Annotated in this window: 56 protein-coding genes and 2 tRNA genes (1 of these 58 only partly in view); 29 read left to right on the top strand and 29 right to left on the bottom strand. The window is 68.9% G+C overall.

The genetic code is table 11. The features are described 5' to 3' along the window. The 3 genes in view from arsC to Q8Q71_RS16365 are tightly spaced (at most 3 nt apart) and all read right to left on the bottom strand, a layout consistent with a single transcriptional unit that may run on beyond the window. On the bottom strand, nucleotides 1–44 hold the start of the coding sequence (gene arsC, locus Q8Q71_RS16375; protein ID WP_305760661.1) for an arsenate reductase (glutaredoxin). It extends 370 nt beyond the left edge of the window; 44 of the gene's 414 nt are visible here — the first part of the coding sequence; its start codon is at nucleotides 42–44; the stop codon falls past the left edge of the window. A 1-nt stretch (nucleotide 45) separates the two neighbouring features. After that, nucleotides 46–1,101 carry an ACR3 family arsenite efflux transporter gene (gene arsB, locus Q8Q71_RS16370; RefSeq protein WP_305760660.1) on the bottom strand — a complete coding sequence of 352 codons (1,056 nt, stop codon included), beginning with the start codon at nucleotides 1,099–1,101 and terminating at the stop codon, nucleotides 46–48. Between the two features lie 3 nt (nucleotides 1,102–1,104). Then, nucleotides 1,105–1,455 (bottom strand): helix-turn-helix transcriptional regulator, encoded by a 351-nt coding sequence (locus Q8Q71_RS16365; RefSeq protein WP_305760659.1) that lies wholly within the window; start codon nucleotides 1,453–1,455, stop codon nucleotides 1,105–1,107. Between the two features lie 22 nt (nucleotides 1,456–1,477). On the opposite strand from Q8Q71_RS16365, the gene arsH reads away from it, so the two are divergent. The 6 genes from arsH to Q8Q71_RS16335 all read left to right on the top strand — a co-directional run bounded on the left by arsH (nucleotide 1,478) and on the right by Q8Q71_RS16335 (nucleotide 8,250). After that, nucleotides 1,478–2,152: an arsenical resistance protein ArsH gene (gene arsH / locus Q8Q71_RS16360; RefSeq protein WP_305760658.1), complete on the top strand. Its 675-nt coding sequence runs from the start codon at nucleotides 1,478–1,480 to the stop codon at nucleotides 2,150–2,152. A gap of 80 nt (nucleotides 2,153–2,232) precedes the next feature. Further along, entirely contained in the window at nucleotides 2,233–3,489 is a 1,257-nt protein-coding gene (locus tag Q8Q71_RS16355; protein WP_305760657.1) for a multidrug effflux MFS transporter, read from the top strand. Between the two features lie 94 nt (nucleotides 3,490–3,583). Continuing rightward, nucleotides 3,584–5,545, top strand: coding sequence for a M1 family metallopeptidase (locus tag Q8Q71_RS16350; protein ID WP_305760656.1), 1,962 nt, complete (start codon nucleotides 3,584–3,586; stop codon nucleotides 5,543–5,545). A 3-nt stretch (nucleotides 5,546–5,548) separates the two neighbouring features. After that, nucleotides 5,549–6,859, top strand: a complete 1,311-nt coding sequence (locus tag Q8Q71_RS16345) for a serine hydrolase (RefSeq protein WP_305760655.1) — start codon at nucleotides 5,549–5,551, stop codon at nucleotides 6,857–6,859. Between the two features lie 109 nt (nucleotides 6,860–6,968). Next, nucleotides 6,969–8,072: a 4-hydroxyphenylpyruvate dioxygenase gene (hppD, locus tag Q8Q71_RS16340; RefSeq protein WP_305760654.1), complete on the top strand. Its 1,104-nt coding sequence runs from the start codon at nucleotides 6,969–6,971 to the stop codon at nucleotides 8,070–8,072. Further along, nucleotides 8,065–8,250 (top strand): hypothetical protein, encoded by a 186-nt coding sequence (locus tag Q8Q71_RS16335; protein ID WP_305760653.1) that lies wholly within the window; start codon nucleotides 8,065–8,067, stop codon nucleotides 8,248–8,250. Before hppD ends, Q8Q71_RS16335 begins: the two co-directional genes overlap by 8 nt. Nucleotides 8,251–8,353: 103 nt before the next feature. Here Q8Q71_RS16335 and Q8Q71_RS16330 read toward each other — a convergent pair whose 3' ends face one another. The 4 genes from Q8Q71_RS16330 to Q8Q71_RS16315 form a co-directional block, all read right to left on the bottom strand. Next, nucleotides 8,354–9,139: a sulfite exporter TauE/SafE family protein gene (locus Q8Q71_RS16330; RefSeq protein WP_305760652.1), complete on the bottom strand. Its 786-nt coding sequence runs from the start codon at nucleotides 9,137–9,139 to the stop codon at nucleotides 8,354–8,356. A gap of 72 nt (nucleotides 9,140–9,211) precedes the next feature. Continuing rightward, the gene (locus tag Q8Q71_RS16325) at nucleotides 9,212–12,496 is read right to left on the bottom strand and encodes an error-prone DNA polymerase (RefSeq protein WP_305760651.1); all 3,285 of its coding nucleotides are present in this window, start codon (nucleotides 12,494–12,496) and stop codon (nucleotides 9,212–9,214) included. Beyond that, a complete protein-coding gene (locus Q8Q71_RS16320) occupies nucleotides 12,493–14,100 on the bottom strand; it encodes a DNA polymerase Y family protein (RefSeq protein WP_305760650.1) in 1,608 nt (535 codons plus the stop codon). Before Q8Q71_RS16320 ends, Q8Q71_RS16325 begins: the two co-directional genes overlap by 4 nt. Continuing rightward, nucleotides 14,006–14,584 (bottom strand): hypothetical protein, encoded by a 579-nt coding sequence (locus Q8Q71_RS16315; RefSeq protein WP_305760649.1) that lies wholly within the window; start codon nucleotides 14,582–14,584, stop codon nucleotides 14,006–14,008. Before Q8Q71_RS16315 ends, Q8Q71_RS16320 begins: the two co-directional genes overlap by 95 nt. 251 nt (nucleotides 14,585–14,835) lie before the next feature. Between Q8Q71_RS16315 and Q8Q71_RS16310 the strand changes: the two genes are divergently transcribed. Then, nucleotides 14,836–15,981 carry an N-acetyltransferase gene (locus Q8Q71_RS16310; protein WP_305760648.1) on the top strand — a complete coding sequence of 382 codons (1,146 nt, stop codon included), beginning with the start codon at nucleotides 14,836–14,838 and terminating at the stop codon, nucleotides 15,979–15,981. Nucleotides 15,982–16,001: 20 nt separating this feature from the next. Here the strand turns inward: Q8Q71_RS16310 and mscL are convergent, their stop codons facing one another. From mscL to aroA, 5 genes are all read right to left on the bottom strand, one after another. Next, the gene (mscL, locus tag Q8Q71_RS16305) at nucleotides 16,002–16,418 is read right to left on the bottom strand and encodes a large-conductance mechanosensitive channel protein MscL (RefSeq protein WP_305760647.1); all 417 of its coding nucleotides are present in this window, start codon (nucleotides 16,416–16,418) and stop codon (nucleotides 16,002–16,004) included. Between the two features lie 13 nt (nucleotides 16,419–16,431). Beyond that, complete coding sequence (locus Q8Q71_RS16300) at nucleotides 16,432–16,716, bottom strand: integration host factor subunit beta (RefSeq protein WP_305760646.1); 285 nt, start codon at nucleotides 16,714–16,716, stop codon at nucleotides 16,432–16,434. A 234-nt stretch (nucleotides 16,717–16,950) separates the two neighbouring features. Further along, nucleotides 16,951–18,660, bottom strand: a complete 1,710-nt coding sequence (gene rpsA, locus Q8Q71_RS16295) for a 30S ribosomal protein S1 (protein WP_305760645.1) — start codon at nucleotides 18,658–18,660, stop codon at nucleotides 16,951–16,953. A gap of 149 nt (nucleotides 18,661–18,809) precedes the next feature. After that, nucleotides 18,810–19,466, bottom strand: coding sequence for a (d)CMP kinase (gene cmk / locus Q8Q71_RS16290; protein WP_305760644.1), 657 nt, complete (start codon nucleotides 19,464–19,466; stop codon nucleotides 18,810–18,812). Then, nucleotides 19,463–20,779 carry a 3-phosphoshikimate 1-carboxyvinyltransferase gene (aroA, locus tag Q8Q71_RS16285; RefSeq protein ID WP_305760731.1) on the bottom strand — a complete coding sequence of 439 codons (1,317 nt, stop codon included), beginning with the start codon at nucleotides 20,777–20,779 and terminating at the stop codon, nucleotides 19,463–19,465. The genes cmk and aroA overlap by 4 nt, the downstream gene beginning before the upstream one ends. Nucleotides 20,780–20,905: 126 nt before the next feature. Between aroA and Q8Q71_RS16280 the strand changes: the two genes are divergently transcribed. The 4 genes from Q8Q71_RS16280 (at nucleotide 20,906) to Q8Q71_RS16265 (ending at nucleotide 22,506) form a co-directional block, all read left to right on the top strand. After that, the gene (locus Q8Q71_RS16280) at nucleotides 20,906–21,364 is read left to right on the top strand and encodes a TIGR02300 family protein (protein ID WP_305760643.1); all 459 of its coding nucleotides are present in this window, start codon (nucleotides 20,906–20,908) and stop codon (nucleotides 21,362–21,364) included. A gap of 154 nt (nucleotides 21,365–21,518) precedes the next feature. After that, a tRNA-Ala gene (locus Q8Q71_RS16275) sits at nucleotides 21,519–21,594 on the top strand. A 149-nt stretch (nucleotides 21,595–21,743) separates the two neighbouring features. Further along, nucleotides 21,744–22,163 carry an Hsp20 family protein gene (locus tag Q8Q71_RS16270; RefSeq protein WP_305760642.1) on the top strand — a complete coding sequence of 140 codons (420 nt, stop codon included), beginning with the start codon at nucleotides 21,744–21,746 and terminating at the stop codon, nucleotides 22,161–22,163. A gap of 85 nt (nucleotides 22,164–22,248) precedes the next feature. Further along, complete coding sequence (locus tag Q8Q71_RS16265) at nucleotides 22,249–22,506, top strand: DUF1150 family protein (protein ID WP_305760641.1); 258 nt, start codon at nucleotides 22,249–22,251, stop codon at nucleotides 22,504–22,506. Between the two features lie 44 nt (nucleotides 22,507–22,550). Here Q8Q71_RS16265 and Q8Q71_RS16260 read toward each other — a convergent pair whose 3' ends face one another. From Q8Q71_RS16260 to rpoN, 3 genes are all read right to left on the bottom strand, one after another. Then, nucleotides 22,551–23,018 carry a PTS sugar transporter subunit IIA gene (locus Q8Q71_RS16260; protein ID WP_305760640.1) on the bottom strand — a complete coding sequence of 156 codons (468 nt, stop codon included), beginning with the start codon at nucleotides 23,016–23,018 and terminating at the stop codon, nucleotides 22,551–22,553. A gap of 73 nt (nucleotides 23,019–23,091) precedes the next feature. After that, nucleotides 23,092–23,757, bottom strand: coding sequence for a ribosome hibernation-promoting factor, HPF/YfiA family (gene hpf, locus Q8Q71_RS16255; RefSeq protein WP_305760639.1), 666 nt, complete (start codon nucleotides 23,755–23,757; stop codon nucleotides 23,092–23,094). 201 nt (nucleotides 23,758–23,958) lie between these two features. Continuing rightward, nucleotides 23,959–25,476: an RNA polymerase factor sigma-54 gene (gene rpoN, locus Q8Q71_RS16250; protein WP_305760638.1), complete on the bottom strand. Its 1,518-nt coding sequence runs from the start codon at nucleotides 25,474–25,476 to the stop codon at nucleotides 23,959–23,961. 162 nt (nucleotides 25,477–25,638) lie between these two features. Between rpoN and Q8Q71_RS16245 the strand changes: the two genes are divergently transcribed. After that, a complete protein-coding gene (locus Q8Q71_RS16245; RefSeq protein ID WP_305760637.1) occupies nucleotides 25,639–26,934 on the top strand; it encodes a M20/M25/M40 family metallo-hydrolase in 1,296 nt (431 codons plus the stop codon). Nucleotides 26,935–27,024: 90 nt separating this feature from the next. Here Q8Q71_RS16245 and Q8Q71_RS16240 read toward each other — a convergent pair whose 3' ends face one another. From Q8Q71_RS16240 to Q8Q71_RS16215, 6 genes are all read right to left on the bottom strand, one after another. Beyond that, nucleotides 27,025–27,327, bottom strand: coding sequence for a GIY-YIG nuclease family protein (locus Q8Q71_RS16240; RefSeq protein ID WP_305760636.1), 303 nt, complete (start codon nucleotides 27,325–27,327; stop codon nucleotides 27,025–27,027). Between the two features lie 127 nt (nucleotides 27,328–27,454). Next, nucleotides 27,455–28,216 (bottom strand): LPS export ABC transporter ATP-binding protein, encoded by a 762-nt coding sequence (gene lptB / locus Q8Q71_RS16235; RefSeq protein ID WP_305760635.1) that lies wholly within the window; start codon nucleotides 28,214–28,216, stop codon nucleotides 27,455–27,457. A gap of 50 nt (nucleotides 28,217–28,266) precedes the next feature. Then, nucleotides 28,267–28,743: an LptA/OstA family protein gene (locus Q8Q71_RS16230; RefSeq protein WP_305760634.1), complete on the bottom strand. Its 477-nt coding sequence runs from the start codon at nucleotides 28,741–28,743 to the stop codon at nucleotides 28,267–28,269. Nucleotides 28,744–28,745: 2 nt separating this feature from the next. Beyond that, nucleotides 28,746–29,402: an LPS export ABC transporter periplasmic protein LptC gene (gene lptC / locus Q8Q71_RS16225; protein WP_305760633.1), complete on the bottom strand. Its 657-nt coding sequence runs from the start codon at nucleotides 29,400–29,402 to the stop codon at nucleotides 28,746–28,748. Then, the gene (locus Q8Q71_RS16220; protein ID WP_305760632.1) at nucleotides 29,402–30,016 is read right to left on the bottom strand and encodes a ribonuclease D; all 615 of its coding nucleotides are present in this window, start codon (nucleotides 30,014–30,016) and stop codon (nucleotides 29,402–29,404) included. Before Q8Q71_RS16220 ends, lptC begins: the two co-directional genes overlap by 1 nt. A gap of 71 nt (nucleotides 30,017–30,087) precedes the next feature. Further along, nucleotides 30,088–30,174, bottom strand: a tRNA-Leu gene (locus tag Q8Q71_RS16215). A gap of 176 nt (nucleotides 30,175–30,350) precedes the next feature. Between Q8Q71_RS16215 and Q8Q71_RS16210 the strand changes: the two genes are divergently transcribed. Next, nucleotides 30,351–31,322 (top strand): complex I NDUFA9 subunit family protein, encoded by a 972-nt coding sequence (locus tag Q8Q71_RS16210; protein ID WP_305760631.1) that lies wholly within the window; start codon nucleotides 30,351–30,353, stop codon nucleotides 31,320–31,322. Nucleotide 31,323: 1 nt separating this feature from the next. Here Q8Q71_RS16210 and Q8Q71_RS16205 read toward each other — a convergent pair whose 3' ends face one another. Beyond that, nucleotides 31,324–32,145 (bottom strand): undecaprenyl-diphosphate phosphatase, encoded by an 822-nt coding sequence (locus Q8Q71_RS16205; RefSeq protein WP_305760630.1) that lies wholly within the window; start codon nucleotides 32,143–32,145, stop codon nucleotides 31,324–31,326. A gap of 24 nt (nucleotides 32,146–32,169) precedes the next feature. Continuing rightward, nucleotides 32,170–33,354, bottom strand: a complete 1,185-nt coding sequence (locus Q8Q71_RS16200; RefSeq protein ID WP_305760629.1) for a citrate/2-methylcitrate synthase — start codon at nucleotides 33,352–33,354, stop codon at nucleotides 32,170–32,172. 125 nt (nucleotides 33,355–33,479) lie between these two features. Here Q8Q71_RS16200 and Q8Q71_RS16195 point away from each other — a divergent pair, with 125 nt between their 5' ends. From Q8Q71_RS16195 to queG, 3 genes are all read left to right on the top strand, one after another. Continuing rightward, entirely contained in the window at nucleotides 33,480–34,424 is a 945-nt protein-coding gene (locus tag Q8Q71_RS16195) for a cation diffusion facilitator family transporter (RefSeq protein ID WP_305760628.1), read from the top strand. Between the two features lie 70 nt (nucleotides 34,425–34,494). Then, nucleotides 34,495–35,181, top strand: coding sequence for a glutathione S-transferase family protein (locus tag Q8Q71_RS16190; RefSeq protein WP_305760730.1), 687 nt, complete (start codon nucleotides 34,495–34,497; stop codon nucleotides 35,179–35,181). Nucleotides 35,182–35,204: 23 nt separating this feature from the next. Further along, nucleotides 35,205–36,317: a tRNA epoxyqueuosine(34) reductase QueG gene (queG, locus tag Q8Q71_RS16185; RefSeq protein WP_305760627.1), complete on the top strand. Its 1,113-nt coding sequence runs from the start codon at nucleotides 35,205–35,207 to the stop codon at nucleotides 36,315–36,317. Here the strand turns inward: queG and Q8Q71_RS16180 are convergent. Both Q8Q71_RS16180 and Q8Q71_RS16175 read right to left on the bottom strand, forming a co-directional pair. After that, entirely contained in the window at nucleotides 36,314–36,817 is a 504-nt protein-coding gene (locus tag Q8Q71_RS16180) for an FKBP-type peptidyl-prolyl cis-trans isomerase (RefSeq protein WP_305760626.1), read from the bottom strand. The genes queG and Q8Q71_RS16180 overlap by 4 nt on opposite strands. 19 nt (nucleotides 36,818–36,836) lie before the next feature. Beyond that, entirely contained in the window at nucleotides 36,837–38,039 is a 1,203-nt protein-coding gene (locus Q8Q71_RS16175) for a threonine ammonia-lyase (protein WP_305760625.1), read from the bottom strand. 137 nt (nucleotides 38,040–38,176) lie between these two features. Between Q8Q71_RS16175 and Q8Q71_RS16170 the strand changes: the two genes are divergently transcribed. The 3 genes from Q8Q71_RS16170 (at nucleotide 38,177) to Q8Q71_RS16160 (ending at nucleotide 39,773) form a co-directional block, all read left to right on the top strand. Continuing rightward, nucleotides 38,177–38,695 carry a hypothetical protein gene (locus Q8Q71_RS16170; RefSeq protein ID WP_305760624.1) on the top strand — a complete coding sequence of 173 codons (519 nt, stop codon included), beginning with the start codon at nucleotides 38,177–38,179 and terminating at the stop codon, nucleotides 38,693–38,695. Between the two features lie 63 nt (nucleotides 38,696–38,758). Next, nucleotides 38,759–39,433 (top strand): hypothetical protein, encoded by a 675-nt coding sequence (locus tag Q8Q71_RS16165; RefSeq protein ID WP_305760623.1) that lies wholly within the window; start codon nucleotides 38,759–38,761, stop codon nucleotides 39,431–39,433. A 142-nt stretch (nucleotides 39,434–39,575) separates the two neighbouring features. Then, nucleotides 39,576–39,773: a hypothetical protein gene (locus Q8Q71_RS16160; protein WP_305760622.1), complete on the top strand. Its 198-nt coding sequence runs from the start codon at nucleotides 39,576–39,578 to the stop codon at nucleotides 39,771–39,773. A 55-nt stretch (nucleotides 39,774–39,828) separates the two neighbouring features. Here Q8Q71_RS16160 and Q8Q71_RS16155 read toward each other — a convergent pair whose 3' ends face one another. From Q8Q71_RS16155 to rplU, 3 genes are all read right to left on the bottom strand, one after another. Further along, nucleotides 39,829–40,362, bottom strand: a complete 534-nt coding sequence (locus Q8Q71_RS16155; RefSeq protein WP_305760621.1) for a GNAT family N-acetyltransferase — start codon at nucleotides 40,360–40,362, stop codon at nucleotides 39,829–39,831. Nucleotides 40,363–40,526: 164 nt separating this feature from the next. Further along, nucleotides 40,527–40,805 carry a 50S ribosomal protein L27 gene (gene rpmA / locus Q8Q71_RS16150; RefSeq protein ID WP_304877334.1) on the bottom strand — a complete coding sequence of 93 codons (279 nt, stop codon included), beginning with the start codon at nucleotides 40,803–40,805 and terminating at the stop codon, nucleotides 40,527–40,529. 27 nt (nucleotides 40,806–40,832) lie between these two features. Beyond that, a complete protein-coding gene (rplU, locus tag Q8Q71_RS16145; protein ID WP_305760620.1) occupies nucleotides 40,833–41,399 on the bottom strand; it encodes a 50S ribosomal protein L21 in 567 nt (188 codons plus the stop codon). 192 nt (nucleotides 41,400–41,591) lie between these two features. On the opposite strand from rplU, the gene Q8Q71_RS16140 reads away from it, so the two are divergent. The 8 genes from Q8Q71_RS16140 (at nucleotide 41,592) to Q8Q71_RS16105 (ending at nucleotide 51,978) form a co-directional block, all read left to right on the top strand. Next, nucleotides 41,592–42,251: a hypothetical protein gene (locus tag Q8Q71_RS16140; RefSeq protein WP_305760619.1), complete on the top strand. Its 660-nt coding sequence runs from the start codon at nucleotides 41,592–41,594 to the stop codon at nucleotides 42,249–42,251. Nucleotides 42,252–42,261: 10 nt separating this feature from the next. After that, nucleotides 42,262–43,206, top strand: coding sequence for a cation diffusion facilitator family transporter (locus tag Q8Q71_RS16135; protein ID WP_305760618.1), 945 nt, complete (start codon nucleotides 42,262–42,264; stop codon nucleotides 43,204–43,206). 40 nt (nucleotides 43,207–43,246) lie between these two features. Next, the gene (locus Q8Q71_RS16130) at nucleotides 43,247–44,329 is read left to right on the top strand and encodes a GTP-binding protein (protein WP_305760617.1); all 1,083 of its coding nucleotides are present in this window, start codon (nucleotides 43,247–43,249) and stop codon (nucleotides 44,327–44,329) included. Then, nucleotides 44,326–45,288 (top strand): WD40 repeat domain-containing protein, encoded by a 963-nt coding sequence (locus Q8Q71_RS16125; protein WP_305760616.1) that lies wholly within the window; start codon nucleotides 44,326–44,328, stop codon nucleotides 45,286–45,288. Before Q8Q71_RS16130 ends, Q8Q71_RS16125 begins: the two co-directional genes overlap by 4 nt. Nucleotides 45,289–45,328: 40 nt before the next feature. After that, entirely contained in the window at nucleotides 45,329–46,039 is a 711-nt protein-coding gene (gene mtgA, locus Q8Q71_RS16120) for a monofunctional biosynthetic peptidoglycan transglycosylase (protein WP_305760615.1), read from the top strand. Nucleotides 46,040–46,125: 86 nt separating this feature from the next. After that, complete coding sequence (locus Q8Q71_RS16115) at nucleotides 46,126–47,997, top strand: M2 family metallopeptidase (RefSeq protein ID WP_305760614.1); 1,872 nt, start codon at nucleotides 46,126–46,128, stop codon at nucleotides 47,995–47,997. Nucleotides 47,998–48,116: 119 nt separating this feature from the next. Continuing rightward, nucleotides 48,117–49,997, top strand: coding sequence for a TadE/TadG family type IV pilus assembly protein (locus tag Q8Q71_RS16110; protein WP_305760613.1), 1,881 nt, complete (start codon nucleotides 48,117–48,119; stop codon nucleotides 49,995–49,997). 94 nt (nucleotides 49,998–50,091) lie between these two features. Then, nucleotides 50,092–51,978 carry a TadE/TadG family type IV pilus assembly protein gene (locus Q8Q71_RS16105; protein ID WP_305760612.1) on the top strand — a complete coding sequence of 629 codons (1,887 nt, stop codon included), beginning with the start codon at nucleotides 50,092–50,094 and terminating at the stop codon, nucleotides 51,976–51,978. A gap of 38 nt (nucleotides 51,979–52,016) precedes the next feature. Here the strand turns inward: Q8Q71_RS16105 and Q8Q71_RS16100 are convergent, their stop codons facing one another. Further along, nucleotides 52,017–52,928, bottom strand: a complete 912-nt coding sequence (locus Q8Q71_RS16100) for an isopenicillin N synthase family oxygenase (RefSeq protein ID WP_305760729.1) — start codon at nucleotides 52,926–52,928, stop codon at nucleotides 52,017–52,019. A 243-nt stretch (nucleotides 52,929–53,171) separates the two neighbouring features. Here Q8Q71_RS16100 and Q8Q71_RS16095 point away from each other — a divergent pair, with 243 nt between their 5' ends. Next, entirely contained in the window at nucleotides 53,172–53,846 is a 675-nt protein-coding gene (locus tag Q8Q71_RS16095) for an OmpA family protein (RefSeq protein WP_305760611.1), read from the top strand. Between the two features lie 153 nt (nucleotides 53,847–53,999). Beyond that, nucleotides 54,000–54,173: a hypothetical protein gene (locus Q8Q71_RS16090; protein WP_305760610.1), complete on the top strand. Its 174-nt coding sequence runs from the start codon at nucleotides 54,000–54,002 to the stop codon at nucleotides 54,171–54,173. The last annotated feature ends 406 nt before the right edge of the window (nucleotides 54,174–54,579 follow it).

The raw sequence follows: 54,579 nt of genomic DNA, 5'->3' as shown, positions 1-54,579 counted from the left end.
CAGGCGGGGTTGTGAAAGACGGTGACGGGGAAGGCGTCGGACATGTCAGCGCTCCTGTTCGGCGTTGCGGCGGACGGCGGGCCCGGCCTCGTACCAGCCCTTCGACCGGTTGACGATCCAGACCACCGACAGCATCACGGGAACCTCGATCAGCACGCCGACCACGGTCGCCAGCGCTGCGCCGGAGTTCAGCCCGAACAGGCTGATCGCCGCGGCCACGGCCAGTTCGAAGAAGTTGGACGCCCCGATCAGGGCCGACGGTCCGGCGACGCAATGCGCCTCGCCCGCGGCCCGGTTGAGCCCATAGGCGAGGGCCGAGTTGAAATAGACCTGGATCAGGATCGGGACGGCGAGGATGCCGATGACCAGCGGCTGGGCCAGGATTTGCTCGCCCTGGAAACCGAACAGCAGGACGAGAGTCGCCAGCAGGGCGGTGATCGAAGCCGGGCCGAGCCGGTTCAGGAGCCGCTCAAGTCCCGCCTCGCCGCGCCGCGCCAACACCATCCGGCGCACGATCTGGGCCGCAATGACGGGCAGGATGATGTAGAGGCCGACCGAGATCAGAAGCGTCGCCCACGGCACGGTGATCGCCGCCAGCCCCAGCAGCAGGCCGACGATCGGGGCGAAGGCGACGATCATGACGGCGTCGTTCAGCGCCACCTGGCTGAGGGTGAAATTCGGCTCTCCGCCGGTCAGGCGGCTCCAGACGAAGACCATGGCCGTGCACGGCGCCGCCGCCAGGATGATCAGGCCGGCGACGTAACCGTCGATCTGGTCGGCCGGCAGCCATGGCCGGAACAGAACCGCGACGAACAGCCACGCCAGCAGCGCCATCGAGAACGGCTTGACCGCCCAGTTGACGAACAGGGTCACGCCGATGCCGCGCCAGTGGCGCCCGACCTGTCCCAGGGCGGTGAAATCGACCCTCAACAGCATGGGGGTGATCATCAGCCAGATCAGGCCGGCGACCGGCAGATTGACGCGCGCCACCTCGATCCGGGCGATCTGTGCGAAGGCGTCCGGCGCCAGCCAGCCGAGCCCGATCCCGACGACGATGCACAGGAAGACCCAGAGGCTGAGCCAGCGTTCAAATACAGACATGGGTCAGACCTTCGCGGGCGCACAGGCCGCGCGCCGGGCCGCCGCGGCGACCGGGGCGCAGACCTCCGCCGCGCCGCCGCAGCAGTCCGCGGCCAGCCAGGCCATCAGTTCGCCCATCCGGTCGAACCGCGCCGAATAGATGATGGACCGGCCGTCGCGACGCGACTGCGCCAGACCGGCCTGAGCCAGCAGGGCGAGATTGGCCGACAGGGTGTTGGGCGGGGTGCCGAGGCTTCGCGCAATCTCTCCGGCCGCCACGCCCGTCGGCCCGGCCGACACCAGCAGGCGAAAGATTTTCAGACGTCCCTCATGGGCGAGGGCGGACAGGCTTTCGACCGCGGTTGTCATTTCCATATTTCCAGAATATCAGAAATGAATGCTCGATCAACCCACGCCCGACACCCGCTTCCTCGACGCTCCTGATTCATCGCGGCTGGAGCCCGGGCGCCGGTCGGACCATCCGCCACGAATCCTGCTGCTGTACGGCTCGTTGCGGGAACGGTCGTACAGCCGGTTCGCGACCGAAGAGGCCGCCCGCATTCTGGAGCGGCTCGGCTGCGAGATCCGCATCTTCGACCCGCGCGGCCTGCCTCTGCCCGACTCGACCGACGCCGATCACCCGAAGGTGCGGGAGCTCCGCGCACTGTCGCTGTGGTCCGAGGGTCAGGTCTGGTGCAGCCCGGAACGCCACGGCGCAGTGACCGGCGTGATGAAGAGCCAGATCGACTGGCTGCCGCTCAACAGCGGCGGCGTCCGACCGACCCAGGGGCGCACCCTGGCCGTCATGCAGGTATCCGGCGGGTCCCAGTCCTTCAACGCCGTCAACGGCCTGCGCCTGCTCGGACGGTGGATGCGGATGATCACCATCCCCAACCAGTCCTCGATCGCCAGGGCCTGGCGGGAGTTCGACGAGGCGGGCCGCATGAAACCCTCGGCCTATTACGATCGCGTCGTCGACGTCATGGAGGAGTTGGTGAAATTCACCCTGCTGACCCGTGACCGCTCAGACTATCTGGTCGACCGCTACAGCGAGCGGCGCGCCGCCGGCTGAAGCCCTGATTTCGTGCTTCATCCCGGTGATTTCGCGCGGCCCCTGTTGCGCCGGGCGCCTGCGATCCGCATCTGCCCCCGATGACCGCCCCGACCCTTGCGCCTGCCGCCGCCGTGAAGGGGCCCGGGTTTGCCGAATTCGTCGCCCTGATCGCCATGATGATGGCGTTGAACGCATTGGCCATCGACTCGATGCTGCCCGCCCTGCCCGCCATCGGCGAGGCGCTGGACGTAGCGTCCGAGAATAGCCGCCAGTGGGTCGTCACGGCCTATCTGCTGGGTTTTGGCGTGACCCAGATCATCTACGGACCGCTGGCCGACCGGTTCGGACGCAAGCCGATCCTGATGCTCGGCCTCGGCCTCTATGTCGTGTTCAGCGTGCTGGCCGCCTTCTCGCCGACGTTCGAGTTGCTGATCGCCGCCCGGGTCGGAACCGGCGTCGGCGCCGCCGCCCTGCGGGTGCTGGCCGTTTCGATCGTGCGCGACCGCTATGCGGGCCGGACCATGGCCCGGGTCATGTCGCTGAGCTTCCTCGTCTTCCTCGGCGTGCCGATCCTGGCCCCGTCGCTGGGCCAGGCCATTCTGACCGTCGCGCCCTGGCCCTGGGTGTTCGGCGTCCTGGCGCTGGGCGGAGCCGCCTTCGCGATCTGGGCCGCCATCCGCCTGCCCGAGACCCTGCACCCCGGGGACCGGATGCCGATCCAGGTCGGCCGCATCGCCTCGGCCTTCCGCCAGGCGCTGACCAACCGCCAGTCGATCGGCTACACCCTGGCCATCACCGCCATCTCGGGCGCCCTGTTCGGCTTCATCAATTCCAGCCAGCAGATATTCTTCGACGTCTTCCATGAGCCGCGGCTGTTCACGATCGTCTTCGGACTGATCGCCGGCGGCATCGCCGTAGCCTCGCTGCTGAATGCGCGGCTGGTCGAACGGCTGGGCTCGCGGCTGATCTCGCACACTGCGCTGCTGGGGTTCATCGTCATGTCGGCGGTCCATGCCGCGGTGGCGCTGACCGGCCACGAGACGATCTGGACCTTCGCCGTCCTGCAGGCCCTGACCATGTTCTGCTTCGGCTTCATCGCCGGCAATTTCGGCGCCATGGCCATGGAGCCGATGGGCCACATCGCCGGCACGGCATCTTCGGCACAGGGGTTCATCTCCACCACCTTCGGAGCGTCGCTGGGCTTCCTGATCGGCCAGCAGTTCAACGGCTCGGCCGCGCCCATGACCGTGGGCTTCGTGGCGCTGGGGCTCACCGCCCTTGTCTTCGTCCTGATCGCCGAGCGCGGACGGCTGTTCAAGGCGCGAAATCCTGCCCCGTTTCTGGCTGCCTCTTGATCTTTTCGGCCCGCCGGGGCGTTGTCCCGGCAGGAAACGAACCCGTCCCGACCGTCCGAGCAGGAACGGCGGGCCTTCTGGTCAAGGACATCCGATGATCCGCACGCTTGGACTGGTCTCCGCCCTCGCCCTCGCGACGGCTCTGGGAGGATGCGCCTCCATGCCCGGCTTCGGCCCAGTGTCCGGCTCCGACATGCCGCCTCTCCCGGCCTCGGCCGCCGCGCCCGCCGAGTATGCGCGGGACGCCCACACCTACGCCCGGCCCGAAATCGCCCATGTTCGCCACGTCGCCCTCGACCTGACCGCCGACTTCCGGGCCCACACCCTGTCCGGCACAGCGTCGCTCGACATCCAGGGCCTCCCCGGCGCGACCGAGGTGGTGCTGGACGTCAAGAATCTGGACATCCGCAACGTCACCGACGCCGCCGGAGCGCCGCTGCAGTACGAGACCGGGGCCAACGACGCCATCAAGGGCCAACCCCTCACGGTGCGCTTCCCGGCCCTGGCCGCGGGCGAAACGCGCCGCGTCGTCGTCGCCTATTCGACCCGCCCGGACGCGGCCGCCCTGCAGTGGCTGACCCCGAGCCAGACGGCCGGCGGCGAGAAGCCCTATCTGTTCAGCCAGGGGCAGGCGATCCTGACCCGCACCTGGGTCCCGACCCAGGACAGCCCCGGCATCCGCCAGACCTATGACGCCCGCATCGTCGCCCCCGCCGACCTGCGCGTCGTCATGAGCGCCCAGCAGCTGACGCCCGACGGCGAGGCCGCCGGTCCCGGCATGAAGGCCTGGCGCTTCCGCATGACCAATCCGGTTCCGCCTTATCTGATCGCCATCGGCGTCGGCGACCTGGCCTTCGCCGCCATTGATGAACGCACCGGCGTCTTCACAGAGCCCTCGCGGCTGGCCGCCGCCCGCGCGGAACTGGCCCCCACGGCGGACATGGTCGACGCCGCCGAGCGGCTGTACGGCCCCTATCGCTGGGGCCGGTACGATCTGCTGGTCCTGCCGCCCTCCTTTCCGTTCGGCGGGATGGAGAATCCGCGGCTGACCTTCGCCACCCCGACCATCATCGCCGGCGACCAGTCGCTGGTCTCGCTGGTCGCGCATGAACTGGCGCATAGCTGGTCGGGCAACCTCGTCACCAACGCCACCTGGAACGATATGTGGCTGAACGAGGGGTTCACTGTCTATTTCGAGAACCGCATCATGGAGGCCCTGTATGGCAGGGACCGCGCCCTGATGCTGGCCTCGCTCGGCTGGGGCGACCTGCAGGACGAGATGGCCGGCCTGCCGCCCGCCGACACCCGCCTGCACCTGGACCTCGAGGGCCGCGATCCCGACGAAGGCCTGACCGACGTCGCCTATGAGAAGGGCGCCGCCTTCCTGTTCACCATCGAACGCATCGTCGGGCGCGAGCGGTTCGACGGCTGGCTCAAGGGCTATTTCGAGCGCAACGCCTTCCGCCCCATGACCACCGACCTGTTCCTGCGGGACATCCGAAGCCATCTGGTCGCCGGCGACGCCGGACTGGAACGCGAGCTGATGATGGACGCCTGGATCTATCAGCCTGGCATGCCGTCGAACTGGCGCCCGCCGGTGTCCAACGCCTTCGGTCCGGTTGACGCCGCCGCCCGCGCCTTCTTCGCCGACAGGGGTCCGGCTTCGGCCGTTCCGTGGGCGGGCTGGTCGACGCAGGAACGGCAGCGCTTCCTCGCCTGGCGTCCCGACGGCGCGCGAGACGGCGCGGACTGGCTGACCGCCGCCCAGCTGGCCGATCTGGAATCGACCCTGAACCTGCGCGAGGAGGGCAACGCCGAGGTGCTGTATTCCTGGCTGCAGATCGCGGTCCAGCACCGCTACCAGCCGGCCGTGCCGACGCTGGAGCATTTCCTGACCACCCAGGGACGCCGCAAATTCGTCCTGCCGCTGTTCACCAGCCTGTGGGCCGAGGGCGACTGGGGCCGTCCGATCGCTACCCGCATCTACGGCCGGGCCCGCCCTGGCTATCATCCGGTGACCACCGGTTCGGTCGACGCGGTGGTGGGCCGGCCGTAAGCCATGCCTCTGGATCGCCGCCGCCTGATCGCCGCGGCCGCCGCCCTTCCGTTGACAAGCGGGGCAGGCGTGAGGTCGGATGTGGACGCCCTGGCGGCGCTGGCTGATCCGTCGCGGCGGGACACGGTCATGGGCTTCGGCGTCGTCGCGCGGGACGGCGCCGGCCGGACGGTGCTCGAACGGATCCATGGCGAGGGCCGGCTGACCGTGGGCGGCGCGCTCCAGGCCCGCCCCTTCACCCTCGACGCGCCGATGCGCATCGCCTCCGTCACCAAGATGGTCGTGATGACCGCGCTGATGACCCTGGTCGAGCAGGGTCGCCTGTCGCTCGACGACGACGCCGGCGATCTGGCCGGCTTCCCCCTTCGGCATCCGGCCCATCCCGGCGTGCGCATCACGCCGGCCATGCTGGCGAGCCACACCTCCAGCCTGAGGAATGGGCCCAGCTATCCCGTGCCGCTGGGCCGTCCTCTGTCCGAGGCCTTCGCCGCCGGCGGGCGGCATTTCGACGGCGGCGACTGGTTCGCGCCGCCGTCCGAGCCGCCGGGCTTCTTCGCCTATGCCGACGTCAATTTCGCCGTCCTCGGCCAGATCGCCGAGTGCGTTTCCGGCGAACGTCTGGACCGGTTCGTGAAGCGCACGGTGCTGAACCCGCTCGGGCTGGAAGCCGGACTGAACTGGAGTGGGGTCGGCGACGCCGTCCGGGCGCGGGCCTCGGCCGCCTGCCGGATGGTCGACGGCGCATGGGCGCCGCAGGTGGACGGCGAGGTCGCGCCCGCGCCCGCCATACGGATCTCCAACGCGCCGGAATCCCCAGCCCTGACGGCTGACGACTATGTCATCGGCCAGAATGGCTTCGTCTTCTCGCCCCAGGGCGGATTGCGGGCGTCCGTGCGCGATCTCGACCGGCTGGCCCGGTCGTACGCGGGCCACGGCGGCGTCCTCTCCATCGCCTCGCGAGCGACGCTGGACCGGATGTGCGCGCCCATCTGGACCTACGATCCCGCCCGGCCCAATGGCCATACCGACCGGGGTCTGCTGCAGGGTTGGGGCCTGTCGGTGCATGTTCCGACGGGCCGCGAGGGCGATGCCTTCTTCGGTGCGGACAGCGCCGCCTGGCGCGGGCATTTCGGCGAAGCCTACGGCCTGCAGTCCGGCCTGTTCTGGAACCGCCGCGACGGCCGCACCCTGGCCTATATGATCTCCGGCACCCCCCGCCCGGCCGAGGGCCTGTCCGGCGCCCGCCTGGCCGCCTCGCCATGGGAGGAGGTCATCCTCGACGCCGCCCTGGCCGCATGGGCCGCCGCCGGATGACGCGCCCGTGAGCGCGGCGCGCCTTCCCTTTGGCCCTTCGCCCCCCTAGGTTCCGGCCACAAGAACGGCCCCGCAAACGGCTACGATCGACACGCTCAGGAGACGCCCCATGCACGACGCGCCCCAATCCGACGCGGCGACCCGCCTCGACAAGGAAAACCCCCTCGGCGTCGACGGCTTCGAATTCGTGGAGTTCACCGGCCCCGATCCGGCCTCCATGGTCGCGCGCCTCGAGATGATGGGTTTCACCCAAACGCATGTGAACCCGGCCAATGACGTGGTGCGGTTGAAACAGGGCGACATCACCCTGCTGGTCAACCGCTCGCCCAAGGGGCAGGCGGGAGAGTTCGCGCGTGAGCACGGCCCGTCCGCCAACGGCATGGCCTTCCGCGTCGCCGATGCGAAGGCGGCCTTCGAAGGCGCGGTGTCGCGCGGCGGTCGCCCTGCCGAAGGCCACGACGGCGGCGCGCTGGGCGGCGGCTATCGCTATGTGCTTCAGGGTATCGGCGGCTCGCTGCTGTATCTGGTCGACCAGTATGGCGACGCCGGTTCGCTGTACGACGGCTGGGACGAGATCGAGGGCTGGGAGGAGGCCGAGCGCAAGAACTCCGTCGGCCTGTTCATGCTGGACCACCTGACCCACAACGTGCGGCGCGGCCAGATGCGCACCTGGTCCGGCTTCTACGGCGACGTCTTCGCCTTCGAGGAGCAGAAATATTTCGATATCAAGGGCAAGGCGACCGGCCTGTTCTCCCAGGCCATGATCGCGCCCGACCGCGCCATCCGCATTCCGCTGAACGAGAGCCAGGACGACAGTTCGCAGATCGAGGAATTCCTGCGCCGTTACAACGGCGAGGGCATCCAGCATATCGCCCTGGCCACCGACGATATCTTCGAGACGGTGGAAGAGCTTAAGCGCCGCGGCATCCCCTTCCAGGACACCATCGAGACCTATTTCGAACTGATCGACAAACGCCTGCCGGGGCACGGCGAGGACGTCGAACGCATGCGCAAGAACCGCATCCTGATCGACGGCTCGGACGAGGAAGGCCTGTTGTTGCAGATCTTCACCCAGGACACCTTCGGCCCGATCTTCTTCGAGATCATCCAGCGCAAGGGCAACCAGGCGTTCGGCGAGGGCAATTTCCAGGCCCTGTTCGACTCCATCGAGCTGGACCAGATCCGGCGCGGCGTCATCAAGGTGGATGCCTAAGCCCCCGGCGTGGCTGCCCTGGCTCGGCCCGCTGCTCGCGGCGGGAGTCGGGGCGGCGGTGGGCGAATATGGACTGGGCGGCGGCTTCTGGACAGTGCTGATCGCGGCCCTGGTCGGGGGGTTCGCGCCGATCATGGGCTATCGCCTCTGGAAGTGGCGGCATCAGCGCGGGGGATAGGCGCCAGACTCGCCCGGAAGTCCGTCAGGGGTGGATGGACGATATCCGCCCTCCAGGTTGCGGGTTTCGAGTCAGTCCGCAACGGGCGGGAAACCGTCGCAGGTCAGCCGAGCATGCCGGCAGCGAGCGCTGCGCCAATCACAAGCATCAGAGCCGCGACACTGTATCGGATCGCCCCAATCGTGAGCTTGTCGAGATTGCGCGTGGCGACAAAGGCTCCACCGAAAGCGGAGAGCGCGCCCACCAGCACCAACAGGCCCTCATGCCCGGCGAAATCCAGCCCAGCTGCCGAGAACGAGGCGGCGTAGGTTGCGAGGCGGGACAGATCGACCAGAACGGCAATCATCACGCCGGTGGCGATGAACCGTTCTGGCCGAAGACCAGATCGCAGAAGGAACATCGAGCGGAACGCTCCCTGCTGCCCCGTGAGTCCGCCGAAAAAGCCCGTGATCAAGCCTCCTGCCGGGACAAGTCGGGGCGGGGCTTTGAGCCTTTGAAACCACTGTTGAAGCTCCAGCAAGGCGAAGATGATCATCAGCAGACCGATGGTCAGACCCGCTCCGGTCGGTCCGAACTCCTGGCCGAACGCGTCCCACTCGAACAAGCGAGACGTATCCCCGAGTAGCGACAGGACCCATGCCCCGAACACTGCTGCGGGGACCGCTGGAATGCCGAACGCCAGAACCGTCCGCCAATCCACTTGGGTCCAGAGCAGGGCGCCCTTGAAGAGATTGTTCAGGAGGTGGACGATGGCCGTCGCCGCGACTGCGATCGGCGCATCAAGAAATAGCGCAAACGCGGGAAGCAGAAGCGTGCCGAGCCCGAACCCCGAATAAAGAGTGAGCGCGGAGGCCAGCGCCGCCACTAGCGCAATAAGGGCAATGTCCATTCCCGGCTTCATACGCGATCGGGCGATGTGTGTCCGCCATGGGGTTGAAAGCGACCTTCCGAAATCGCTCACCTAGTGAAAGTCCCGCGATCCCGGCAGAACCCGCACGTCGCGCGGATGCCGGCCCCGCGCCGGTTCATGGCCCGACCCCGGCGTCGAGTCTGGCGTCAGATGACCCAGCATCGGGGTCCAGTCCTCCAGATGGTCGACGACCAGATGGGTCACGCCCTCGGCCGTCTGCACCTTTCCCCGCGCCAGCACCATGCGCGCGCCCATGGCCGCGGGCCGGAGGCGCTCGAACACGTCGGGCCACAGCACCAGATTGGCCACGCCGATCTCGTCCTCGATCGTCATGAAGCAGACCCCCTTGGCCGTGCCCGGACGCTGCCGCACCAGCACCACGCCGGCGACCGTGACCCGGCGCCCGCTCGCCTGCTTCGCATAGTCGGCCGTCGTCAGGGCGCCGGCCTTGTCCAGCCGGTCGCGCAGGAAGGCGAGCGGATGCCCCTTCAGCGACAGCCGGATCGTCTGATAGTCGCCGACCACCTCTTCTGACGGCGCCAGCGTCGGCAGGGCGTCCGGCGGACGGCCGTCCGTCTCGTTCAGCCCCATCGCCTCGAACAGGGGCGCCGAGGCTGCCGACGGCGCCCCGCGCGCGGCCCATAGCCCCTGCCGGCGGGTCAGGTCCAGCGAGCCGAAGGCGTCCGCTTCGGCCAGCCGGTCCAGTGCCTGGGTCGGCAGCCGGGCCCTGACCCGCAGGTCCTCGATGTCGGCGAACGGCCGCTCGCCCCGCACCTGCTCGATCCGCTCGGCCCACTCCTTGCGGAAGCCGTCGATGGCCCGCAGCCCCAGCCTCAGCGCACGGCGCGTTTCGCCCGCGCGCGGCTCCAGCGATGCGTCCCAGCCGCTTTTGTTCACGTCCGGATGACGCGCCTCCACCCCGTGCTCACGCGCGTCCCGAACCAGTTGGGCCGGCGCATAGAAGCCCATCGGCTGGCTGTTCAGCAGGGCGGCGGTGAATACCTCGGGATAGCGATGCTTCATCCAGGACGAGATGTAGACCAGAAGCGCGAACGAGCAGGCGTGGCTTTCAGGGAAGCCGTATTCCCCGAACCCCTTGATCTGATCGAAGCAGCTGCGGGCGAAGTCGGGATCGTAGCCGCGCGCGATCATCCGGCCGACGAACTTCTCCTCGTGCTCGTGGATGGTGCCCATGTGCCGGAAGGTGGCCATGGCCCGCCTCAGGCTGTTGGCCTCCGCGGGCGTGTATTTCGCCGCCTCCATGGCGATCCGCATCGCCTGCTCCTGGAACAGGGGCACGCCCAGGGTCTTGTGCAACACCCGTCTCAGCTCGTCCTTGTCGCCGTGATCCGGGTGCGGGTGGGGGAAGTCGATCACATGGGGCCGGCCCAGCCTTTCAGCCTCCCGCCGCTCCGCCCGCCGCTTCAGATAGGGATGCACCATCCCGCCCTGGATCGGCCCAGGCCGGACGATCGCCACCTCGACCACCAGGTCGTAGAAGGTGCGCGGCTGGAGCCGCGGCAGCATCGCCATCTGAGCCCGGCTCTCGACCTGGAAGACCCCCAGGGAGTCCCCCTTGCACAGCATGTCGTAGACCTCCGGATCGCCCTGCGGGACCGTATGCAGTTCGAACCGGCGCCCATAGTTTTCCGCGATCATGTCGAAGCCGCGCTTCAGCGCCGTCAGCATCCCCAGGGCCAGGACGTCGACCTTCATCAGCTTCAGGAAGTCGATGTCGTCCTTGTCCCACTCGATGAAGGTCCGGTCGGCCATGGCGGCGTTGCCGACGGGAACGATCTCGATCAGCGGCGTCTGGCTCAACACATAGCCGCCCACGTGCTGGCTCAGGTGGCGCGGGAATTTGATCAGCTGCGCCGTCAGCTCCAGCGCCAGCCGCATGCGCGCGTCGTCGCGGCTCAGGCCGGCGCCATCGACGTGCTCGTCCTTCACCCCGTCGCCCCACGAGCCCCAGACCGTGTCCGCCATCCGCGCAGTGACGTCCTCGGTCAGGCCCAGCGCCTTGCCCACGTCGCGGATCGCGGACCGGGGCCGGTAATGGATGATGGTCGCCACGACGGCCGCCCGGTCGCGGCCATAGCGGCGATAGACGTACTGCATCACCTGTTCGCGCCGCTCGTGCTCGAAGTCGACGTCGATGTCGGGCGGCTCGTCGCGATCGGCCGACATGAAGCGCTCGATCAGCACGTCCTGCTCGGCGGGGTTCACATTGGTGACGCCCAGGCAGTAGCAAACCACCGAGTTCGCGGCCGAACCCCGCCCCTGACACAGGATCGGATCCTCCTGCGACCGCGCCCAGGCGACGATGTCGTGCACCGTTAGGAAATAGTTCGCATATTTCAGAAACTTGATGAGTTTCAGCTCCTTGACGATCGTGTCCCGGACCTTCCGCGGAACCCCGTCGGGCCAGCGGCCGCGGGCGCCCTGGAACGTCAGACGGATCAATCGGCGCTGCGCTGTCCAGCCTGCTGGCACCGGTTCGTCCGGGTACTGATACTCGAGCTCCCGCAAAGAGAAGGCGCAGGCCCGCGCCACCGTCATCGTCCGCGCCAGCGCCGCCTCATGACCGCGGAACAGCCGCGCCATCTGGGTGGGCGGCTTCAGATGGCGTTCGGCGTTGGCCTGCAGGCGCCGGCCCGCCTTGTCGATGGTCGTACCCTCGCGGATGCAGGTCAGGACGTCCTGCAGCATTCGCCGGTCGGGATGGTGATACAGCACGGCGTTGGTCGCGATCATCGGCGCCCCGGTGCGTTGCGCCATCGCCGCCAGCCGGTTCAGCCGCTTGCGGTCGTCGCCCCGCCACAGGGGCGCCGCCGCCAGATACAGATCGTCGGGCCACGCCTCGCGCCACGCCGCCAGCCGCGCCTCGAACATTGCGTCGGGCTTTTCCGGCGCGGGGGTCAGGGCGATCATCCCCTCGCCCAGCCCGACCGCCTGTTCGAAGGTCAGTCGCGTCTCGGCCTTTTCGATCCGCTCGCCCCCCGGATCGGCCCCGACCTGCGGCACTGCCTCGCTCTTGCCCAGCGACAGCAGCCGGCACAGCCGGCCATAAGCGGCGCGGTCGCGCGGAAAGACGATCAATTCCGTCCCGTCAGTGAAACCCAGCCGCGACCCCACGACCAGCGGAATGTCGACCGCCTCCGCCCCCATCAACGCCCGCACCATCCCGGCCATGGTGTTGCGGTCGGCCAGGCCGACGGCGGCCAGCCCCAGGGCCTTCGCCTGCGTCATGATCTCGCCGGGATGAGACGCGCCCTCCAGAAAGCTGAAGTTCGTCATCGCCCCCAGTTCGGCGTACAGGCCGTCCCAGCCGGTCATGGCAGCACCCCGTGCATCCACCACGAGGGCGCCCGTTCCTCGATCGCCCCCGAATACTCCCGGCCGTACAGACCTTCGCGAAACAGCCAGTAGCGCCCCCCCGCATCATCCTCGACGCGGTAATAATCGCGGGTGCGCACCTGCCGATCATCGGGCCGGGGCCGCCACCATTCGGGCGACAGGCGTTCGGGGCCGTCGGATCGGGTCACGCGCCGCGACAGCCGCCGCCAGGTGAAGCGCACCGGCGCGCCGTCGGGCAGTTCGGCCAGAGCCTCCACCGGTTCGGGCGGGTCCAGCAGCAGGATGGGGCGGCGCGCGGCGCCGTCCGTCGCCGACGGCCGCCGCCCCAGCGCCGGCCGCCAACGCTCGGCGCGTTCGGGCAGCCAGCTGTCGACCGACTCAGGCGTCAGCACCCGCTCCTCGCCCAACCGCGCGGTCAGGCGGTCGATCAGGGCGGCCAGACTCTCGGCCTGTTTGGCCTCGGCCTCGTTTTCCAGCGTTCCCTGCCGCGCGGTCATGGGCTCGACCGCATCGGCGCTCAACATCATGGCGTCGAGGCCGAAGCCCAGCTCCAGCCGTCCCAAGCCCGCCTCGCGGAACAGCCGCAGCCAGATTCCCGCGTCGCGCCCGGGCCGACCCATCCGCACCGACAGGCTGGTGGCCCGGCCGTCCGAACGGAACCCCGTCAGCGTCAGCGCCTTCGCCCCCTGCCCGTCGCGCACCAGCGGGGCGGACAGGTCGGCGGCCAATTCCGTCAACCGCGCCTCCACCCCCTCGATGTCGCCGACCGGCTCCATCCAGGCCTGCCATGCCCGGTATTTCGGCGGCGGTCGCACCGGAGTCAGGGCCTCTCCAGCGAACCCCAGCGCCTGATCCAGACGCTGAACCAGACCGACGCCGTCCCCGTCCCGGAACCGCCGCGCCAAGCCCGCGCGCGGCATGGGATAGAGGTCGCCGATCCGCTTCAGCCCGAAGCGGCGCGCCTGCGTCAGGGTGCGGTCGTCGATGCGCAGGGCCTCGACCGGCAGGGACGCCAGAAGGCCACGCACCGTATCCTCGTCGGCGATGCAACCGCCGCCTTCCGCCTCGCCCCAGCGGGCCAGGGCCCAGGCTGCGCCCGGCGTGGTCGCCATGGCGATGCGGGCCCGGGTCCCGGCCTCGGCCAGCCGGTCGCGGATCTGCGTCAGCAGGGCCGCTTCGCCGCCGAACAGATGGGTCGCGCCCGTCACGTCGAGGAACAGGCCCTCCAGCCCCTCCCCCGTCGGATCGATGCTGACCGACGGCGACCAGCGCTCGGCCCAGACCGCCAGGGCCGCCAAGGCCCGGGCGTCCGCCTCGGGATCGGCGGGCCTGCAGATCAGGTGCGGGATCATGGCCAGGGCGTCGGCCTGGGTCTGGCCGCGCCGCAGGCCCGCCGTCCGCGCCGCCGGATTCAGCGCATGAATGATCGCCGCGCCCCGGCTGTTCTTCCGAATCAGGGCGAACGGGTTCTTCGGATCAAGGGCGGGGTCAGGCGGCGAGGCCGGACGGCGCGCCCGCATGGCCGATCGCCACCAGACCGCTATGGGCCAGTCGATCAGCCAGACGGAGACGATGCGTCTCATCATCCTGCTCCAGCACCCACGCCCCCGGCCGTTCCCCCCGCCCGCGCACCAGTTCGGCCGTCAGCCGCGCTGCTCCCGGCGCCTTGGCGTCATCGGGATCGACGGCGCTGGCGAGGGTCGAGATCCGCCAGCGCCGCCGCGCCGCGCTGAGCCCGTCCAGTCCGCGCGGCAGCACCAGCCCGACCGAGCCGCCCTGTTTGGCGGCGAAATCCAGCCGGCGTGTCTGCGTCAGGGTCGCCGCATCCACCGCGCCCAAGGCCAGGGACACCGCTCCCGATCGCAGCGCCTGCTCCAGCGTCCATAACGCCTCGGCCGCCGTCGTCACGGGCGCCAGGATCAGGGATATCCCCGGCATGCCGGGCCCATAGGGCCGCCCATGCTCGCCGAGCCAGGATCGCGTCGCCGTCATCAGCACTGGCCGCCCATCCCCCGCGCCCCGCCGCGACAGGGCGAACAGCATCGTCGCGGCCACATCGCGAGGCATGGCGGCGCAGGCCTCCTCCAGAGGCGCAGGGACCTCAGGGAAAGGATCCGACGATGGGACAGGGAACGGGCGCATGAGTGATCTGAAAAGTGGATGTTCATTATTTGTTCCGCCTCGGACCAGAGTCAAATTCCAAAACGGCCGCATCTTTCTCGCGAGACGAATTCGACCCTGAAATTGTGTTCCATGGCCTGGCCCATGCACGGGCGACGCCGGGAACGGACTCCGCTCTCGAAACGGAACATCCGGCCATGGCTCTCAGAGAGATCGTCGAAACTGACTACCCGGGCGTGCAGGCCTTGCATCGCAGCGTAGGTTGGCCGCCCCGGTCGCTCGCCGGCTGGCGATGGCTGCACGCCAATCCGGCGCGGCAGGAGACAGAAGCGCCTGCCGGCTGGGTCGCCGACGGCCCCGACGGCGCGCTGGTCGGACACGTCGGCAACCTCATCCAGCGTTTCCACCTTGGCGACCAGGTGTTGCACGGCGCCACCGGTTTCTCGATCATTGTCCTGCCGTCCGCGCGCGGAACCGGCCGGGAGATGCTGCGAACCTTCAACGCCCAGCAGGACCTGTTCGCGCTGTGGACCTTCAACGCCAACCCCCTGTCGAGCCCCCTCTACGCCCGCCACGGTATGGCCCCCTGGCCCGAAACCACCCACGCCCTGAAGCTGGGCTGGCCCCTCGCCCTCGCGCCTCTGGTTCTGGGCCGGGCCCTGAAGACGCTCCACAACCTGGCCCCCGGACCCGTCTCGGGACTGGGCGAGCAGCTTATGAACGACCGGTTGGGCCGCGCGGCGCGGTTGTCGCTTCCGCCCGGCGTCGTTCCCCTGACCGACTTCGGCGACCGGTCGTCCTACGCCGACTTCTGGCAGGCGCTCAAGGCCGAGGATCGGCTCCTGTCCGACCGTAGCCCGGAGATCCTGCGCTGGCGGCTTCAGGACCCCGATCTGACCCAGCCGCCCCTGTTGCTGGGCCTCGAGCGAGACGGCGTCCTGACCGGTTACGCCCTGGCCATGATGGCCAAGGGCAACACCCTCGAGCCGCCCGTTCTGGAGATCGTCGACCTGGAGGCCCTGGCCGACCAGCCCGACGCCATTCCCACCCTGATGGCCGCCCTGAAGGACGCCGCGCGCCAGATGGGCGCCGCCAAGCTTCGCCTGCAGACGGTCGCGCCCCGGATGCTGTCGCGTCTGGGGCGGTTCGCCAGGACCGCGCGCCCGGAAGGCGGCTGGGGGCACTGTCATGTCCGCTTCGCGCCTGGCGCGCCTTCGCCCGACCTGTGGGCTCCCACACCCTGGGACGGCGACTACGTCTTCTGCCTCAGGCCGGCGCCGATCCCGACGCCGGTCCGCGCCGGACGGACGGCTCCGGCGACCTCGATCGGTTCGAAAGCCTAGCGCTGCGGGGGAGGGCGACCCTACGACCGGGCCTTCAGCGCGTCGCGAATCTCGGCCAGCAGGGCCTCGGTCGGCGTCGGCGCAGGGGTCGCGGCCTCCGGCCCGGCCGCCTGTTCGCGGCGCAGCTTGTTGATCGCCTTGACCAGCAGGAATACCACCAGAGCGACGATGGCGAACTGGATCAGGGTGTTGATGAAGGCGCCATACTGGATCGCCACCTCCTCGACCGCTTCGGTAGAAAGGTCCTCGGGAGCCAGCACCCATTTCAGATTCGAGAAATCCACCCGACCCAGCAACAGGCCGATCGGCGGCATCACCACCTGCTCGACCAGGCTGGTGACGATCTTGCCGAACGATGCGCCTATGATGACGCCCACGGCGAGGTCGATGACATTGCCCCGGGCGATGAACTCCCTGAATTCGGTCACCAGGCCCATCGGCGATCTCCGGTCAGGCGCCGTTGTTCAGTCGTTCGCGCAATTCCTTGCCGCTCTTGAAGAAGGGCACGGCCTTGGCGGGGACGTTGACGGTTTCTCCGGTCCGGGGATTACGTCCGGCGCGCGCCGGACGGGCCCGCACCGAAAAGGCGCCGAAGCCCCGAAGCTCCACCCGTCCGCCATCGCCCAGCGACTCCACCATCCGACCCAGCACGATGTTGACCACCCGTTCGACCTCGGTGTGGGTCAGGTGGGTGTTCTCGGCGGCGAGTTTCTCGATCAACTCTGACTTAATCATCTGGCCAGGCCCCCGCCCTGTTCCGCCCTTCCCCAGGGCCTATACGGGTGCATCCGGACGCAGGATGCAAGCCCACCCTAGCCTTCGCCCGCCGGGGGAAAAAGGCCTCGCGGCCGATTCCGGGCGGAAATGTCGGTTAATGGGAGCGATACCGCAATTTGGGACATCGGCGGGCCACGAAAAAGGCGGCCGGATCGCTCCGGCCGCCTGATCCTTACGCCGCGACGAAGGAGACTATTCCTTCGTGCCGGCCTTCTCGCGCAGGGCGGCGCCGAGAATGTCGCCCAGCGAGGCGCCCGAGTCCGAAGAGCCGAACTGTTCGATGGCCGAAGCCTCGTCCTTCATCTCCAGGGCCTTGATCGACACCGAGACGCGGCGCGAGGCCTTGTCGATGCCGGTCACCATGGCGTCGACGCGGTCGCCGACGGTATATCGCTCGGTGCGCTGCTCGGCGCGGTCGCGCGACAGGTCCGACTTGCGGATGAAGGCGGTCGCCGGAGCGTCCTCTTCACCGAATTTGACCTCGATGCCGCCGGTCTCCACCGCCGTCACCGTGACCGTGATCTGCTGACCCTTCTTGAAGGTGTCGCCTTCCATCGGATCGCCGCCCAGCTGCTTGATGCCCAGCGAGACGCGTTCCTTCTCGACGTCGACGTCCAGGACCTTGGCCTTGACCGTCTCGCCCTTGCGGTAGCGCTGGATGGCTTCCTCGCCCGAGACGTTCCAGTCGAGGTCCGACAAGTGGACCATGCCGTCGATGTCGTTGTCCAAGCCGATGAACAGGCCGAACTCGGTGGCGTTCTTGACCTCGCCCTCGACGGTCGAACCGATCGGGTTGGCGGCCACGAAGGCGTCCCACGGATTGTCCTGGGCCTGCTTGAGGCCCAGCGAGATGCGGCGCTTGGAGGCGTCGACATCCAGCACGACCACGTCGACTTCCTGCGAGGTCGAGACGATCTTGCCCGGGTGGACGTTCTTCTTGGTCCAGGACATTTCCGAGACGTGGACCAGGCCTTCAACGCCGGCTTCCAGCTCAACAAACGCGCCGTAGTCGGTGATGTTGGTGATGCGGCCGGTCATCTTGGCGCCGACCGGGTATTTGGCTTCGACGCCGTCCCACGGATCGGTCTGCAGCTGCTTCATGCCGAGGCTGATGCGCTGGGTGTCCGGGTTGATCTTGACGATCTGGACCTTGACGGTGTCGCCGACGGCGAGGACCTGCGAGGGGTGCGAGACACGCTTCCACGACATGTCGGTGACGTGCAGCAGGCCGTCGATGCCGCCCAGGTCCACGAACGCGCCGTAGTCGGTGATGTTCTTGACCACGCCTTCGCGGACTTCGCCTTCCAGCAGCTGGCCGACCAGTTCGGTGCGCTGTTCGGCGCGGGCTTCTTCCAGGATGGCGCGACGCGAGACGACGATGTTGCCGCGCGGACGGTCCATTTTCAGGATGGCGAAGGGCTGTTCCTTGCCCATGAGCGGGCCGACGTCGCGCACCGGGCGGATGTCGACCTGCGAGCCGGGCAGGAAGGCCGAGGCGCCGCCGAGGTCGACGGTGAAGCCGCCCTTGACGCGGCCGACGATGGCGCCGTTGACCGGCTGGCCTTCGGCGAACACGACTTCCAGACGGGTCCAGGCTTCTTCGCGGCGAGCCTTGTCGCGGCTGATGACGGCTTCGCCCAGGGCGTTCTCGACGCGCTCGAGGTAGACTTCGACGTTGTCGCCGAGCTTCGGAATGACGGCGCCTTCGCCGATGCCGAACTCGCGGGCCGGGATGCGGCCTTCGGTCTTCAGACCGACGTCGATGATCAGGATGTCCTTTTCGATGCCGACGACGCGGCCGTGGACGACCTGGCCTTCGCCGAGGTCGCGGCCCTGAAGGGTTTCGTCGAGCAGCGCGGCGAAGTCGTCGCGCGAGGGGGAGAAGCTTTGGGTGTCAGTCATGCGGTGGTTGGGTTTCTAACGGTTATGGCGCGCGACCGAAGGGCCCCGCGCGAGGTGAGTGAAACGTGGGATCAGGTCGTCGGGACGCGAGGCCGGTGAAGGTCAGGACGCCCGCGGAAGCCGAGGATGGGAGCGTTGGATTTGTCCGGTCAGGCCTGAAGGCCGTGTCGGACGCGCGCCGCCTCGACGATACGGCGGGCCGCATCGAAGGCGGTCTCTATATCCATATCGGTCGTGTCCAGCAAGACGGCGTCTTGCGCCTGCACCATGGGGGCCGCCCCCCGGCCCGCGTCGCGCTCGTCGCGGCGCATGATGTCGGCCAGCATGTCCTGATAGGCGATGACGTCGCCCCGGCCGGTCAGCTGCTTCCAGCGGCGCAGGGCCCGGACCTCGGCGGTGGCGGTGACGTACAGCTTGGCCCGGGCTTCAGGGGCGATGACCGTGCCGATGTCGCGCCCGTCGAGCACCGCCCCGCCGGGGCGGGCGGCGAAGGCCCTCTGGAAGGCCAGCAGGGCCGCGCGCACCCCCGGATAGCCGGCGACCCTGCTGGCGGCTTCGCCGGCTTCCCGGTCAGTCAGTCGTTCGGTATCGATCAGGTGGCTGGCGTCCAGGGCCCGCGCCACCGCCTCGGCGGCGGCCTCGTCGTCGAGCGATCCCCCCGCGTCCAGCACGCCCAGTCCCACGGCGCGGTACAGCAGGCCGGTGTCCAGGTGCGGCAGGCCGTATTCGCGCGCCAGACGGGCGGCGATAGTGCCCTTGCCCGAGGCCGCTGGTCCGTCGACGGCGATGATCAGGGGCGCGGTCATGCGGACGATGCGATATCGGCCCCGAGGCCGCGCATCAACTCGACAAAGCCCGGAAAGCTGGTCGCGATCATCCCTGGCTCGTCCACCGTCACGGCTTCGTCGGCCGCAAGCCCCAGCACCAGATGGCTCATGGCGATCCGGTGGTCGCCGTGCGTAGTCACGGTCGCACCGCCCCTGACCGGCCCGCCGGTGACGATGAAGCCCTCCGGCTCTTCCTCGACCCCCACGCCGCAGGCCTGCAGCCCCGCCGCCATCAGGGCGATGCGGTCGCTCTCCTTGACCCTCATCTCTCCGATACCCCGCATCACCGTCGCTCCCCCGGCGAAGGCCGCGGTGGCGGCCAGGACGGGGTATTCGTCGATCATCGAGGCGGCGCGGGCAGGCGGCACGACCACGCCCCTGAGCGCCGAATGCCGGGCGGTGACGTCGCCGACCTCCTCGCCTCCGGCCATGCGCCGGTTCGAGACGGTCAGGTCGGCGCCCATCTCGCGCCAGGTCTCGAAAAGTCCGGTGCGCAGCGGATTGAGCATGACGCCTTCCGCCGTCACTTCGGAGCCGGGCACGATCAGCCCCGCGGCCAGCGGGAAGGCCGCCGACGAGGGGTCGCCGGCCACGGCCACGGCGGTTCCGGTCAGACGCTGCCCACCCTTCAGGCTGACCCGCCAGCCGGCCTCCATCGGCAAGACGCCGACCTCGACGCCAAAGGCCCGCAGCATGCGTTCGGTGTGGTCGCGACTGGGCTCCGGCTCGGTCACGGTGGTGACGCCGTCGGCATTCAGCCCGGCCAGCAGGATGGCCGACTTGATCTGGGCCGAAGCGACAGTCTGGACATAGTCGATGGCGGCGAGGACGCCGCCCCTGATCTCGACGGGCAGGCGGTCCGGTTCACTCTTCCAGTCAAGCCGCGCGCCCATCGACGCCAGCGGACCGGTGATCCGCTTCATCGGCCTTTTCCGCAGGCTGGCGTCTCCGTCGAACGTCGCCGTGATCGGGTAGCCCGCCGCGGCGCCCATCAACAGCCGCACGCCGGTTCCGGCGTTGCCGCAATCAATGACGCCGGCCGGCTGCTCGAACCCGCCTCGCCCCGTGACCCGCCATCGCCCGCCGCCCAGCCTTTCGACCGTCGCCCCGAAGGCCTCGACGGCCCGGGCCGTGGCCAGGATGTCGTCGCCCTCCAGCAGGCCCTCGACGTCCGTGACGCCGGTCGCCATGGCCCCAAGGATCAGGGCGCGATGGGACATGCTCTTGTCGCCCGGCGCGCGCGCCACGCCGCCCAGCGGCGGGCTGCGTCGGGCGGTCAGATGGCGGGGGATCGGCACCCGGCGGTCTCCGGACAGGTCAAGCGGGGCGCGGGCGCGCGGAGATGGCTTTTGACAGCGGGCTCCGGGGGTGGCAAGGGAGCCGCCCCATTTCCCCACTCCCGCCAAAGGTCTTCAACCGTGGCCAAACCCGAACTGGGCCAGAAGCAGGTCTGCCCGAACTGCCAGGCCAAATTCTACGACCTGGGCCGTCGCCCCGCCCATTGCCCCAAATGCGCGACCGAATTCGATCCGGAGGAGGCGCTGAAGCTGCGCAACCGCCGCGGCCGCCCGGCGGGCTATCCCGCCGACGACGCCGACGAGGATCAGGTGAAGGACAAGAAGGTCGACGGCGACGAGGACGAGGAAGAAGAAGCGGTCGCGACGCCCGAGATCGATCAGGAAGGCCACGAGCCCATCCTGACGCCGGACGACGACGACGACGCCCCCGTCGACCCGACCGAGGAGCCCGGCATGGGCGAGGCGACCGAGGACGACGACGTTCTGGCCGACGACGACGACGATTCCGTGCCCTTCATCGAGGACGAGGACGACGACGCCTTCGAGGACGAGATCATCACGCCCAAGGAAGACGAGTAAGGTTTTTCGACCCTCCGCCGGGCTGTTTTTCAGCGGTCCGGCGGAGACGAAAATAAATGGCCGGGCCGGGCTTGATCGTGATCAGGCCCTGACATAGGTTCCGCCGCCTCGCCGCAGGGCCTCCCGGCCCCCACGCGATCCGACCGAAAGGTTCGGGGCTTTAGCTCAGCTGGTAGAGCGCTTGCATGGCATGCAAGAGGTCAGCGGTTCGACTCCGCTAAGCTCCACCATCGAAGGCCCCGCGGGAGACCGCGGGGCCTTCGCCCTTTCCGGCTCCCGTTGATCTCCGCGCCATCCCACCCCATCTGGAGATCGGCCGACGCCTCGCCGATTCCGGGGGGCGCAGACGGCGAATGGCCTGCTTCGGGGGCATGAGACGATGACGACGCGCACCATCCTGTTCGACAGCCCCTTCCTGCTGGGCTTCGACCACACCCGGGCCCTGATCGACCGGGCCGCCCGGGCTGCGGCGGACAGCTATCCCCCCTACAACGTCGAGCAGCGCGGCGAGCATTCGGTGCGCATCACCCTGGCCGTGGCCGGTTTCGGTCCGGACGATCTGGCCATCACCCTCGAAGGGCGGCAGCTGACCATCGCCGGCAAGCGGGAACCGTCCGGCAAGGCCGACCAGGCCTTTCTGCACCGCGGCATCGCCGGGCGGGGCTTCGTCCGCAGTTTCGTCCTCGCCGACGGGCTGGAGGTCGACGAGGCGAAGCTGGAACACGGCCTGCTGCACGTCGACATGAGCCGGCCGGAGGACCTGCCCACGGTGCGGCGCATCCCCATTGTGACGGGCTGAAATCCCGTCGCTTTCCGGTCGCCGCTGTCGGGACCGGACCCATAGCCCGTTCCGGGCGTTAGTTCAGTACAAGGAGGCGGTCGCCATGACGCCGACGATCATGACCAAGGAAGATTTCAGGGGGCTGGGCGCGCCGGACCTGGTCTATGTGCGCGCGATCCGCGCCTCGGACGTCCTCGATGACGTGCCTGTCGCGGCCGGACTGGGCCTGTCGGTCGATCCCAAGGCCGTGCTTTACGCCGTGCACGGAGCGGATGGCGAGCGTCTGGCTGTCATGATGGACCGCGAAACCGCGTTCGCGGCCGCCGTGGCCCACGAACTGGAGCCGGTTTCGGTTCATTGATCGAAGGGCGCTGCCGCCCCGCGCGCGCCGTTAGCGCGCCAAAATCAGGCCGCCGTCGCGGGGGCGCTGTCGCGGACGAACAGGGCGCGGATCGCGTCCGTGGTGCGGGCCTGGCGCAGTTGTTCGCGCATCCCGGGCGAGCGCAGGGCCCGCGAAACGGCGGCCAGGGCGCGCAGATGGTCGGCGCCGTCGCGGGGCGGGGCGAACAGGGCGAACAGCAGGTCCACGGGCCGGTCGTCGACCGCTCCGTAGGCCACCGGAGTTTCCAGTCGAACGAAGACGGCGGTCACCCGTTCGACGCCCTCGAGGCGCGCATGCGGAACCGCGACGCCGGCGCCCAGACCGGTCGAGCCCAGCGCCTCGCGCTCCAGCAGGGCCTCCATCACGCGGGTTTCAGGCAGGCCCAGAACCTGTGCGGCGGCCTCGGCCACCGTATGCAGGGCCTGGCGCTTCGATGACGCGCCGCCGCGCAGGACGACGCCGCCGTCCGCCAGCAATTCACCGATGTCCATCAAGCATCCCCGACTACCCATCCGACCCGAACGGGCGGGGGCCCCATAGACCACCCGCCTCCATTGGGGAAGACTATACGCCGCGACCGTTTACCGAACCGTGTCCATTGATCGACTTCACCGTGCGCTCTGGATCGATCCAGCCGACGTTGCCGTCGGGCCGGCGATACACCACCGACAGGCCGCCGTGGGCGGCGTTCCTGAACAGGACGACCGGGTAGCCGGTCATGTCCAGTTCGAGCACGGCCCGACCGACGGTGAGCGTCCGGATCTCATGCTCGGTCTCGGCGATGACCATGCCGACCGGAGGCGCTTCCCCGGGGACCCCGGCGTCGCCGAAGGCCTCGTCGTCAACGCTGTCGGGATTGCGCAGCACCATGCTTGAGGCCACTTCGCGGGCGGCGTTCTCCGTCCGCTCCGGCGACAGGCCCCGGGGGCCCGCGTGGTGATTCTTCAGCCGGCGCTTGTAGCGCCGCACCCGCTTCTCAAGCTTGTCGAGCGAGTCCGAAAAGGCCCCGTGGGCGTCGCCGCCCAGACCGCTGGTGACGATGGCTTCTCCGGACGCCAGACGCACCCAGCAGTCCACCTTGAAGCCGTGGCCGTCCTTGGACACCACGACCTCGGCTTCCTGGGCGCCGCGTTCGAAATATTTGCCGATCCCGTCCTGGAGTTCCTGGGAGATGCGGGAGCCTAAGGCGTCGCCAACATCCACGTGCTTGCCGCTGACCTGGATTTGCATGTCGATAGAACGCGACCGAACGGGAATGGTGTCAACGCCGATCACCGAAATGTGGTGACGCTGGAGGCGGAAAGGAAAATCGACGACCGGAGCGGTGGGGAATTCGACGACTTCAGGGACGAGGAATTCGACGACGGATTTCGACGACTGATCGAGGAATTCGACGACGGGCGAGCGATACAGGAGAGACAGGGGGAACGATCAGCCCGTCCGCAGCATCCGCTTGCGTTCGACCGAAGAGGGGATGCGCAGGGCCTCGCGGTATTTCGCCACAGTGCGGCGGGCGATGTCGATCCCGGTCTCCTTGAGAATCTCCACGATCCGGTCGTCGCTGAGCACGTCGCCGTCCCGGCCCTCGCCGTCGATCATGGCCTTGATCCGGTGACGCACGGCCTCGGCCGAATGGGTCGCGCCGCCGTCGGACGACTGGATCGCTGCCGTGAAGAAGAATTTCAGCTCGAACACCCCGCGCGGGGTCGAGACGTATTTGTTCGAGGTCACCCGGCTGACGGTCGATTCGTGCATACCGATAGCGTCGGCGACGGTCTTCAGGTTCAGCGGCCGCAGGAACTCCACCCCGAAGGCAAGAAAGGCGTCCTGCTGGCGCACGATCTCGGACGACACCTTCAGGATCGTCCTGGCCCGCTGGTCCAGCGACTTGACCAGCCAGCTGGCCTGGGCGGCGCATTCGGCGACGAAGGTCTTCTCCACGTCCGAGCGCGACCCCGCCGCGACCACCCCGTGATATCGCTTGTCCATGATCAGGCGCGGCAGGGTGTCGGAATTCAGCTCGACCTTCCAGCCGCCCGCCGGATCGGCGCGCACGTGGACGTCGGGGATGACCGTCTGGGCCGGCTCGCCGCCGAAGCCCGCGCCGGGGCGCGGCGTCAGCGCCTTCAGCTCGGCGATCATCTCGGCCATGTCCTCGGCGTCGACGCCGCAGGCCTTGCGCAGGGCCGACAGGTCGCGTTTGGCCAGCAGGTCGAGATTGTCCAGCAGACAGGCCATGGCGGGATCGAAGCGGTTGCGCTCGATCAGCTGGAGCTTCAGGCATTCGGGCACCGAGCGCGCCATGACGCCGGTGGGCTCGAACCCGTGGCAAACCGCCAGCACCGCCTCGACCCGCTCGAGGGGGATGCCCAGCCGGTCGGCGATCTCGGCCAGTTCCCCGCGCAGATAGCCGCCCTCGTCCACCCCGTCGATCAGGGTCAGGGCGATGGCGTGGTCGGAGGGGGAGAAGGCCGCCTGCGAGGCCTGGGCCTGCAGATGCTCCCACAGGGTGGCCTCGCGGCTGTCCGGCTGTTCGCGGCCCTCGCCGTCGGGCAGGCCGCCGCCCGAGCCGGCGCGCGACCAGTCGTTGAGCCCGATCTGGGCCTCGCCGGTCCCGACATCCTCCATCCGGTCCGAGGTGCGCTCGCCCGGGCTGGCGTCGCCGTAGACATCGTCGGAGCGGGCGTCGAGCGTCCGGTCCGCGTCCTGCACCCGGCCCTCGTCGAAGGTCATTTCGGCCGCGTCATGGCTTTCCGCGGCGGCCGGGGCCTCGATCTCGCCGCCGGGGTCGGCGTCCTCGCGCTGCAGCAGCGGATTGCGCTCCAGCTCGGCCTCGACGAAGGCGTCCAGCTCGAGGTTCGACAGTTGCAGCAGCTTGATGGCCTGCTGCAGCTGGGGCGTGATGACCAGCCCCTGGCCCTGCCTGATCTCCAGCCTCTGTCCGAGCACCCCGGTGTTCCCCTGCCAAGTCGATCGCCAAGCCGCGTGGCCCGAAACTTGCTGGGGCGACCTTGTCGCCGAACCGGTTAACGGCGTTCTAAACCGCTGGACCTCGCGCCCGGCCTTTGCTCCCCTGCGCCATCGATGTCCCGTCGCCAGCGAGAGTCCCCGATGCGCCTGTTGCTCGCCGCCGTTCTGCTGTTCGTCTCGCCCGCCGCCGCCCAGGCCCAGTCGTCCCCGGCCGAACAGACCATGATGCAGACGGTCGAGCGCGAGCATGACCGCCATATCGCCCTGCTGGAGCGGCTGGTGAGTCAGAACAGCGGCACCTTGAACCTGGCCGGGGTGCGGATCGTCGGCGACATGGTCCGGGCCGAGCTGGAGCCGCTGGGCTTTGAGGTCGACTGGGTCGACATGGCGGAGACTGGCCGCGCCGGTCATCTGGTCGCGACCCATGCGGGCCGGGGCCGCAACGTCCTGCTGATCGGCCATCTGGACACGGTGTTCGAGGCGGACAGCCCGTTCCAGACCTTCCAGCGGGACGGCGACCGCGCCGTCGGGCCCGGCGTCGGCGACGACAAGGGCGGGGTGGTGGTGATCATCGCCGCCCTGCGCGCCATGCAGGCCGCCGGGACGCTGGCCGAGGCCAATATCACCGTGATCCTGACCGGCGACGAGGAGCGGATCGGATCGCCGGCCGCGCTGGCCCGACGCGATCTGATCGCCGCCGGACAGGCGGCCGCCTTCGCCCTGGAGTTCGAGAACCTCGCCGTCGACGACGGGGCCGAATTCGGCACGGTGGCGCGGCGCAGCTCGACCAACTGGACCCTGACCACGACGGGCCGCACCGGCCATTCCAGCGGCGTGTTCAACGATGCCCTGGGCTATGGCGCCATCTACGAGCTGGCCCGCATTCTCGACGGCTTCCGCCGCGAGCTGCCCGAGCCGAACCTGACCTACAACGTCGGGGTCGTCGCCGGGGGGACGCCCGCCGCCATCGACGCCGAGGGCTTCAGCGTCACCGCCTCGGGCAAGACGAACATCGTGGCCTCGACCGCCATCGCCCGCGGCGACCTGCGCACCCTGACCCGCGAACAGGACGAGCGCGTCCGTAACGGCATGCAGGCCATCGTCGCCGATCATCTGCCCCGCACGGAGGCCGAACTCGTCTTCGCCGAGGGCGGCTATCCGCCCATGGCGCCGACCGAGGGCAACCGCGCCCTGCTGGCGCAACTGAACGCCGTCAACCGCGACCTCGGCCTGCCTGAAATGGCCGAATACGATCCCGCGCGCCGTGGGGCGGCCGACAGCGGCTTCGTGGCGGCGGATGTGGACACCCTGGGCGGTCTGGGCATCTCGGGCGGCGGGGCCCACGCCGAGGGCGAATGGGTCGATCTGGACAGTCTGGTGCGCCAGTCGCAGCGCGCAGCGGTGCTGATCAGCCGGTTGAGCCTGGGCGGGGAGTAGAGCTTGTCATCCCGGAAGCGCCGCAGGCGCTATCCGGGACGGTAATGCGAGAACAGTCACGAGGCCCGGTCGGCCGTGGCCGAACCGGGCCTAGGCTTCCCTCGCCCGCAGGTCCCCGTACAGATCGCCCCAGCGGGGATTGGTTTCCTCGACCAGGGCGAACTTCCATTCCCTGCGCCAGCGCTTGATCCGCTTTTCCCGCAGAATCGCCTGATCGATGTATTGGTGGGTCTCGTACCAGACGAGCCGATCGATCCCTCGCTCGGACGTATAGCCGGGGATCAGGCCCTGCTTGTGCTCCGCAACACGTCGGATCAGGTCGTTGGTGACGCCGACGTACAGCCAGCCGCACGGCCCGCTTGCGAGTAGATAGACATAGAAGCGGTTCGGCATCGCCCTGTCTCCCGGTTCGACCCTGACGGGCCGACCGGGAGGCGTCAAGGTTGCATAGACCGTCCCGGATCGCCGCTTCGCGGCGTCCGGGATGACAAGGGAACACAATCTCACGGCTGTTCGGGCGTTACCCGTACATGTCGCCCAGATAGACCCGGCGCACTTCGGGGTCGCGGATGACGTCCTCGGCCTCGCCCTCGAACAGCACCGCCCCGCCGGAGATGATCGAGGCGTGGTCGATGATCTCCAGCGTCTCGCGCACATTATGGTCGGTGATCAGCACGCCGATGCCCTGGCCCGCCAGGTAGCGGATGACCTGGCGGATGTCGGCGATGGCCAGGGGGTCGATGCCGGCGAAGGGCTCGTCCAGCAGCATGAAGCTCGGCTTGCCGGCCAGGGCGCGGGCGATCTCACAGCGCCGCCGCTCGCCGCCCGACAGACCCGAGGCGGGGGCGTGGCGCAGGTGGTCGATGCGCAGTTCCTCCAGCAGGCGGCTGGTCTCCTCGGCGATGGCGGCGCGGCCGGAGTGGTGCAGTTCGACCACCGCCATGACGTTGTGCTCGACCGTCATGCCGCGGAAGATCGAGGCTTCCTGCGCCAGATAGCCCAGCCCCATGCGGGCGCGCTGGTACATCGGCTGGGCCGTGATGTCCTCGCCGTCCAGCCAGATCGTGCCGCTGTCGGGCGGGATCAGGCCGGTGATCATGTAGAAGCAGGTGGTCTTGCCTGCCCCGTTCGGCCCCAGCAGACCCGCGACCTGGCCGCGCTGGACGCTGAGCGAGACGTCGCGCACCACCTGCCGCTGGCCGAACGAGCGGGCGATGTTCTCGACCCGCAGGCCGGTCGGGCGCGTGGGTCCGCCGGCCGGGGCTGCCGGCGCCTCGTTCACATTGAGAGCTGAGAGTTCCTTGCGCGCCAAAGGTCAGACCGAGCCGGGGCTCAGTTCCCGCTGCGTTCGGGATAAAAGACGCCCTGCACGCGGCCGCCGGCCCCCGTCGCGCCCTCGAGGCGCGCGGACTCCGTCCGGACATTGTAGGTCAGGCGACCGCCCGTCATGACGTTCTGGCCCTGGGTCAGGATCACGTCGCCGGTTACGACGATCATGTCGTCCGCCGTGGTGTAGACCGCCCGGTCGCCCCGGATGGTCTGCTCCGGGGTGACGAAATAGACGTCGCCCGACGCCTCCAGCCGGCTGTCGGCGGACTGGTTGAGACCGGAAATCCGGTCGGCGCGCAGGCGATTGCCGCCCTGCGTCAACTCCGCCTTGCCGCTCAGGGTCAGGGTGTCGCCGACATATTCGACCGTGTCGGCGCCCCACATGATCGGCTGATCCGCATCGACGCTCTGCGCGCCGCCGATCGTCGGCAGCGCGGCCAGCGCCAGGGCGATCGCCGCCGTCGTCAGGGTTCTGGTCATGCTCATCCGTCCGACCTCGCCGGGTTGATGGTCCCGCGCACCTTGTTTTCGCCCGAGCCCCTGAACACGACCCGTTCGCCCTGTTCATAGATCACATAAGACGAAGCGCTGACGGTTCCAAGCGGCCCCGAGCCCTGGACGCCCTTCGAGCCCGTCACGATGCCGGTCGCGGTGTCGACGACCGCTTCCGGGGTGACCAGCACGAAGCCCGTGCCTCCGTCCGAAATCCTGACATTGGGCCCGATGGTCACCGTTTTGGCAGTCTGGTCGTAGACGCCGCCGTCAGCGGTCAGGGTGGTGACCTTGCGGCCGCCCAGGTTGAGCCTCAGCGCCGGACCGACCAGCCGGAACCGGCCCGTGTCCGGATCGCGGATGGCGCTCCTGGCCCCGATCACGAAGCTGCGGCCCTCGGCGTCCTGGCCGTGGAACATGGCGGCGTCCAGGCGAATCTCGCCGCTGGTCCCGGCCTTGCGCTCGACGTCCGACATCACGCTGCGCAGCACGATCCAGCTCAGCGTGCCGCCCGCCAGCACGATGATCGCCACCGGCAACACCCGCCGCAGCAGATGGACCCGCCGCGACCGCGCGCGGAAGGCCCGGGCCGTCTCGGCGACCCGGGCCTCGTCCTCTCGCGCATGAATGTCGGCTGGATCGGTCATCAGGTGTGCGCGAAGATGTCCATCTCGTCCCAGCCGGCCAGGTCCAGGGCCACGCGGCCGGGCAGGAAGTCGAAGCAGCGGCGGGCCAGCTCCATCCGCCCCTCGCGCACCAGCATCTGATCCAGTCGGGCCTTGACCGCGTGCAGATACAGGACGTCTGCGGCGGCATATTCCAATTGGGCCGGGCTCAGTTCGGCGGCGCCCCAGTCCGAACTCTGCTGCGCCTTGGACAGGTCCACCCCGGCCAGTTCGCGCACCACGTCCTTGAGGCCGTGCCGGTCGGTGTAGGTGCGGGCCAGTTTCGAGGCGATCTTGGTGCAATAGACCGGCCGCGTCTCGACCCCGAGGTGCAGCTGGAACATGCCGATATCGAACCGGCCGAAGTGGAACAGCTTCAGCACCGCCGGATCGGTCAGCAGCCGCTTCAGATTGGGGCAGTCGTAGGCCGGGCGGTTCAGCCGCACCACATGGGCGTCGCCGTCGCCGGCCGACAGCTGGACCACGCACAGCGGATCGCGGCGGAAGCGAAGACCCATGGTCTCGGAATCGATCGCCACCTCGGGGCCCAGGTCGAGGCCGTTCGGCAGGTCGCCTTCATGCAGGTGGACGGTCATGTCGAGACTCTCATGGTGGAGACCATAAACGAACGGCGCCGTATCGCTAGGATACGGCGCCGCCGAAAAGATGGTGCCCAGGAGAGGACTCGAACCTCCACGACATTTCTATCACTGGCACCTGAAGCCAGCGCGTCTACCAATTCCGCCACCTGGGCCCAGACGTTTCGCGCTTGCGTGCGTTTCCGTCCGGAAGGCGCGGACCCTTAAGGCAGGGCCCGGGGCCGGTCAACAGGGATTTGCCGCGTTTGCGTTGCGACGACCGCGGCCATCGTCTAATCCCCGGCCCGACGCGGGTTCGCAGTTCTTGCGCCGTCGCCTTTCGGAGCCTGTCATGAGCGAAGTCGCCCCCGGCCTTGTCACCGTCTTCGGCGGCTCCGGCTTCGTCGGCGGCCACGTGGTCCAGGCGCTGGCCCGGCGCGGCTGGCGCGTGCGGGTCGCCTGCCGCCGCCCGGATCGCGCCTGGAAGCTCCAGACCTCGGGCCATGTCGGCCAGATCCAGGCGGTCCGCTGCGACGCGAGCCGGCCGGACGACGTCGCAGCGGCCCTGAAGGGGGCGGACGCGGCGATCAACCTGGTCGGCATCCTTTATGAATCGGGCCGCCGCACCTTCCACGCCATGCATGTCGGGGTCTCGCGCACCATCGCCGAGGCCTGCGCCGCCGCGGGCGTCGACCGCCTGGTCCAGATTTCGGCCCTCGGAGCCAGCCCGGAGAGCCGGTCCGACTACGCCCTGTCCAAGGCCGCGGCCGAAATGGCGGTGCGCGAGGTCAAGCCGGACGCCGTGGTGATCCGGCCCTCCATCGTCTTCGGAGCCGGCGACGGCTTCCTGAACCGCTTCGCGGCCATGGCCTCGATGAGCCCGGTGCTGCCCCTGATCGGCGGCGGTCAGACGAAATTCCAGCCGGTCTATGTCGCCGACGTGGCGGAGGCCGTGGCCCGCGCCGCGACCCTGCGGGAGGCCGCGGCCCGCACCTTCGAGCTGGGCGGGCCGGCGGTCATGACCTTCGAGGAGGTGCTCAAGCTGATCCGGCGCGAGACCTACCGCCGCTTCGGCCTGATTCCGCTGCCCTTCTTCGCGGCGCGGGCCATCGGCTCCCTGGCCCAGCTGACCGCCTTCGTCGGCATCCCGCCCATACTGACCCGCGACCAGGTGGTGCTGCTGGAAAGCGACAATATCGTCGCCGCCGGCGCGGAAGGTCTGGCCGAACTCGGCATCGAGCCCACCGGCATCGAGGCCATCGCCCCGTCCTACCTGTGGCGCTACCGCCGCGGCGGACAGTTCGCGGAAGCGCCCGCCGCCTAGATCAGGCCAGACCGGCCCAGACGAGGCCGAGACCGATCACCCCGACCACGATTCGCCACCAGGCGAAGGGGGCGAAGCCATGCCGGCCGACGAAGTCGACCATGGCCTTGACCACGATCCAGCCGCTGACGAACGAAACCACGAAGCCGACGGCGATGATGCCGCCGAAATCCCAGTCTATCGCCGCGCCGCTCTGGACGATGTCCCAGCCCGAGGCCGCGACCATGGTCGGAATGGCCAGGAAGAACGAGAACTCGGCCGCCGCCCGCTTGTCGAGGCCGAGGCTCAGTCCGCCGGCGATGGTGGCTCCGGACCGGGACACGCCGGGTATCACCGACAGGCACTGGAACAGGCCCACGCCCAGCGACCGCTTCCACGACAGGGTCATGGCGTCGTCGGCCGTCGGCTTCGGCGCGAACCGCTCCAGCGCCAGCAGGCCGAACCCGCCGAGGATCAGGGACACGCAGATGACGGTCACGGCGGTGTCGCCCTCGACGTTGAACAGCACGGCCTTGATGAAGTCGTAGAGAAACACCCCCACGATCACCGAGGGCAGGAAGGCGATCAGGATGCTGATGGCGAAATGCCGCGCCTTCGGATCGGTCGGCAGGCTGACCAGCACCTTCCACAGCCGCGCGAAATACAGGGCCACCACCGCCAGGATTGCGCCCAGCTGGATCAGGACGACGAAGGAGCTCCAGCGCGGATCGGTCAGGCCCAGCAGCTTCTGGGTCAGCAACAGATGGCCCGTGGAGGAAACCGGAATGAACTCGGTCAGGCCTTCGACGAGGCCGAGAATGATCGCCGCAATCCAGTCCGCCACGCAGGCCCCCAGGCAAGAGGGCCGTCAGTGCGCGCCCGGTTCGGGTCCCACATAGCGCAACCGCGCCCGGATAGGCGAGCCGTTCGTCGCCTGATCCAGCGCATGGCCCAGCAGACCGGCCAGTCGACCCAGCAGCAGCAGATCGCCGGCGGCGTCGCGCGGCAGCTCCAGTCGCCGGGCGATGACCGCCAGCGCCAGGTTGAAATTCGCCTTCCGGCCCGTCGCCGCCTCGCCCTCGCCCACCGCCCGGGCCAGGTCGGCGGGCAGGTCGGTCGCGCCCAGCAAGGCCGCCGCGCGGGGATCGCCGGCCGGATAGTCGTCCGAGCCGAAGCCGGCCAGGCCGCCGGCCTCATGCGCCCGCCGCGCCGCTTCGGTGGCCTGGCGGCGCACGGCGACGACCCAGTCCGAAGCCCGGGTCAGCTCGGCCATCGTGCCGGAACCCGCCGTCGTCGTCAGACCGGCGAAGGCCGCCGCCGCCGGCGAGGCCCCGCCGTCCGTCGCGGCGCGGGTCGCCAACACGGCCGAGTTCATCTCGTTGTCCGCCGACAGCACGAGGGCGCGTCGGATCAGGTGGGCGTCGCGCTCGGGCGTTTTCCATGACCGCGCCAGCCGCTGGTGCAGGAACAGACGGGGGCCCGACCCGGCGGCGGCGTCGACCGCCTCGTCCAGCACCCGGGCGCATTCGACGCGCAGGCCCTCGATCGTGCGTCGCCTGGGATCGGCGTCCTCCTCGGCGCGCCGGGCCAGCGCCGCGAACAGCCTCGCCCGGAGGGAGCCGCCGGCGACGGCGCCGACGCGCGGCCGCACCTCGGCGAAAGGATTGACCGTCCGGGCGTCCCATAACCGGCGAGCGACATCCTCCAGCGTCGAAGTTTCCGCCAGCTGGGCCGCGTCCATGCCGCGATAGAACAGCCGGCCGCCGGTGATCACGGTCAGGGCGGAACAGACATCCGCCTCGCCGCGGGCGGCCCCGCGCGGCGCGCGGCGCGCGGCGGGAGTCTCATCGTCGTCGGCGGCCTCACCGGTCAGGCGGGCGATGTCGCGGGCGGCGTACAGACTGCGCCGCGAGTCCTCGGGGTCGGGCCGGGCGGCGATCCGGCCGCGGCTGACGTAGGCGTACAGGGTCTGGGTCTTCACCCCCAGACGGGCCAGCGCCTCGCCCCGCCCGATCCAGCGGTCCGCCTGCGGTTCTGGGTCTCCGGTCTGCAAGGCGCGGCCTCCGGGCGAGCCCCTAGGCTCCTGATCCTATCGGGCGCGCAGCATGGGGCGCTTTCGTGACGATCGCCCTAACGACCGGCCTTGGCAGGGGGCCGGCTTTCCGCGACAAGGCGGCGATGACCTCCCCCGCCCCATCCGCCGCCCTGGACGACGCCCATTCCGCGACCCGCGCCGTGACCCGGCTGTCGGTCGGGGTGGCGGTGGTCCTGATCGCGCTGAAGGCCTTCGCCCTGGGCGCCTCCGGCTCGGTGTCGATCCTGGCCTCGCTGGCGGATTCGGCGCTCGATCTCGTCGCCTCGCTGGCGACGTTCTTCGCCGTGCGCTGGGCGGCGGCCGCTCCCGACGAGGACCATCGCTACGGCCACGGCAAGGGCGAGGCCCTGGCCAGCCTGGTGCAGGCCGGCCTGGTTTTCGCCTCGGCCCTGTTCATCGGCTGGGAAGCGTTCCAGCGCATGTTCGACCCCCGGCCGGTGACCTCCGGCTACTGGAGCGTCCTGGTCGTTCTGATCTCCATCGCCCTGACCGGGTGGCTGGTCTGGATGCAGGGCCGCGCCATCCGCAAGAGCGGCTCGATGGCCGTCGAGGCCGACCGGGCTCACTACGCCGCCGATCTGGCGGCCAATGGCGTGGTCCTGATCGGCGTCATCTCGGGCGCCTTCCTGGCCGCCCCCGGCCTGGACGCGGCCGCGGGCCTGATCGTCGCCGTCTGGCTATTCTGGGGCGCGATCGCCATGCTGAAGACCGCCGCCGACCATCTGGTCGACAAGGCCCTTCCCGACGCCGATCGCGTGGCCATCACCACCGCCGTCCTCGCCGATCCGCGCATCTCGGGCGTGCACCAGTTGCGCACCCGCATGGCCGGATCGGTGATGATGATCCAGATGCACGTCGACCTCGACCCGACCCTGACCCTGGACGCCGCCCACGCCATCGTCGTCGAGGCCGAAAACCGGCTGCTGGCCATCTTCCCGCGCGCCGACATCCTGATCCATCCCGACCCCCGCGGCCACGCCGAACCCCACGGCGGGGCATTCGCGGAGACGTCCGCCAGCCTCGACTAGCGCGGAGACCGACAGGTCCTCGGGAACACAGCTAACGCGGACTTAACGCCCTCGTGTGCAAGACAGCCCCATGTCGGCCTGCGTCCTGTATCATTTCGCCTTCGACCCGGGCTCGCGCGCCGTTCGCCTGGCGCTGGGCGAGGCCCGGATCGACTTCACCGAGACCCTTGTCCGCCCATGGGAGGACGGCTGCCCGGTCGCGACGCTGAATCCTTCCGGCATGCCGCCCGTGTTCCAGATCGCCGACGCCGGCGGCCGCGCCCTGACCCTGTGCGAGCCCTCCGCCATCCTCGGCTGGCTGGAGGAACGGACGGCCGAGCCGTTGCTGATGCCCCGGGACGACGCCGAACGCGCCGAGGTGCGCCGCCTGATCGCCTGGTTCGACCGCCGGTTCACCGACGAGGTCAACGCCGTCCTGCTGCACGAGCGGATGGAAAAGCCCCTGCTGCGCCTCGGCCCGCCCGAGGCCCGCGCCCTGCGCGCCGGTCGCGACGCGCTGAAATCCCATCTGGCCATGATGGAGGGCCTGCTGGCCCGCCGCGACGCCCTGGCCGGCCGGCGCATCAGCCAGGCCGACATCGTCGCCGCCGCCCATCTGTCGGTGCTCGATTATTTCGGCGAGGTGTCGTGGGCGGCGTATCCGGCGGTCAAGACCTGGTACATGAAGCTGAAGTCCCGCCCCTGTTTCCGGCCCCTGCTGGCCGACCGCTTCCCGGGCGTGCACGCCTCCGCCTGGTACGACGATCTCGACTTCTAGGGCCCGGCGGGTCAAACGGGGCCATGCCGGCCGATCCCCGCATCGCCATCCGTGACGGCGCCGCCGCTCTGGGCTTCGGCGTCTGCCGCTTCGCCTCGGCGTCCGAGCCATGGAGCGCCGGCGAACGTCTGGCGCATTTCGTCGAGGCCGGACGGCACGGCGACATGGGCTGGATGGAGACCACGCTGGCGCGCCGCGCCCACCCCACCGCCATGTGGGACGGGGCCCGCACCGCCGTCGTCCTGGGCCTCAACTACGGCCCCGACCGCGACCCCCTGCCCGAAATGACCGACCGGTCGGCGGGCTATATCTCCGTCTACGCCCGCGGCGACGACTATCACGAGGTCATCAAGGGCCGGCTGAAGACCCTGGCCGGCCAGATCGCCGCCCGCACCGGCGAGGACGTCAAGGTCTTCGTCGACACCGCCCCGCTGATGGAGAAGCCGCTGGCCCAGCGCGCCGGCCTCGGCTGGCAGGGCAAGCACACCAATCTGCTCAGCCGCACCCACGGCAACTGGCTGTTCCTCGGCGTCATCCTGAGCGCCGCCGACTTCGAGCCCGACCCGCCCGAGGGAGAGCACTGCGGCACCTGCACGGCCTGCCTCGACGCCTGCCCGACCCGGGCCTTCCCGGCCCCGTTCCAGCTGGATGCGCGCCGATGCCTTTCCTACCTGACCATCGAATTCGCCGGGCCCTGGCCTGTCGAGTTCCGTACGGCGACCGGCAGCCGCATCTACGGTTGCGACGATTGTCTGGCGGTCTGTCCGTGGAACAAATTCGCCGCCGCCTCGCACGAGGCCCGGGTTCAGGCCCGGGAGAGTCTCGTATCGCCCCGGCTGGCCGACCTGGCCGCCCTGGACGACGCGGGCTTCCGGGCGCTGTTCTCGAAGAGCCCGGTCAAACGCATCGGCCGCGACCGGTTCGTGCGGAACGTCCTGTACGCCATCGGCAACAGCGGCGACGCGACCCTGATCCCGGCGACGGAACGGTTGCTGGACGATCCGGCCCCGGTCGTGCGCGGCGCGGCCGTGTGGGCGCTGTCGCGGCTGATGGGAGCGGGGGCGTTCGCGGCGCTGTCAGATCTGCGCCGCACGGGTGAGGCGGACGAGGCCGTCAGGCTGGAGTGGGCCGCCTAGCCCTGGACGACGGCCCCGCCGCGCTCACCACCGGGCGCCCGCGCGATGTCCAGCAGCTTGATCCGGAACACCATCACCGCATTGGGGGGAATGCCCGGCCGCCCCTGTTCGCCATAGCCCTGCGCCGGCGGCACATAGACCACCCATTCGTCGCCGACCCGCATCTGTTGCAGCGCCTCGGTCCAGCCCGGGACCACATCGCCGACCACGAACACCGCCGGCTGGCCGGCCTGGAAGGAGCTGTCGAACACCGTCCCGTCGGTCAGGGTGCCCTCGTAATCGACCCGGACCAGATCGTTGCGGTCGGGGCGTTCGCCGCCGGGCGGCCCGGAGCGCACCACCTTGTACTGGACGCCGGAGGGCAGCGTCCGCACGCCCTCGGCCCGGGCGTTCGAGGTCATGAAGAACTCCGCCGCCCGCAGGTTCTGCGCCGCCATCTCGTCGGGCGCGGGCGATTCGCGGTCGCAGGCCGCCAGCGGCCCGGCCAGGGCCGCGATCATGGCCAGCGCCGTCGCGCCCCTAGCCCATCCGTAATTCATATCCCGCCTCTTCCAGTCCATGTCTGATCTCTTCCGCGTGGGCCGCGCCCCGGGTCTCGACCATGATGTCGAACTCCGCGCCCTTGGCCGGCACGTCCAGCGCCAGCCGGTTGTGCACCACGTCGATGATGTTTCCGCCCAGCCCGCCGATCACCGCGCTCATCTTGGACAGCATGCCGGGACGATCGTCGCCGAGGATGCGATAGACGATCATCTTCTTCTCGCGCACCAGCTCGCGATTCAGCACCACGGCCAACATCCGGGCGTCGATATTGCCGCCGGTCAGCTCGATCCCGACCTTCATTCCGCGGAACTTGTCCGGATACGCCAGCAGCGCCGCCAGTCCGCCGGCCCCGGCGCCTTCGGCCACGGTCTTTTCCAGCGTCGCCAGAAAGGCCACGCCCTTCTCGAAATCGGCCTCGCCGACGACCAGGACCTCCTCGATCAGCGGGTCGGCGATCGCGAAGGGGATGTCGCCCACGGCCTTGATGGCGATGCCCTCGGCGATGGTCTGGCCACCGCATTTCGGCGTCTCGCCCCGGCGTCTGGCGGTGAAGGAGGGATACATGGCCGCCTCGACCCCGAAGACGCGGAGGTGGGGCTTCATCGCCCTGGCGGCGATCGCGCAACCGGCGATCAGCCCCGCGCCCCCGATGGGGATGATCAGGGCCTCGAGATCCGGGGCGTCCTCCAGAAACTCCACGGCGCAGACGCCCTGGCCGGCGATGATGCCCTCGTCGTCGAAGGCGGAGACGAACACCATGCCCTCCGCGTCCCGCAGGCGGTGCGCCTCTTCTGTCGAGCCTGTGAAGTCCAGGCCCTTGATCACCACGGTCGCGCCGTGGGCCCGGGTGCCGTCCGCCTTCACGAAGGGGGTCCCCTCGGGCATGACGATGGTCACCGGCACCCCCAGCCGGGCGCCGTGCCAGGCCAGGGCCTGGGCGTGATTGCCGGCGCTGGCCGCCACCACGCCGCGCTTGCGCTCATCGGGCGTCAGCTGCAGTAGCCGGTTCAGGGCCCCCCGCTCCTTGAAGCTGCCGGTGAAATGCAGATTGTCGAACTTGACCCAGACCTCGGCGCCGGTCAGCTGCGACAGCCGCCGCGAGTGACGCACGGGGGTCCGGTCGACCTGGCCGGCGATGCGGCCGCGCGCCGCCAGAATGTCGTCAAACGTGACTGTCATGAGCCTTCCCTATAGCCGGTCTCGCGCCAGCTTCACGCGCTTTTGGCCCACGCCCCGACGCGCCGCAACCTTGACCTTATGGCGGCGTTCAGCGTCTGATCAGGACGTTCGACCCGCGCCCTTCACGGAGAGAGCCCATGCCCGCCGCCAAGTCCGCCCTGCCCATGGTCGCCCTTCTGGCCGCCATCGCCGCCCTGGCGGGTTGCGAGACCGTGCCGATGGGCGGTTTCGGTCCCGGGCCCGCGCCCGGCCCCGCCCCGTTCCGCGCCGATGATTTCGCCTGGTCCGCCCGGGAGGGCCGGGCCTCGATCGACGGCCGCATCGACTATCGCCGCGACGGCCAGAGGTATGAGTGCGGCTCGGTCGGCCTGACGCCCGACACGCCCTACACGCGCGCCCGCTTCCGGGTTCTCTATGGTTCGACCGATCGCGCCGCCATTCCGGAGGCCGTCGTCCGGGCCCGGACCGTGGCGGACCCCAACGCCGACTATCGCTCCTATGTCCGCTCCTCGACCTGCCAGGACGGGCGTTTCACCTTCACCGGCCTGCCTGACGGCAACTGGTTCATCATCGCCCCGGTCAGCGCCGGTGGCGACCGCGTCGTGCTTATGCGGGCCGTCGCTACCCGCGGAGGCCGCGTCTCCGTCACCCTGTAGAGTCCGCCCGCCAGTGTCTGTTCGTCTCGGGGCCGCGTATCGGGCCGCTTCGGAGTGTTAACCATGCGCCGCATCGCCTTCCTTCTCGCCACCGGCCTGACCCTCGCGGCCGCCCCCGCAGCCGCCCAGTCGTGGGGCGGGACCTACGACCCTGGCTATCGCGACGACGGCTATCGCTCCCATGACGGCGGCTACGGCCGCGGCTCGTACGGCGACGGCTATGGCTACAGCTCCCGTCGCTCGAACGCCGTTCCGTCGAATTTCGACTGGCGCAGCCAGCTGGACCGCCCGGGCGACTATCGCTGCGACCAGTTCTGGGACGCCAACCGGACCGATTGCGGCGCCGGCTGGCGGGATCAGCGCCATCGCGCCAGTCCGCAGGCGCGGCGCGACTATCGTGAACTGGCTGGCTACAGCGGTTACGGCTACGGCGGCCACGGCCATAGGGGCTATGGCTATGGCTATGGCTATGGCTATGGCTATGGCTATTCGCCGCGGCGCGGCTATGGCTCGGCCTACGACTATGGCCATGCCCGGGGATCGACGACATATCACGGCGCCTACGGGCGGCCGGACCATGTCTATCCGGGGAGCGGCGCCAGCTATGGCGGATACGGCGGAGAGTATGGCGGCGGCTACGGCGGACGCGCCGACTGGTGCCGGGCCAACTACCGGTCCTACGACCCGCGCACCGGCTATTACCGGGCGTACAGCGGTCGGCTGATCTATTGCGGCTGAGGCGCCCGACCGATCCAGCGGCCATAACTTCGTTCATCCGATCACGGATCGGTGGATAACCGTCGTTCGCCATTGTTTGGCCTTGTCTGACCCGCTTCGGTGGCCACGACCCGCAAGGGGCGGTGGATCAGGGAGCGCGTTCATGTCCCAGCACAATATTTCCGGTTCAGAAGTCTTCGGACCCAAGCCCGGCGTCATGGTCCGGTCGGTCAAGACCAGCGGTCTGCGTCGTCAGCGCGCCGCCCGCACCTGGGCGGCCTTCGTCGCCGGCGCTATCGTCGCCGTGGCCGGCGGCGCCATCGCCATGGCGGCCATCTTCGGACCGACGCTGTTCGGGTAATTCCTGATTCCGCTCATCCCGGCGTTCGCCGGGATGAGCGGACAGAAGATAGCCATCAAGCCAGCCACACCATGCGGCGCGTCTCGGCGTCGGACCCGCGCGCGCGGCTGAAGCCCCTGCGCACCTCGCCAGTGTAGAGAAAGCCCGCCTTCTCCAGCACCCGACCCGACGCCGGATTGTCGATGAAATGCCCCGCCATCAGGGCGCGGCGCTTCCACGCCCGGCTGGCCCAGGCCATGGCCCCTTGCAGGGCCTCGGTCGCAAAGCCCCGGCCCCAGAACGGGCGGGCGATCCAGTAGCCGACCTCGGGCGCCGGATCGGCGTCCTCGAACAGGCCGATAACCCCGACCGGACCGTGATCCTCGTGCTCGATCAGGAAGGTCCGCGCCCGCGCCGGGTCTTGCACCGCCACGCCGAGCACGAAGGCTTCGGCGTCCGCCAGGCGAAAGGGATGCGGCATGCGCAGGGTCATCCGGGCGATGGCCGGATCGTTGGCCAGGGCGGCCAGCCGGAGGATGTCCTGGGCGCCAGGCGAGCGCAGGGCCAGACGCCGGGTCTCCACGACGGGAGAGGGTTCGATCACGCACATGAGACAGCCTCGGTCTTCGCGCCGCCTCCTTGGAGGGCTCGGACGGCTTCGAGGCGGGGAACGAAAACGGGGAGCCTGGTGATCCAGACTCCCCGCGGAAACTTGTCCCTTGGTCCGGATCGCGGCTCTTGAGCCTTCGCGATCCGGTGGTGTTCCGTTCGCGCTTACTCGGCGGCCATGGCCTGTTCAGTGGCCGGAAGAATCGACACGTAGCATCGGCCGTTGGCCTTCTTGGTGAATTTCACGGCGCCGTGGGCGGTGGCGAACAGGGTGTGGTCGCGGCCCAGGCCGACGTTGTCGCCCGGGTGGAAGGTGGTGCCGCGCTGGCGCACGAGGATGTTGCCGGCCAGAACGTTCTCGCCGCCGAACTTCTTCACGCCGAGGCGCTTGGAGTGAGAGTCGCGACCGTTACGCGACGAACCACCGGATTTCTTGTGAGCCATAGGTCTGCTCCCGTTCTCGTACTGATATTACGCTTCGTCGCCGGCCTTGTCCGCCTTCTTGGCGGGGGCCTTTTTGGCGGGAGCAGCTTTGGTTTCGGTCTTGGCGGCGGCCTTTTTGGCGGCGGGCTTTTCGGCGGGCGCGGCGTCGATGACCTTGGGCGACTTGGCCGGCTTGGCCTTGACCTCGGTCTCGTCGACGCGCGGGGCCAGGCCGCGGGCGCGCAGGTTCATTTCGGCCTTGGTCATCAGCGAGGTTTCGCCGTCCCACTTGGCCTTCTCGCCGGCGCCGTCGATGCCGGTGATGCGCAGGACCGATTCCATCTGGCGATGGCCGTTGGTGCGGCGATAGCCCTGACGGCGGGTCTTCTTGAAGATCTTGATCTTCTCGCCCTTGCGGGTCTCGACCAGGGTCGCGGCGACCGCGGCGCCCGCGATCAGCGGAGCGCCCAGGGTCACGCCCTTGTCGCCGCCCAGCATCAGCACGTCGCCGAACGAAACGTTCGAGCCGGCCTCGCCGTCGAGCTTCTCGACCACAATGACGTCGCCCGGTTGAACCCGGTACTGCTTGCCGCCGGTCTTGATCACCGCGTACATGTTGAAGCCTCAGCGAAACGCAAAAAGAATAAGCCCGACGGGGGACCCCCTCGGGCGAAGAGCGGCGACATAGACGCAGAGGGGTGTCCGAGTCAACGCGGACGGGCGAAAAAACGGGGCCCGACCGATCGCGCCGCCGAAATGAAACGCGGCCCTCGACTGTTATAAGATAACACACTAAGAGAGGCCGGGATGACGCCGGCCGACCTCCAGCAACCCGTCCTGCTGTCCCTGCTGGGGGCGGGCTTCGCCACGGCCTTCCTGCACGCCGCCCTGCCCACCCACTGGCTGCCCTTCGTTCTGGTCGGCCGCGGCCAACGCTGGAGCCTGCCCCAGGTCCTTGGCGTGGTGGCCGCGTCGGGCCTGGCCCATATCGCCGCCACCGCCGCGGTCGGCGGCCTGATCGTCGCCGCCGGACTGGCCATGGACCAGTGGATATCCGGACTGCTGCCAAGCCTGTCCGCCGGACTGCTGTTCCTGTTCGGCGCCTTTTATCTGGGCCGGGCCCTGCTCCGCCCGGCGATTATGGCGGGCGGCCCGTCTCTGGCCCTGTCCGAACCCACGGTCTCGCACGCCGCCGCCTTCTGGGGCTTGGTGGCGATGATGGCCGTGTCGCCGGGCGAGGTGCTGTTGCCCATCTATCTGTCGCAGGCGACGGAGGGCCTGCTCGTCCTGGCCGCCCTGACCCTGGCCTTCGCCGCCGGCACCGTGCTGGGCATGACGCTGTTCACCGTGCTGGCCCGCGCCGGCTGGTCGGTGCTCCGGCTGGAGCGCTGGGCCCGGTACGAGGGCCTGGTGCTGGGCCTGGCCCTGATCCTGATCGGCCTTCTCGTCGTCCTGCGTCAGCACTAAGGATAGCCGCATGGCGCACGCCCACGGCTCCGACGATCACCACAACGACCACGGCCATGGGCACGGCCATGGCCCGGGCGGCCATCATCACGGCCCGGTCGATACGGGGGACTGGCGCTATGCGGTCGGTTTGCTGATCAATCTCGCCTTCGTCGGGATCGAGTTCGGGGCCGGGATCTTCAGCGGCTCGACCGCCCTGATGGCCGACGCCGGCCACAACCTGTCTGACGTCCTGGGCCTGGCCATGGCCGGCGGCGCGGCCTGGCTGGCGCGGCGAGCCAGCGGTTCGCAGAACACCTATGGCTACGGCAAGGCGACCGTGCTGGCGGCGCTCGCCAACGCCCTGCTGCTGATCTTCGCCTGCGGCGCCATCGCTTTCGAGGCCGTCCGCCGCCTGGCCGAGCCGGCCCCGGTCATGTCGGGCCTGATCATGGGAGTGGCGGCGATCGGCTTCGTCATCAACCTCGGCACGGCCCTGCTGTTCATGCGCGACCAGCACAGCGACCTGAACGCCCGGGGGGCCTATCTGCACATGATGGCCGACGCCGGCGTGTCCATAGGCGTGGTGATCGCCGGCGCGGCGATCATGGTCTCAGGCTGGTCGGTAATCGACCCCCTGGTCAGCCTCGCCATCGTCGCCGTCATCCTGATCGGCACCTGGGGGCTGCTGAAGGACTCGGTCAATCTGGCGCTCGACGCCGCCCCCCGCGGCGTCGACGTCGAGGCGATCCGCGCCGCCTTCCTGACCCTGCCCGGCGTCAGCGCCGTGCACGACCTGCATGTCTGGGGCCTGTCCACCACCGAGACGGCCCTGACCGCCCATCTCTGCCACGGCCGCGCCGACGCCGAAGCCCTGCTGGCCGAGGCGCAAGCCATGGCCCGCGGCCGCTTCGCTATCGGCCACACCACCCTTCAGCTGGAAGCCGAACCGTTGGCCGACTGCCCGACCTGCTGACCCCTTCCCATCCGGCGCCGCAGCCGCCATCTAGCCGCCCATGACCGACACCGCTTCCGCGAAGATTCCCGTCACCGTGCTCACCGGCTACCTCGGCGCCGGCAAGACCACCCTGCTGAACCGCATCCTCACCGGAGACCACGGCAAGCGCTACGCCGTCATCGTCAACGAGTTCGGCGAGATCGGCATCGACAACGACCTGGTCGTCGGCGCCGACGAGGACGTGTTCGAGATGAACAACGGCTGCGTCTGCTGCACCGTGCGCGGCGACCTGATCCGCGTGGTGGCTGGCCTGATGAAGCGCCAGCGCCCGGGCAAGCCGGCCTTCGACGCCATCATCGTCGAAACCACCGGCCTGGCCGACCCGGGCCCCGTGGCCCAGACCTTCTTCGTCGACGAGGACGTCAAGGCCAAGACGCAGCTGGACAGCGTCACCGCCCTGGTCGACGCCAAACACGTCATGGCCCGGCTGGATGACTCGAAGGAGGCGCGCGAACAGGTCGCCTTCGCCGACCGCATCATCCTCAACAAGGTCGACCTAGTCACCGAGGCCGAACTGGTCGCGGTCGAGTCGCGGCTGCGCCGCCTCAACCCGCTGGCCCCCATCACCCGCGCCACCCGCGCCGACGTGCCGCTGGACCAGGTCCTCGGCCTCGGCGGCTTCGACCTCGGACGAATCCTCGACATCAATCCGGAATTCGCCAACCCGGCGCACGGCGAGGCCGGCCACGTGCACGACGAACACTGCGGCCATGACCACCACGACCATGACCACGGCCACGAGGGTCACGATCATGCGCACGGCGCCCGCGGTCACGCCCACGAGGACGACATCAAGGGCATCTCCCTGTCGCTGGAACGGCCGATGGACGGGACGAAATTCACCGCCTGGCTCGACCGGCTGCTGGGCGAGCAGGGCCAGAACATCCTGCGCGCCAAGGGCATCATCGACGTCCACGGCGAGGACCGCCGCCTGGTCTTCCAGGCCGTGCACATGATCCTGGAAGGCGACCTGCAGAAGCCCTGGGGCGCCAACGAACACCGCTGGTCCCGCGCTGTCTTCATCGGCCGCGACCTCAACGAGGCGGCGTTGAAGGCCGGGTTCGAGGCCTGCGCAGCGTGAGGACCACCTTCGACGCCCAGATCACCGCCGCCCTGTTCGACCGCCAGGGCGCGATCTTCGCCCTCGGCGACGGCTCGGTCCGCTTCGAGGGCGGCGAGTTCAGCGCCGCCCATGACGGCGCTGTCCTGTGCGCCGTGGTCCACCCCTCGGGCGACGGGGTCGTCACCGGCGGCGACGACGGCCGGGTGATCTGGCACCGCCGCGGGGAGGCCGGCGTGCTGGCCACCGCCAGGGGCCAGTGGATCGACGCCGTCGACGCCTCGGCCGAGAGCGGCCTGATCGCCTTTTCCGCGGGCAAGACCCTGTCCGTGATCGATGCGAAGGACGCCGGCTTCCGCCGCGACTTCCAGCATGAGCGGACCGTTTCCGGCGTGGCCTTCGAGCCGAAGGGGCGGCGCGTCGCGACCTCGACCTACGGCGGGGCGGCCCTGTGGTTCGCCCGCATCGCGGACCAAAAGCCGACCTTCCTGAAATGGGCCGGCTCGCACACCGCCGTGACCTTCTCGCCCGACGGCGCCTTCGTGGTCACCGCCATGCAGGACGCCCAGCTGCACGGCTGGCGGCTGAAGGATCAGAAAAACCTGCGTATGGGCGGCTATCCGTCCAAGGTCCGGTCGATGAGCTTCCTCGCCAACGGCCAGATGATGGCCACCTCGGGCGCCCAGGGGGTGGTTCTGTGGCCCTTCGTCGGTTCGAACGGCCCGATGGGCCGCGAGGCGATCGAGATCGGCTTCGACGAGGGCAGCGTCGTCGCCCTGGTCGCGTCGCGGCCCCGGCACGGCCTGCTCGCGGCCGGGCTCAGCGACGGCCGTGTCTGGGTCGCGGAGCCCGCCGGCCAGGGACTCAACTTCCTCAAGGCCGACAGGGGCGCGCCGGTCGTCGCCTTGGCCATGAGCGCGGACGCCGCCCGGGTCGCCTGGGCCGACGAGGACGGCCATGCGGGGGTGGACGGCGTCTGAGCGCTTGCGCACCGACCCTCGCGCGTGCTGCCCTCCGTCCATGTCGGGGCCGACCACAATCGCGAAGAAGGGCCGGCCCCTGCTGACGGCCATGTTGCTGCTGCTCCTGCTGGGGTCGAGCGGCGTCCTGCTGCACCGCTTCATCCCGCCGCCGACCACCTTCCTGATGGCCAGCAGGGCCGTCGGCGGGTCGGGGCTCGACTACCGCTGGCGCTCCCTGGACGACATTTCGCCGCGCCTGGTCCAGGCCGTGATCGCCTCGGAGGATTCGACCTTCTGCGCCCACCGCGGCTTCGACATGAAGGCCATCGAGCGGGCGCTGAAGGCCAACGCCCGGTCCGAAAAGCGGGGCTCGGGCCGGATCCGCGGCGGCTCGACCATCAGCCAGCAGACCGCCAAGAACATGTTCCTCTGGCCCGGCCGCGACTGGATCCGCAAGGGTCTGGAGGCCGGCTACACGGTCGCCATAGAGACGGTCTGGGGCAAGCGCCGGATCATGGAGATCTATCTGAACGTCGCCGAATGGGCGCCGGGGGTCTATGGCGCCGAGGCCGCCTCGCGCCACTGGTTCGGCAAGGGCGCCGGGGATATCAGCGCTCGCGAGGCCGCGCGCCTGGCGGCCATCCTGCCCAGCCCGCGCCGCTATGACGCCGCCCGCCCCGGCCCCTATGTCCGCCGCCGCGCCTCACGCATCCAGGCGGCGATGGGGACGGTCCGCAACGACGGCCTGGCGGCTTGCGTCCTCGACTGAACGGGGCGGCTTGACCTGACGGGCCGCGTCGCTTCACCTGCGCGCCGAGTGACGCGGGAAGCAGCCTGCGCGAGGAGGACAGTCCCATGAAACGCACCCTGATGTCGGCCGCCGCCGTTTGCGCGCTCATGACCACGGCCGCCTGCGCCGCCTATGGGGCTCATGAGCCCCATGTCCGGAACGACGGGCCGCCCGCCGCCCCCGCGACGGAAGCCGCCGCCCCCGCGACCGTCCAGGCCGCCGCCGCCTTCGTCGCCGACGCCGAGGCCCGCCTCGCCGCCCTCAGCGAGGAGGCCGCCCGCATCCAGTGGACCCGGGCCACCAACATCACCTTCGACACCATGTGGCTGGAGAGCCGGATCAACGCCGAATACACCGAGTTGCAGGTCGAGCTGGCCAACGGCGCTGCGCGATACAACCAGGTCGAGGTCCCGGCCGACGTGCGCCGCAAGCTGAACCTGCTGCGCCTCGGCATCGTCCTTCCAGCTCCCAACCGCCCGGGCGCGGCCGGCGAGCTGGCCGAGATCACCACCCGACTCGACTCCACCTATTCGGTCGGCAAATTCGACTTCAAGGGCCGCCAGATCACCCTCGACGAAGCCGAGGTCCTGCTGGCCGAAAGCCGCGACCCGGCCGAGACCCGGGCCCTGTACGAGGGCTGGCGCACCATCTCGCCGGTCATGGCGGCCGACTACGCCCGCATGGTCGAGATCGCCAACGAGGGCAGTCGGGAACTGGGCTTCGCCGACACCGGGGCCATGTGGCGCGCCGGCTACGACATGGAGCCCGACGCCTTCGCCGCCGAGACCGACCGGCTGTGGGCGCAGGTCAAACCCTTCTACGAGAACCTGCACTGCTATGTCCGCGGTCGCCTCAACGCCCGCTACGGCGACGCGGTCCAGCCCGACAGCGGCCCGATCCGAGCCGACCTGCTGGGCAATATGTGGTCGCAGCAATGGGGCAACATCTATGACGTGGTCGCCCCGGCCGAGGGCGGCGCCTCCAGCTACGATCTGACGGAACGGCTGGTCGCCTCCGGCTACGACGCCCGCAAGATGGTCGAGACCGGCGAGGGCTTCTATGTCTCCATGGGCCTGCCCGAACTGCCGGAAACCTTCTGGGAGCGGTCGATGATCACCCGGCCGGCCGACCGCGAGGTGGTCTGCCACGCCTCGGCCTGGGACCTCGACAACCTCGAGGACATCCGCATCAAGATGTGCACCCAGGTGAACGGCGACGACTTCTATACCGTCCATCACGAGCTGGGGCATAACTACTACCAGCGCGCCTACAAGGATCAGCCCTTCCTGTTCAGGAACGGGGCGAACGACGGCTTCCACGAGGCCATCGGCGACTTCGTCGGCCTGTCGGCCCTGACCCCCACCTATCTGAACCAGATCGGCCTGCTGCAGACCGTGCCCGGCGAGGAGGAGGACATTCCCTTCCTGCTCAAGATGGCTCTGGACAAGATCGCCTTCCTGCCCTTCGGTCTGATGGTCGACCGCTGGCGCTGGGGCGTCTTCAACGGCGAGACCGACCCGGCCGAATACAATGACGCCTGGACCGCCAACATGCTGCGCTACCAGGGCCTGGTCCCGCCCGGACCGCGTCCGGACAACGCCTTCGACCCGGGCGCCAAATACCATATCCCCGGCAACACGCCCTACACCCGCTACTTCCTGGCCCACATCTACCAGTTCCAGTTCCACCGCGCGGCCTGCCAGCAGGCGGGCTGGACCGGGCCGCTGCACCGGTGCTCCGTATACGGGAACGAGGCGGTCGGGGCGCGCTTCAACGCCATGATGGAGATGGGCCAGTCCCGTCCCTGGCCCGAGGCCATGCAGGCCTTCACCGGCCAGCGCGAGAACGACGCCTCGGCCGTGGCCGACTATTTCGCCCCGCTGAACGTCTGGCTGACGGCGCAGAACCGCGGCAAGAACTGCGGTTGGGAGACCTGAACCCGGTCCGCCAGCCGCCCGTTAACCTTTGGCGTTGGCCCTTCTCTTAACCGGGCCCCGCCATTCTCCGCCGGATGAGCGGGGGCGATTGCGCCCGCGACCGACGGGCGGACGCGGCAATGGGGCTGAAATCCTGGATCGACGGCATGGGCCGGGGCCTGCGGGCGTTCACGCGCCGCATGGCCGACGATGCGCGCGGCAACGTCGCCATGCTGTTCGGTCTTTGCGTTCCGGTGCTCGTCCTGATGACCGTCGGGGGCGTCGACATCCACCGCGCCTCGACCGTGCGGGTCAACCTGCAGGACGCGCTGGACGCCGCGGCCCTGTCGGCGGCCCGTTCGCCCTATACCGCGAACGCCGACCTGCAGCGGGTCGGACTCGCGTCGCTGCGCGCCAACCTGCAGGCCTACCCCAACATCATCCTGCGCGAGGCGGACACGACGTTCGTGCTGAACGCCGACGACGTGGTGATCGCGAATTCCAAGGTCGACGTGAAGACCCTGGTCGCCAACCTCTTCCTGCCGCCCTACGGAAAGTTCATGGACGACTATCTGCCGGTCGGGGCTCATTCCGAGGTGGACCGGTCGTCCCGGAACATCGAGGTGGCGCTGGTGCTCGACACCACCGGCTCGATGGCCGGCCAGAAGATCATCGACCTGCGCGCCGCCGCCAAGGACCTGGTCGACATCGTCGTCCAGGATATCCAGACGCCCTGGTATTCCAGGGTCGCCATCGTGCCGTATTCGATGGCGGTCAATGTCGACAGCTACGCCAACGCCGCTCGCGGATCGATCGTGGGTTCGGTCAACATCACCGGCGCGGTCATCAACCTAGCCGGAACCCCGAAAACCATAACGGCGGCGACCCAGGCCCGGCCGGTGGTCGTCACCTCCAACGCCCACGGCTTCTCCAACAACGACGTGGTCTGGATCAGCGGCGTGGGCGGCATGACCGCGCTGAACAACAAGCCCTATCTCGTCAAGAACAAGACCGACAACACCTTCCAGCTCTACAGGTTGAACGGATATGCGGTGGACGGGCGATACTACAATGCCTTCAGCGGAACAAGCGGCCGGGTCCAGCGGTGCCAGAACAACGATTGTTCCATCACCATTACCGCGAACAACCACGGACTCGTCAACAACAACTACGTCTATATCACCGACATCGGCGGCATGACGCAGATCAACAACGAAACCTATCTGGTCGGCAACGCCACGACCAACACCTTCACCATCGACATGAACGAGACGACACTGACCCCCTACACCTCGGGCGGCAGGTCCTGGTGCGCCCAGCAGGGCTGCACCTACTACGCCTTCGAGAACGTTTACGACGATCTCACCACACATCGGATCAGCACCTGCGTGACCGAGCGTACGGGCGACGACGCCTATACGGACACGGCGCCGTCCACCGCCAGAGTGGGCCGGAACTATCCCTCGACCTCCAATCCCTGCCTCTCGAACACGCTGAGGCCCCTGTCCAGCGACCGGTCCTCGGTCAAGGCCGACATCGACCGGTTGAGCGCTTCCGGTTCGACCGGGGGCCATATCGGCGTGGCCTGGGGCTGGTATGCCGTCTCACCCAACTTCAGCGGCCTTTTCGGCTCATCCGCGGGCGGCGCCTACAACACCGCCGAGACCCTGAAAGCGGTCGTGATCATGACCGACGGCGAATACAACAGCGGCTATTGCAACGGCGTGATCAGCGCCGATTCGACCAACGGATCCGGAGCCGCATCCCTGCATATCAACTGCAATGCCCCCAACGGCCATCCGTTCGATCAGACCCTGGCCCTGTGCACGGCCATGAAGAACGCCGGCGTGATCGTCTACACCGTGGGCTTCCAGGTGGTGGACGACGACCGCGCCCGCGCCCTCGTCAACAACTGCGCGACCAACTCGGGCAACGTCTATATGGCGGACTCGGGAACGGACCTGCGCGAGGCCTTCTCGGCCATCGGCCGCGACATCACCCAGTTGCGAATATCCCGATAAATTACAGCGTTCGCCGGCGATCATCCGGCGTTAACAATGCTCCCCGATGCTCAGTCCGGAAAGCCGGACCTTCGTACCGGACGAAATGGCTACCATGGCACCCCGTATTGACTCGCCCATCCTGTACGGCCTGAAGTTTCTCCGGCGCCTGTGGGCCGACGCCCGCGGCAACGCCGCCATGCTGTTCGGTCTCAGCCTGCCAGTGCTGATCCTTATCTCGGTCGGCGGCGTCGATATTCACCGCGCCTCAACCGTCCGGGTCAATCTGCAGGACGCGCTGGACGCCGCGGCGCTCGCCGCCGCCCGCTCGTCCTATACCGAAGACGCCGACCTCCAGCGCGTGGGACTGGCGGCGCTGCGCGCCAACATGCAGGCCTATCCCGATGTCATCCTGCGCGAAGCCGATACAAGTTTCGTCCTGAACGACGAGAATGTGGTCGTCGCCAGTTCGAAGGTCGATGTGAAGGCCCTGGTCGCCAACATCTTCCTGCCGCCCTACGGCCAGTTCATGGACGACTATCTGCCGGTCGGAGCCCACTCCGAGGTCGACCGGTCGTCCAAAAACATCGAGGTCGGCCTGGTGCTCGACATCACCGGCTCCATGGCGGGTCGGCGCATCATCGATCTCAAGGCGGCGGCGACCCAGCTGGTCGACATCGTGGTCCAGGACGTCCAGACGCCCTACTACACCCGGATGGCGATCGTGCCCTATTCGATGGGGGTCAATGTCGGCTCCTGGGCCAACGCCGCCCGCGGAACCCCCATCGGCGCGCGGAACATCGCGCACATGGCCTGGGCGGCGTCGACCGCAAGGAACATCAGCGCCATCACCCGCGCCAATCCGGGGGTCGTCACCACCTCGACCGCCCATGGCTTCGTGACCAACGACTATGTTTGGATCCGCAACGTCTCCGGCATGGGACAGGTCAACAACCGCGCCTATCGGGTCCAGAGAATCAGCAGCACGAGATTCTCATTGCGGTCGTGGGACGGCTCATCCTGGGTGGCGGTGAACACGAGCAGTTATGGCAACTATCTCGGCTCCGGCGAGGCGCGAAAATGCCTGCTGTCGGATTGCGCGGTCCAGGTGACCGCCCCCGGCCACGGCCTTGAGACCGGCGACGGCGTGTACATCACCGGGGCCAATGGCATGACGCAGGTCAACAATCGGCCCTATATCGTCGCCAAACAGACGAACAATACCTATTCGATCGGCGTCAACGGCGCGGAATGGGGCGCCCATACCTCGGGCGGATCCAGCTGGTGCGGCCAGGACGGCTGCCAATGGCGCGTATTCTACAATCCATCGGGCACGCTTCGCGCCCTTGAAACCAGCACCTGTGTCAGCGAACGCGCAGGTTCCCAAGCCTACACAGACGCCGGGCCTTCGGCCTCAACCTGGGTGGGGCGCAACTACCCATCGACCTCGGGCAATCCCTGCCCGTCGGCTGTCATCCTGCCCCTCAGCAGCAGCAAGCCGACCCTCAAATCCCTGATCAGCGGCCTTTCCGTCACGGGATCCACGGCGGGCCATATCGGCATGGCGTGGGGCTGGTATTCCGTATCGCCCAACTTCAATTCACTGTGGCCGAGCAGTCCCGCCGGCGCCTATGCGCCCGAGGACACGCTCAAGGCGGTGATCATCATGACCGACGGCGAGTTCAACACGCCATACAACACCGGCGTGATCGCCCAGAACGCAGGCGTGGGTTCCGGCGGAACCGTCGACAAAATCAACCAGAACTCGACCAATGGCGATCCGTTCGCGCAGGGCGAGGCGCTGTGCGACGCCATGAAGGCGGCGGGGGTGATCGTCTATACGGTCGGCTTCCAGATCGCGGCGGGTGGCGACGCCGCGGACCTGCTGGCCGACTGCGCCAGCAGCCCGGAGCACGCCTATCTGCCGTCCAGCGGGTCCGATCTCTCCCAAGCTTTCGCCGCCATCGGTCGCGACATCTCACGGCTGAGAATCTCGAAATAGAATCGACACCTTGCCCTTCAGGGGGCGGCCCGCACCCGTCAGATCAGGCGGATTTCCTTCAGCCGCTCGGTCAGGAAGTCCTCGGCCATGATCGCCTTGCCCGCATAGCGGTCGGGGTTCTCCGGACTGATCATGGTCGGCAGGGTCTCGATCACGAAATCCGGGTTGAAATGCAGGAAGAAAGGCGTCGAATAGCGGGCGAAGCCCCGCCGCTCGGGCGCCGGATTGACGACCCGGTGGGTCGTCGACGGTAGGACGTGATTGGTCAGCCGCTGCAGCATGTCGCCGATGTTGACCACCAGCGCGCCCGGCGGCGGCGCTATGTCCAGCCATTCGCCGTCGGCGTCCTTCAACTGCAGCCCGGCCTCCTCCGCTCCCAGCAGCAGGGTGATGACGTTGATATCCTCGTGCGCGCCTGCGCGCACGCCCGGCGCGTCCGCCGGCACAGGCGGATAATGCAGCATGCGCAGGATGCTGTTGCCCATCTCGACCTTGTCCTCGAAGAAGTCGTCGCCGAGTTTCAGGTAGCGGGCGATGGCGCGCAGGATCCTGGCGCCCAGGGCGTCCATGGCCTCGAACATGCCGTAGAGATGGGTTCGGAAGCCCTCGATCTCGGTCGGCCAGACATTGTCGCGCATGTATTTGCGATAGGGATGACCCGGGGGCAGTTCTCGCCCGACGTGCCAGAACTCCTTCAGATCGACCGTGGCCGCGCCCTTGGCCGCCTCGACGCCGAACGGAGTCAGGCCGCGCGCGCCGCCCGTGCCCGGCTGGTGATATTTGCGCTTGGTCTCTTCCGGCAGGGCGAAGAAGGCCTTGGTGTCCGCGACCGCGGCCCCGATGATCGCCTCGTCCAGTCCATGGTCGGCGACGACGGCGAACCCGTAGCGCCTGAACGAGGTCCCGAGACGGTCGGCGAACGCCTGGAAATCGACGTCGTAAAGCGTCATCGACACCGGCTCTATGGCGCGGCCGCAACCGGTGGAGGCGGCGGTGGTCAGGGTGGCGGTCACGGTCGGAACCTTTGTGGGCGGACAGCCGAGTTCCATACTCCCTGGACCATGGCCTTGGCAAAGCGATTGGCGCCGGGATGAAACCGCCGTCCCGGGGCGTTCACCTGCGGTACAGGCTGGAACCTTGACCATATGGCGACGTTTCAGCGCCGACACGTCTGATTGAAAGGACCCTCCCCCATGCGCAGCAAGCTTCTTCTCACCGGCGCCAGCGTCGCCATTCTTCTCGGCGGCGTCGCCTGCACCACGACCGACCCGTACAGCTCGGCCCCGCGCCGCAACAATACAGGCACGGGCGCGATCGCCGGCGCCCTCGGCGGCGCCCTGCTGGGCTATCTGACCAACACCTCGAACTCCGAGGAGGGTCGCAAGAACGCCCTGATCGGCGCCGGAATCGGGGCCCTCGGCGGCGCGGCCGTCGGCGCGTATATGGACCGCCAGCAGCGCGAGTTGGAGGCGGAACTGTCGGGCTCGGGCGTCGGCGTGGCCCGCCAGGGCGACAACCTGGTCCTGCGCATGCCGTCGGACGTCACCTTCGCTTCCAACCAAGCCTCCATCAACCCCCGCTTCAACGCGACGCTGGACGATGTCGCCGGGGTTCTGAACCGCTATGACCAGTCCATCGTCGACATCGTCGGCCATGCGGATTCCGACGGCACGGACGAGTACAATCTCAATCTCTCGCGCCAGCGCGCCTCGTCGGTGGCCCAGTATCTGGTCAGCCGCAATGTGCTGGCCGACCGGCTGTACGTCGATGGCCGCGGCGAGAGCGCTCCGATCGCGTCGAACGCCACGGCCGAGGGCAAGGCGCAGAACCGCCGGGTCGAGATCCTGATCCGCCCGTTCCGCGGCTAGGCGCAGGCAGCGGGCGGCCGCGCCGCCAACGTACGAGGAAGGAGGGCGAAGCCGCACGGCTCCGCCCTTTTTCGTGATCGGACACCGTTCCGTGACTTGCGGCGCGCCGCGTCAGATGCTGGATACGAACCGCGTTCGTCGCGGGGGAATCGCTTGCGTCCAGACCATCAGGAATTCGCCGACGGGGTGAAACTGGCCGCCATCGCCGCGATCTCGGCGGTCCTGACGGCGACCGTTGTCATCGGCGCCGGACGGACGCTGCCGCCCCGGGGCGGGGCGGCCGTCGCCGCCGAACCGCCGGCTCTGACCCGTGTCTCTCTTCGCTAGACCTCCAGGCATCCGTCGAGGCTGACTTTTCGTCAGGTCGCCCGGTCGAGGCGCCGCCAGCCCTGTAGACGTCTCCGGCGTCCGCTATCACCGACTGTCGAATCCGCGGCGTGATGCGGTCCATGTCCGGCGAAGGCGTGTCACGGATCCGTCGGCCCCCGCCATGAAGGTCGGCGCCGCAGACCCATGGGTCCAATCGGAGCGATGCGGGGACCCACCTTCTCTGGAAGAGGGAGGCGGAGATGATGGCCGGCGCCTGTTCGGCCCGCAAAGCAAAACCGCCGGCCCCCTTTCGGGGACCGGCGGCTCTGTGTTGCTGGCCTTCGGCCTTCCGGGTTTAGCGGAAGTTGATGCCGATGGTGGCGCGACGGTTGAGCGGCTCGCGCACGCCGTCGGCGGTCGGGCG

It is taken from the genome of Brevundimonas sp., assembly GCF_030704825.1.
GTDB lineage: Bacteria > Pseudomonadota > Alphaproteobacteria > Caulobacterales > Caulobacteraceae > Brevundimonas.
This window is presented reverse-complemented; position numbering and strand designations above follow the sequence as displayed.

Excerpts from the sequence above, each read along its gene's own strand:
- arsB (WP_305760660.1), bottom strand. The coding sequence starts at position 1,101 with ATGTCTGTATTTGAACGCTGGCTCAGCCTCTGGGTCTTCCTGTGCATC.
- Q8Q71_RS16365 (WP_305760659.1), bottom strand. The coding sequence starts at position 1,455 with ATGGAAATGACAACCGCGGTCGAAAGCCTGTCCGCCCTCGCCCATGAG.
- arsH (WP_305760658.1), top strand. The coding sequence starts at position 1,478 with ATGCTCGATCAACCCACGCCCGACACCCGCTTCCTCGACGCTCCTGAT.
- Q8Q71_RS16355 (WP_305760657.1), top strand. The coding sequence starts at position 2,233 with ATGACCGCCCCGACCCTTGCGCCTGCCGCCGCCGTGAAGGGGCCCGGG.
- Q8Q71_RS16350 (WP_305760656.1), top strand. The coding sequence starts at position 3,584 with ATGATCCGCACGCTTGGACTGGTCTCCGCCCTCGCCCTCGCGACGGCT.
- Q8Q71_RS16345 (WP_305760655.1), top strand. The coding sequence starts at position 5,549 with ATGCCTCTGGATCGCCGCCGCCTGATCGCCGCGGCCGCCGCCCTTCCG.
- hppD (WP_305760654.1), top strand. The coding sequence starts at position 6,969 with ATGCACGACGCGCCCCAATCCGACGCGGCGACCCGCCTCGACAAGGAA.
- Q8Q71_RS16335 (WP_305760653.1), top strand. The coding sequence starts at position 8,065 with ATGCCTAAGCCCCCGGCGTGGCTGCCCTGGCTCGGCCCGCTGCTCGCG.
- Q8Q71_RS16330 (WP_305760652.1), bottom strand. The coding sequence starts at position 9,139 with ATGGACATTGCCCTTATTGCGCTAGTGGCGGCGCTGGCCTCCGCGCTC.
- Q8Q71_RS16325 (WP_305760651.1), bottom strand. The coding sequence starts at position 12,496 with ATGACCGGCTGGGACGGCCTGTACGCCGAACTGGGGGCGATGACGAAC.
- Q8Q71_RS16320 (WP_305760650.1), bottom strand. The coding sequence starts at position 14,100 with ATGAGACGCATCGTCTCCGTCTGGCTGATCGACTGGCCCATAGCGGTC.
- Q8Q71_RS16315 (WP_305760649.1), bottom strand. The coding sequence starts at position 14,584 with ATGCCTCGCGATGTGGCCGCGACGATGCTGTTCGCCCTGTCGCGGCGG.
- Q8Q71_RS16310 (WP_305760648.1), top strand. The coding sequence starts at position 14,836 with ATGGCTCTCAGAGAGATCGTCGAAACTGACTACCCGGGCGTGCAGGCC.
- mscL (WP_305760647.1), bottom strand. The coding sequence starts at position 16,418 with ATGGGCCTGGTGACCGAATTCAGGGAGTTCATCGCCCGGGGCAATGTC.
- Q8Q71_RS16300 (WP_305760646.1), bottom strand. The coding sequence starts at position 16,716 with ATGATTAAGTCAGAGTTGATCGAGAAACTCGCCGCCGAGAACACCCAC.
- rpsA (WP_305760645.1), bottom strand. The coding sequence starts at position 18,660 with ATGACTGACACCCAAAGCTTCTCCCCCTCGCGCGACGACTTCGCCGCG.
- cmk (WP_305760644.1), bottom strand. The coding sequence starts at position 19,466 with ATGACCGCGCCCCTGATCATCGCCGTCGACGGACCAGCGGCCTCGGGC.
- Q8Q71_RS16270 (WP_305760642.1), top strand. The coding sequence starts at position 21,744 with ATGACGACGCGCACCATCCTGTTCGACAGCCCCTTCCTGCTGGGCTTC.
- Q8Q71_RS16265 (WP_305760641.1), top strand. The coding sequence starts at position 22,249 with ATGACGCCGACGATCATGACCAAGGAAGATTTCAGGGGGCTGGGCGCG.
- Q8Q71_RS16260 (WP_305760640.1), bottom strand. The coding sequence starts at position 23,018 with ATGGACATCGGTGAATTGCTGGCGGACGGCGGCGTCGTCCTGCGCGGC.
- hpf (WP_305760639.1), bottom strand. The coding sequence starts at position 23,757 with ATGCAAATCCAGGTCAGCGGCAAGCACGTGGATGTTGGCGACGCCTTA.
- Q8Q71_RS16245 (WP_305760637.1), top strand. The coding sequence starts at position 25,639 with ATGCGCCTGTTGCTCGCCGCCGTTCTGCTGTTCGTCTCGCCCGCCGCC.
- Q8Q71_RS16240 (WP_305760636.1), bottom strand. The coding sequence starts at position 27,327 with ATGCCGAACCGCTTCTATGTCTATCTACTCGCAAGCGGGCCGTGCGGC.
- Q8Q71_RS16230 (WP_305760634.1), bottom strand. The coding sequence starts at position 28,743 with ATGACCAGAACCCTGACGACGGCGGCGATCGCCCTGGCGCTGGCCGCG.
- lptC (WP_305760633.1), bottom strand. The coding sequence starts at position 29,402 with ATGACCGATCCAGCCGACATTCATGCGCGAGAGGACGAGGCCCGGGTC.
- Q8Q71_RS16220 (WP_305760632.1), bottom strand. The coding sequence starts at position 30,016 with ATGACCGTCCACCTGCATGAAGGCGACCTGCCGAACGGCCTCGACCTG.
- Q8Q71_RS16210 (WP_305760631.1), top strand. The coding sequence starts at position 30,351 with ATGAGCGAAGTCGCCCCCGGCCTTGTCACCGTCTTCGGCGGCTCCGGC.
- Q8Q71_RS16195 (WP_305760628.1), top strand. The coding sequence starts at position 33,480 with ATGACCTCCCCCGCCCCATCCGCCGCCCTGGACGACGCCCATTCCGCG.
- Q8Q71_RS16190 (WP_305760730.1), top strand. The coding sequence starts at position 34,495 with ATGTCGGCCTGCGTCCTGTATCATTTCGCCTTCGACCCGGGCTCGCGC.
- queG (WP_305760627.1), top strand. The coding sequence starts at position 35,205 with ATGCCGGCCGATCCCCGCATCGCCATCCGTGACGGCGCCGCCGCTCTG.
- Q8Q71_RS16180 (WP_305760626.1), bottom strand. The coding sequence starts at position 36,817 with ATGATCGCGGCCCTGGCCGGGCCGCTGGCGGCCTGCGACCGCGAATCG.
- Q8Q71_RS16175 (WP_305760625.1), bottom strand. The coding sequence starts at position 38,039 with ATGACAGTCACGTTTGACGACATTCTGGCGGCGCGCGGCCGCATCGCC.
- Q8Q71_RS16170 (WP_305760624.1), top strand. The coding sequence starts at position 38,177 with ATGCCCGCCGCCAAGTCCGCCCTGCCCATGGTCGCCCTTCTGGCCGCC.
- Q8Q71_RS16165 (WP_305760623.1), top strand. The coding sequence starts at position 38,759 with ATGCGCCGCATCGCCTTCCTTCTCGCCACCGGCCTGACCCTCGCGGCC.
- Q8Q71_RS16160 (WP_305760622.1), top strand. The coding sequence starts at position 39,576 with ATGTCCCAGCACAATATTTCCGGTTCAGAAGTCTTCGGACCCAAGCCC.
- Q8Q71_RS16155 (WP_305760621.1), bottom strand. The coding sequence starts at position 40,362 with ATGTGCGTGATCGAACCCTCTCCCGTCGTGGAGACCCGGCGTCTGGCC.
- rpmA (WP_304877334.1), bottom strand. The coding sequence starts at position 40,805 with ATGGCTCACAAGAAATCCGGTGGTTCGTCGCGTAACGGTCGCGACTCT.
- rplU (WP_305760620.1), bottom strand. The coding sequence starts at position 41,399 with ATGTACGCGGTGATCAAGACCGGCGGCAAGCAGTACCGGGTTCAACCG.
- Q8Q71_RS16140 (WP_305760619.1), top strand. The coding sequence starts at position 41,592 with ATGACGCCGGCCGACCTCCAGCAACCCGTCCTGCTGTCCCTGCTGGGG.
- Q8Q71_RS16135 (WP_305760618.1), top strand. The coding sequence starts at position 42,262 with ATGGCGCACGCCCACGGCTCCGACGATCACCACAACGACCACGGCCAT.
- Q8Q71_RS16130 (WP_305760617.1), top strand. The coding sequence starts at position 43,247 with ATGACCGACACCGCTTCCGCGAAGATTCCCGTCACCGTGCTCACCGGC.
- mtgA (WP_305760615.1), top strand. The coding sequence starts at position 45,329 with ATGTCGGGGCCGACCACAATCGCGAAGAAGGGCCGGCCCCTGCTGACG.
- Q8Q71_RS16115 (WP_305760614.1), top strand. The coding sequence starts at position 46,126 with ATGAAACGCACCCTGATGTCGGCCGCCGCCGTTTGCGCGCTCATGACC.
- Q8Q71_RS16110 (WP_305760613.1), top strand. The coding sequence starts at position 48,117 with ATGGGGCTGAAATCCTGGATCGACGGCATGGGCCGGGGCCTGCGGGCG.
- Q8Q71_RS16105 (WP_305760612.1), top strand. The coding sequence starts at position 50,092 with ATGGCACCCCGTATTGACTCGCCCATCCTGTACGGCCTGAAGTTTCTC.
- Q8Q71_RS16100 (WP_305760729.1), bottom strand. The coding sequence starts at position 52,928 with ATGACGCTTTACGACGTCGATTTCCAGGCGTTCGCCGACCGTCTCGGG.
- Q8Q71_RS16095 (WP_305760611.1), top strand. The coding sequence starts at position 53,172 with ATGCGCAGCAAGCTTCTTCTCACCGGCGCCAGCGTCGCCATTCTTCTC.